Origin of the sequence: Celeribacter halophilus (genome assembly GCF_018860305.1) — a bacterium.
GTDB lineage: Bacteria > Pseudomonadota > Alphaproteobacteria > Rhodobacterales > Rhodobacteraceae > Celeribacter > Celeribacter halophilus_A.
Genome location: NZ_JAHKPE010000040.1, coordinates 1 through 55797, shown reverse-complemented (window position 1 = coordinate 55797; position 55797 = coordinate 1). Strand labels below are relative to the sequence as shown.

The 55797-nt window shown below is 57.8% G+C and carries 61 protein-coding genes (1 of these 61 only partly in view); 27 read left to right on the top strand and 34 right to left on the bottom strand.

Translation table 11 applies throughout. The features are described from left to right. Positions 1 to 1500, bottom strand: partial view of an acyl-CoA dehydrogenase gene (locus KO492_RS17405; protein WP_216046140.1) — the 5' portion only. The gene continues 210 nt to the left of window position 1, outside the view; 1500 of the gene's 1710 nt are visible here — the first part of the coding sequence; the start codon lies at positions 1498 to 1500; the stop codon falls past the left edge of the window. Positions 1501 to 1612: 112 nt separating this feature from the next. Continuing rightward, a complete protein-coding gene (locus tag KO492_RS17400) occupies positions 1613 to 2182 on the bottom strand; it encodes a YqgE/AlgH family protein (RefSeq protein ID WP_216046139.1) in 570 nt (189 codons plus the stop codon). Positions 2183 to 2547: 365 nt separating this feature from the next. On the opposite strand from KO492_RS17400, the gene KO492_RS17395 reads away from it, so the two are divergent. Then, positions 2548 to 3261: a protein-disulfide reductase DsbD domain-containing protein gene (locus KO492_RS17395; protein WP_216046138.1), complete on the top strand. Its 714-nt coding sequence runs from the start codon at positions 2548 to 2550 to the stop codon at positions 3259 to 3261. Positions 3262 to 3270: 9 nt separating this feature from the next. Here KO492_RS17395 and moaB read toward each other — a convergent pair whose 3' ends face one another. Further along, the gene (gene moaB, locus KO492_RS17390) at positions 3271 to 3813 is read right to left on the bottom strand and encodes a molybdenum cofactor biosynthesis protein B (protein WP_216046137.1); all 543 of its coding nucleotides are present in this window, start codon (positions 3811 to 3813) and stop codon (positions 3271 to 3273) included. 13 nt (positions 3814 to 3826) lie between these two features. Further along, the gene (locus KO492_RS17385; RefSeq protein ID WP_216046136.1) at positions 3827 to 4603 is read right to left on the bottom strand and encodes a uracil-DNA glycosylase; all 777 of its coding nucleotides are present in this window, start codon (positions 4601 to 4603) and stop codon (positions 3827 to 3829) included. A gap of 119 nt (positions 4604 to 4722) precedes the next feature. Between KO492_RS17385 and KO492_RS17380 the strand changes: the two genes are divergently transcribed. The 5 genes from KO492_RS17380 (at position 4723) to plsY (ending at position 8620) form a co-directional block, all read left to right on the top strand. Continuing rightward, positions 4723 to 5682, top strand: a complete 960-nt coding sequence (locus KO492_RS17380; protein WP_216046135.1) for an aspartate carbamoyltransferase catalytic subunit — start codon at positions 4723 to 4725, stop codon at positions 5680 to 5682. Beyond that, the gene (locus tag KO492_RS17375) at positions 5679 to 6200 is read left to right on the top strand and encodes a hypothetical protein (protein WP_216046134.1); all 522 of its coding nucleotides are present in this window, start codon (positions 5679 to 5681) and stop codon (positions 6198 to 6200) included. Before KO492_RS17380 ends, KO492_RS17375 begins: the two co-directional genes overlap by 4 nt. Beyond that, the gene (locus KO492_RS17370; protein ID WP_216046133.1) at positions 6197 to 6712 is read left to right on the top strand and encodes a hypothetical protein; all 516 of its coding nucleotides are present in this window, start codon (positions 6197 to 6199) and stop codon (positions 6710 to 6712) included. The genes KO492_RS17375 and KO492_RS17370 overlap by 4 nt, the downstream gene beginning before the upstream one ends. Continuing rightward, positions 6709 to 7974: a dihydroorotase gene (gene pyrC / locus KO492_RS17365; protein WP_216046132.1), complete on the top strand. Its 1266-nt coding sequence runs from the start codon at positions 6709 to 6711 to the stop codon at positions 7972 to 7974. The genes KO492_RS17370 and pyrC overlap by 4 nt, the downstream gene beginning before the upstream one ends. Before the next feature lie 61 nt (positions 7975 to 8035). After that, entirely contained in the window at positions 8036 to 8620 is a 585-nt protein-coding gene (gene plsY, locus KO492_RS17360; RefSeq protein WP_216046131.1) for a glycerol-3-phosphate 1-O-acyltransferase PlsY, read from the top strand. A 27-nt stretch (positions 8621 to 8647) separates the two neighbouring features. Here the strand turns inward: plsY and KO492_RS17355 are convergent, their stop codons facing one another. The 3 genes from KO492_RS17355 to KO492_RS17345 form a co-directional block, all read right to left on the bottom strand. Further along, a complete protein-coding gene (locus KO492_RS17355; protein ID WP_216046130.1) occupies positions 8648 to 10018 on the bottom strand; it encodes a glutamate--cysteine ligase in 1371 nt (456 codons plus the stop codon). Positions 10019 to 10101: 83 nt separating this feature from the next. Then, positions 10102 to 10608, bottom strand: coding sequence for a hypothetical protein (locus KO492_RS17350; RefSeq protein WP_216046129.1), 507 nt, complete (start codon positions 10606 to 10608; stop codon positions 10102 to 10104). Continuing rightward, complete coding sequence (locus tag KO492_RS17345) at positions 10605 to 11330, bottom strand: 16S rRNA (uracil(1498)-N(3))-methyltransferase (RefSeq protein ID WP_216046324.1); 726 nt, start codon at positions 11328 to 11330, stop codon at positions 10605 to 10607. Before KO492_RS17345 ends, KO492_RS17350 begins: the two co-directional genes overlap by 4 nt. Before the next feature lie 11 nt (positions 11331 to 11341). On the opposite strand from KO492_RS17345, the gene ubiA reads away from it, so the two are divergent. The 3 genes from ubiA (at position 11342) to KO492_RS17330 (ending at position 14645) form a co-directional block, all read left to right on the top strand. Next, a complete protein-coding gene (gene ubiA, locus KO492_RS17340) occupies positions 11342 to 12322 on the top strand; it encodes a 4-hydroxybenzoate octaprenyltransferase (RefSeq protein ID WP_216046128.1) in 981 nt (326 codons plus the stop codon). A gap of 65 nt (positions 12323 to 12387) precedes the next feature. Next, the gene (locus KO492_RS17335; RefSeq protein WP_216046127.1) at positions 12388 to 14322 is read left to right on the top strand and encodes an OmpA family protein; all 1935 of its coding nucleotides are present in this window, start codon (positions 12388 to 12390) and stop codon (positions 14320 to 14322) included. Beyond that, a complete protein-coding gene (locus KO492_RS17330) occupies positions 14319 to 14645 on the top strand; it encodes a hypothetical protein (RefSeq protein ID WP_216046126.1) in 327 nt (108 codons plus the stop codon). The genes KO492_RS17335 and KO492_RS17330 overlap by 4 nt, the downstream gene beginning before the upstream one ends. An 89-nt stretch (positions 14646 to 14734) precedes the next feature. Here KO492_RS17330 and rpiB read toward each other — a convergent pair whose 3' ends face one another. The 9 genes from rpiB to KO492_RS17285 form a co-directional block, all read right to left on the bottom strand. Continuing rightward, entirely contained in the window at positions 14735 to 15184 is a 450-nt protein-coding gene (rpiB, locus tag KO492_RS17325; protein ID WP_216046125.1) for a ribose 5-phosphate isomerase B, read from the bottom strand. Positions 15185 to 15211: 27 nt separating this feature from the next. Next, positions 15212 to 15649: a molybdenum cofactor biosynthesis protein MoaE gene (locus KO492_RS17320; protein ID WP_216046124.1), complete on the bottom strand. Its 438-nt coding sequence runs from the start codon at positions 15647 to 15649 to the stop codon at positions 15212 to 15214. Position 15650: 1 nt separating this feature from the next. Continuing rightward, positions 15651 to 15902 carry a molybdopterin converting factor subunit 1 gene (gene moaD, locus KO492_RS17315; RefSeq protein ID WP_216046123.1) on the bottom strand — a complete coding sequence of 84 codons (252 nt, stop codon included), beginning with the start codon at positions 15900 to 15902 and terminating at the stop codon, positions 15651 to 15653. Continuing rightward, positions 15892 to 16458 carry a CDP-diacylglycerol--glycerol-3-phosphate 3-phosphatidyltransferase gene (gene pgsA / locus KO492_RS17310; RefSeq protein WP_216046122.1) on the bottom strand — a complete coding sequence of 189 codons (567 nt, stop codon included), beginning with the start codon at positions 16456 to 16458 and terminating at the stop codon, positions 15892 to 15894. Before pgsA ends, moaD begins: the two co-directional genes overlap by 11 nt. Before the next feature lie 17 nt (positions 16459 to 16475). Continuing rightward, a complete protein-coding gene (gene uvrC / locus KO492_RS17305; protein WP_216046121.1) occupies positions 16476 to 18365 on the bottom strand; it encodes an excinuclease ABC subunit UvrC in 1890 nt (629 codons plus the stop codon). Between the two features lie 296 nt (positions 18366 to 18661). Beyond that, complete coding sequence (locus KO492_RS17300) at positions 18662 to 19447, bottom strand: SDR family oxidoreductase (protein ID WP_216046120.1); 786 nt, start codon at positions 19445 to 19447, stop codon at positions 18662 to 18664. Positions 19448 to 19460: 13 nt separating this feature from the next. Next, complete coding sequence (locus KO492_RS17295) at positions 19461 to 20405, bottom strand: calcium/sodium antiporter (protein ID WP_216046119.1); 945 nt, start codon at positions 20403 to 20405, stop codon at positions 19461 to 19463. Between the two features lie 171 nt (positions 20406 to 20576). Beyond that, on the bottom strand, positions 20577 to 21371 hold the full coding sequence (locus tag KO492_RS17290; RefSeq protein WP_216046323.1) for a S49 family peptidase: 795 nt from the start codon (positions 21369 to 21371) through the stop codon (positions 20577 to 20579). 90 nt (positions 21372 to 21461) lie between these two features. Beyond that, positions 21462 to 22544: a zinc ABC transporter substrate-binding protein gene (locus KO492_RS17285; protein ID WP_216046118.1), complete on the bottom strand. Its 1083-nt coding sequence runs from the start codon at positions 22542 to 22544 to the stop codon at positions 21462 to 21464. Positions 22545 to 22668: 124 nt separating this feature from the next. Between KO492_RS17285 and KO492_RS17280 the strand changes: the two genes are divergently transcribed. Genes KO492_RS17280 through KO492_RS17270 form a run of 3 tightly spaced genes read left to right on the top strand, consistent with a single transcriptional unit; the run spans position 22669 to position 24700 of the window. Continuing rightward, positions 22669 to 23157 (top strand): Fur family transcriptional regulator, encoded by a 489-nt coding sequence (locus tag KO492_RS17280; protein ID WP_216046117.1) that lies wholly within the window; start codon positions 22669 to 22671, stop codon positions 23155 to 23157. Further along, positions 23154 to 23900, top strand: coding sequence for an ATP-binding cassette domain-containing protein (locus tag KO492_RS17275; RefSeq protein ID WP_216046116.1), 747 nt, complete (start codon positions 23154 to 23156; stop codon positions 23898 to 23900). The genes KO492_RS17280 and KO492_RS17275 overlap by 4 nt, the downstream gene beginning before the upstream one ends. Continuing rightward, complete coding sequence (locus tag KO492_RS17270; RefSeq protein ID WP_216046115.1) at positions 23897 to 24700, top strand: metal ABC transporter permease; 804 nt, start codon at positions 23897 to 23899, stop codon at positions 24698 to 24700. The genes KO492_RS17275 and KO492_RS17270 overlap by 4 nt, the downstream gene beginning before the upstream one ends. Here the strand turns inward: KO492_RS17270 and KO492_RS17265 are convergent. From KO492_RS17265 to KO492_RS17225, 9 genes are all read right to left on the bottom strand, one after another. Next, positions 24688 to 26151, bottom strand: a complete 1464-nt coding sequence (locus KO492_RS17265; protein WP_216046114.1) for a mannitol dehydrogenase family protein — start codon at positions 26149 to 26151, stop codon at positions 24688 to 24690. The genes KO492_RS17270 and KO492_RS17265 overlap by 13 nt on opposite strands. A 29-nt stretch (positions 26152 to 26180) precedes the next feature. Further along, complete coding sequence (locus KO492_RS17260) at positions 26181 to 27188, bottom strand: ABC transporter ATP-binding protein (protein ID WP_216046113.1); 1008 nt, start codon at positions 27186 to 27188, stop codon at positions 26181 to 26183. A 10-nt stretch (positions 27189 to 27198) separates the two neighbouring features. After that, entirely contained in the window at positions 27199 to 28029 is an 831-nt protein-coding gene (locus KO492_RS17255) for a carbohydrate ABC transporter permease (protein WP_216046112.1), read from the bottom strand. Between the two features lie 10 nt (positions 28030 to 28039). Then, positions 28040 to 28912: a carbohydrate ABC transporter permease gene (locus tag KO492_RS17250; protein WP_066600468.1), complete on the bottom strand. Its 873-nt coding sequence runs from the start codon at positions 28910 to 28912 to the stop codon at positions 28040 to 28042. A gap of 70 nt (positions 28913 to 28982) precedes the next feature. Continuing rightward, the gene (locus KO492_RS17245) at positions 28983 to 30293 is read right to left on the bottom strand and encodes an ABC transporter substrate-binding protein (RefSeq protein WP_216046111.1); all 1311 of its coding nucleotides are present in this window, start codon (positions 30291 to 30293) and stop codon (positions 28983 to 28985) included. A gap of 109 nt (positions 30294 to 30402) precedes the next feature. Beyond that, complete coding sequence (locus tag KO492_RS17240) at positions 30403 to 31374, bottom strand: sugar-binding transcriptional regulator (protein ID WP_216046110.1); 972 nt, start codon at positions 31372 to 31374, stop codon at positions 30403 to 30405. Next, on the bottom strand, positions 31361 to 32047 hold the full coding sequence (locus tag KO492_RS17235) for an HAD family hydrolase (protein ID WP_216046109.1): 687 nt from the start codon (positions 32045 to 32047) through the stop codon (positions 31361 to 31363). The genes KO492_RS17240 and KO492_RS17235 overlap by 14 nt, the downstream gene beginning before the upstream one ends. 41 nt (positions 32048 to 32088) lie before the next feature. Then, positions 32089 to 32922, bottom strand: coding sequence for a GNAT family N-acetyltransferase (locus KO492_RS17230; RefSeq protein WP_252735599.1), 834 nt, complete (start codon positions 32920 to 32922; stop codon positions 32089 to 32091). Further along, entirely contained in the window at positions 32919 to 33608 is a 690-nt protein-coding gene (locus tag KO492_RS17225; RefSeq protein ID WP_436835706.1) for a GntR family transcriptional regulator, read from the bottom strand. Before KO492_RS17225 ends, KO492_RS17230 begins: the two co-directional genes overlap by 4 nt. 245 nt (positions 33609 to 33853) lie before the next feature. Here KO492_RS17225 and KO492_RS17220 point away from each other — a divergent pair, with 245 nt between their 5' ends. From KO492_RS17220 to KO492_RS17200, 5 genes are all read left to right on the top strand, one after another. Then, entirely contained in the window at positions 33854 to 34828 is a 975-nt protein-coding gene (locus tag KO492_RS17220; RefSeq protein ID WP_216046108.1) for an ABC transporter ATP-binding protein, read from the top strand. A gap of 32 nt (positions 34829 to 34860) precedes the next feature. After that, positions 34861 to 36126: an ABC transporter substrate-binding protein gene (locus tag KO492_RS17215; protein ID WP_216046107.1), complete on the top strand. Its 1266-nt coding sequence runs from the start codon at positions 34861 to 34863 to the stop codon at positions 36124 to 36126. Between the two features lie 90 nt (positions 36127 to 36216). After that, positions 36217 to 37071: an ABC transporter permease gene (locus KO492_RS17210; protein ID WP_066600441.1), complete on the top strand. Its 855-nt coding sequence runs from the start codon at positions 36217 to 36219 to the stop codon at positions 37069 to 37071. A 3-nt stretch (positions 37072 to 37074) separates the two neighbouring features. Beyond that, positions 37075 to 37911, top strand: coding sequence for an ABC transporter permease (locus tag KO492_RS17205; protein ID WP_216046106.1), 837 nt, complete (start codon positions 37075 to 37077; stop codon positions 37909 to 37911). Between the two features lies 1 nt (position 37912). Further along, positions 37913 to 38572 (top strand): aspartate/glutamate racemase family protein, encoded by a 660-nt coding sequence (locus KO492_RS17200; RefSeq protein WP_216046105.1) that lies wholly within the window; start codon positions 37913 to 37915, stop codon positions 38570 to 38572. A 21-nt stretch (positions 38573 to 38593) separates the two neighbouring features. On the opposite strand, the gene KO492_RS17195 is transcribed toward KO492_RS17200, so the two are convergent. From KO492_RS17195 to KO492_RS17180, 4 genes are read right to left on the bottom strand one after another with little or no spacing between them, the layout of a single operon-like run. Continuing rightward, positions 38594 to 39295, bottom strand: a complete 702-nt coding sequence (locus KO492_RS17195; protein ID WP_216046104.1) for a TetR/AcrR family transcriptional regulator — start codon at positions 39293 to 39295, stop codon at positions 38594 to 38596. 5 nt (positions 39296 to 39300) lie between these two features. Then, complete coding sequence (locus tag KO492_RS17190; protein WP_216046103.1) at positions 39301 to 42348, bottom strand: efflux RND transporter permease subunit; 3048 nt, start codon at positions 42346 to 42348, stop codon at positions 39301 to 39303. Further along, positions 42345 to 43427, bottom strand: coding sequence for an efflux RND transporter periplasmic adaptor subunit (locus tag KO492_RS17185; protein ID WP_216046102.1), 1083 nt, complete (start codon positions 43425 to 43427; stop codon positions 42345 to 42347). Before KO492_RS17185 ends, KO492_RS17190 begins: the two co-directional genes overlap by 4 nt. After that, positions 43424 to 44479 (bottom strand): efflux RND transporter periplasmic adaptor subunit, encoded by a 1056-nt coding sequence (locus KO492_RS17180; protein WP_216046101.1) that lies wholly within the window; start codon positions 44477 to 44479, stop codon positions 43424 to 43426. Before KO492_RS17180 ends, KO492_RS17185 begins: the two co-directional genes overlap by 4 nt. Positions 44480 to 44864: 385 nt before the next feature. On the opposite strand from KO492_RS17180, the gene hemP reads away from it, so the two are divergent. Further along, positions 44865 to 45005, top strand: a complete 141-nt coding sequence (gene hemP / locus KO492_RS17175) for a hemin uptake protein HemP (protein ID WP_231730479.1) — start codon at positions 44865 to 44867, stop codon at positions 45003 to 45005. A 208-nt stretch (positions 45006 to 45213) separates the two neighbouring features. On the opposite strand, the gene KO492_RS17170 is transcribed toward hemP, so the two are convergent. Continuing rightward, the gene (locus KO492_RS17170; RefSeq protein ID WP_216046100.1) at positions 45214 to 46527 is read right to left on the bottom strand and encodes a FliI/YscN family ATPase; all 1314 of its coding nucleotides are present in this window, start codon (positions 46525 to 46527) and stop codon (positions 45214 to 45216) included. A gap of 80 nt (positions 46528 to 46607) precedes the next feature. Between KO492_RS17170 and KO492_RS17165 the strand changes: the two genes are divergently transcribed. Genes KO492_RS17165 through KO492_RS17125 form a run of 9 tightly spaced genes read left to right on the top strand, consistent with a single transcriptional unit; the run spans position 46608 to position 51200 of the window. Continuing rightward, positions 46608 to 46994 carry a FlgB family protein gene (locus KO492_RS17165; RefSeq protein WP_216046099.1) on the top strand — a complete coding sequence of 129 codons (387 nt, stop codon included), beginning with the start codon at positions 46608 to 46610 and terminating at the stop codon, positions 46992 to 46994. A 12-nt stretch (positions 46995 to 47006) separates the two neighbouring features. Continuing rightward, positions 47007 to 47399 carry a flagellar basal body rod protein FlgC gene (gene flgC, locus KO492_RS17160; RefSeq protein WP_216046098.1) on the top strand — a complete coding sequence of 131 codons (393 nt, stop codon included), beginning with the start codon at positions 47007 to 47009 and terminating at the stop codon, positions 47397 to 47399. Positions 47400 to 47425: 26 nt separating this feature from the next. Next, positions 47426 to 47722, top strand: a complete 297-nt coding sequence (fliE, locus tag KO492_RS17155; protein WP_216046097.1) for a flagellar hook-basal body complex protein FliE — start codon at positions 47426 to 47428, stop codon at positions 47720 to 47722. Positions 47723 to 47725: 3 nt separating this feature from the next. Further along, a complete protein-coding gene (locus tag KO492_RS17150; protein WP_216046096.1) occupies positions 47726 to 47992 on the top strand; it encodes a flagellar biosynthetic protein FliQ in 267 nt (88 codons plus the stop codon). Beyond that, complete coding sequence (locus KO492_RS17145; RefSeq protein ID WP_216046095.1) at positions 47992 to 48708, top strand: flagellar hook-basal body complex protein; 717 nt, start codon at positions 47992 to 47994, stop codon at positions 48706 to 48708. Before KO492_RS17150 ends, KO492_RS17145 begins: the two co-directional genes overlap by 1 nt. Before the next feature lie 15 nt (positions 48709 to 48723). After that, positions 48724 to 49509, top strand: coding sequence for a flagellar basal-body rod protein FlgG (gene flgG, locus KO492_RS17140; RefSeq protein WP_216046094.1), 786 nt, complete (start codon positions 48724 to 48726; stop codon positions 49507 to 49509). Next, on the top strand, positions 49506 to 49940 hold the full coding sequence (gene flgA, locus KO492_RS17135) for a flagellar basal body P-ring formation chaperone FlgA (RefSeq protein ID WP_216046093.1): 435 nt from the start codon (positions 49506 to 49508) through the stop codon (positions 49938 to 49940). The genes flgG and flgA overlap by 4 nt, the downstream gene beginning before the upstream one ends. Positions 49941 to 49953: 13 nt before the next feature. After that, positions 49954 to 50679, top strand: a complete 726-nt coding sequence (gene flgH, locus KO492_RS17130; protein ID WP_216046092.1) for a flagellar basal body L-ring protein FlgH — start codon at positions 49954 to 49956, stop codon at positions 50677 to 50679. Between the two features lie 11 nt (positions 50680 to 50690). Continuing rightward, positions 50691 to 51200: a flagellar basal body-associated FliL family protein gene (locus tag KO492_RS17125; RefSeq protein WP_216046091.1), complete on the top strand. Its 510-nt coding sequence runs from the start codon at positions 50691 to 50693 to the stop codon at positions 51198 to 51200. A gap of 5 nt (positions 51201 to 51205) precedes the next feature. Here the strand turns inward: KO492_RS17125 and KO492_RS17120 are convergent, their stop codons facing one another. Genes KO492_RS17120 through flhA form a run of 4 tightly spaced genes read right to left on the bottom strand, consistent with a single transcriptional unit; the run spans position 51206 to position 55528 of the window. Beyond that, positions 51206 to 51571 carry a hypothetical protein gene (locus tag KO492_RS17120; RefSeq protein ID WP_216046090.1) on the bottom strand — a complete coding sequence of 122 codons (366 nt, stop codon included), beginning with the start codon at positions 51569 to 51571 and terminating at the stop codon, positions 51206 to 51208. A gap of 2 nt (positions 51572 to 51573) precedes the next feature. Beyond that, complete coding sequence (locus KO492_RS17115) at positions 51574 to 52665, bottom strand: EscU/YscU/HrcU family type III secretion system export apparatus switch protein (protein WP_216046089.1); 1092 nt, start codon at positions 52663 to 52665, stop codon at positions 51574 to 51576. After that, positions 52665 to 53441 carry a flagellar biosynthetic protein FliR gene (locus KO492_RS17110; RefSeq protein WP_216046088.1) on the bottom strand — a complete coding sequence of 259 codons (777 nt, stop codon included), beginning with the start codon at positions 53439 to 53441 and terminating at the stop codon, positions 52665 to 52667. Before KO492_RS17110 ends, KO492_RS17115 begins: the two co-directional genes overlap by 1 nt. Continuing rightward, entirely contained in the window at positions 53438 to 55528 is a 2091-nt protein-coding gene (gene flhA / locus KO492_RS17105; RefSeq protein WP_216046087.1) for a flagellar biosynthesis protein FlhA, read from the bottom strand. Before flhA ends, KO492_RS17110 begins: the two co-directional genes overlap by 4 nt. Positions 55529 to 55797: the final 269 nt, after the last annotated feature.

Sequence of the window (55797 nt, the reverse complement as noted above, 5' to 3'; positions counted from 1 at the left end):
CACGCCGAACCGGTCGTTCATGGGCAAGGTCAGAACAGTCTCCAACCCTTCACGCAGGGTTTCGGCGCTGTTCCAGACCGCAATGGCGCGTTTCGGAAGAGTGGCCCGCGCGGCTTCGGCAAAGGTTTCGATCTCGTCGAGCAGGGCAAAGGCCGCCTCGCCCCCGTCCATCAGCTTGCGCCCGACAAGGTCCATCGCCTGAATACCGTTGGTGCCTTCATAGATCGACGTGATCCGCGCGTCGCGGGCATACTGCGCCGCACCTGTTTCCTCGATATAGCCCATGCCGCCATGCACCTGCACGCCAGTCTGGGCAACTTCATGCCCGATGTCGGTAGAGAAAGCCTTGGCAATCGGGATCAGGAACGCACCGCGCGCCTGCTGTTCCGGAACCGTGCGCCCGAGATCAAGCGCCACGCCACAGGCCAGAGCGATAGACCGCGCCACGAACGTATCCGCCCGCATGGTCGCCAGCATCCGGCGCACATCGGCGTGGTCGATAATCCCCGCCCCTTCATTGCCTAGCGGAGACTTGCCCTGCACTCGGTCCTGCGCATAGGCCAACGCCTTTTGCGTCGCGGCCTCTGCAATGCCCACGCCCTGAACCCCGACGCCAAGGCGCGCGTTGTTCATCATGGTGAACATACATTTCATGCCCTGATGCTCTTCACCGACGAGCCAGCCCTTGGCCCCGTCATATTCCATCACACAGGTCGGAGACCCGTGGATGCCCAGTTTATGTTCAAGGCTCACCACATGCAGGCTGTTCTTTTCGCCCAAAGACCCGTCTTCATTCGGGATCACTTTCGGCACCATGAACAGGGAAATACCCTTGGTTCCCGGCGCACCGTCCGGCAGTCGCGCCAGAACGAGGTGACAGACGTTCTCGGAGAAATCATTGTCGCCCCAAGTGATGAAAATCTTCTGACCCGTGATGCTATATGACCCGTCCCCGTTGCGCTCCGCCTTGGTGCGCAGGGCGCCCACATCCGAACCTGCGCCCGGTTCCGTGAGGTTCATCGTCCCGCACCATTCACCGGAAACGAGTTTTGGCAGATACACAGCCTTGAGATCATCAGATGCGTGATGTTCCAGCGCCTCGATCTGGCCCTGACACATAAGCGGGTAGAGCGAGAGCGCCAAACAGGCTCCCGACATCATGTCATTGACCGCCGTACCAACCGTAAGGGGCAGGCCCATGCCGCCATTGTCCGGCGAGGCCAACATGCCGATCCATCCGCCTTCGGCCACCTGTCCCAAAGCATCGGCAAAGCCCGGAGAGGTCTTCACCACACCATCGACCAGTTGCGCGGGGTTCAAATCGCCGCCGCGATCCAGCGGCGCGATCACGTCGCTTGCCAGTTTGCCGGCCTCTTCGAGAATGGCCAGAACCGTGTCCTGATCGACATCCGAAAAGCTTTCGCTGTTCAGCACAGCGGAAAAATCGACAATGTGGTCAAAAATGAACTGATAATCCGACACCGGAGCGCGATAGGTCATAGAAATCTCCTCCTGAGCGGGTCACTGTGCCATGACGGGCCTCACCGCAGTTTCACCCAGAGTAACGAAGCCCCGTTCATCCCCCAACCTGAACGCTGCGTCACAGACAGGATCAGGCGCGACCCGCGTCTCCGGACAAAAGCGCGGGGCTCACCCCAAGAGACAAAAGGGCGGCTTCCCATTTTTGTGCATCCGGCGTCTCAAAGACAATGTCGGGAGCCGCATCGCAACTGAGCCAGCCGTTCTGGGCGATCTCGCCTTCGAGTTGCCCCGGCCCCCATCCGGCATAGCCAAGGCACAAAATCCGCTCAGCCGGCCCCGAACCAAGCGCCATATCCCGCAAAATATCGCGCGAGGCGGTCATGGCATAGGCGTCCCCGACCTCCATAGAGGCATGATCCGCGTCATAATCCGTGCTATGCAGGACAAACCCGCGCCCGATTTCGACCGGCCCGCCAAAGTGGACAGGCAAAGGCCGCATATCGGGGCTGGGACGAATCTCCAGCTGATCGAGCACATCTGCGACGGCGATCTCTTCGGAGCGTTTGTTGATCATCAAGCCCATCGCACCTTCCGGCGAATGGGCGCACATAAAGACGACCGCATTTTCAAAACGCGGATCTCCGATGCCCGGCATCGCGATCAGGAGCTTTCCTGTCAGATCAGAAGATTGTGGTTCCATATCCCCAACACATCGTAATGTGACCCAAGGTGCAAGGCTTCGCTCCAGCGTTTTTCATGAAAGCTGAAACAAGCTGACCGAAAACCGCCACAGCGGCCCATGAGACAGATGTAGGGTCCCTTTTCCGAAAGTTGAGTCCCTCACGCTCTTCATATGCCCGTTTGCTCACTTTCTTGCGAGAAACAGGACGAAATTGCGCCCCAAGCGCAACAGGGCAAGGTCTTCACGGCCAGATCGTCCAAATGTGAGTTTGTCTTGAAAGGGTCTGTGCCTATATCGGGCGCATGACACGCATCTTTGCCCCACTTATGACCGCGCTCACCCTCGGCCTCTCCGCCCCTGTCGTAGCACAGGAGGCGTCCGACATGGCCCGGGTCGACATTCTACCCGGCTGGCAAATGGACAACGGCCACCGCATGGCCGCCATCCGCATACGCCTCGCCGACGGTTGGCATACTTATTGGCGCAGCCCCGGAGAAAGCGGCATCCCGCCCACATTCGACCTCTCGGATTCGGAAAACCTGTCCCATATGGAATTGCACTGGCCCGTGCCGGAACTCTTCACAGACAATGGTATGTGGTATCTGGGCTATGAAGACGAATTGATCCTGCCGATCGAGCTAATCCCCGATGAGCAAGGCGAAATCCGGCTTGAGGGCACCATGGACCTTGGTGTCTGCAACGACATCTGCGTGCCGATACAGGCGCAGTTGAATGCGGCGCTATCTTCCGATGGCACGGGCGCATTCAGCGACCAGATCAAAACCTCTTTGGCCGATCGCCCGACCGAGATCACACATGCCATCTGTGACGCCACGCCGATTTCCGACGGAATGCGCCTGACCGCAACCCTCAAGATTCCGGAGATGCCCGGCGAGGCCGTCGCCATAATCGAACATCCCGACAGCTCCATCTGGATTTCCGAATCACAGATGACACGCAACGGCGACACGGTTGAAGTGCAAAGCGATCTGGTGCCCACCAATGCGCAGCCGTTTTTCATCGACCGCTCTGCCCTGACCATCTCTGTCATCGGTGGCGGTCAGGCCTATGAAGCGCGCGGATGCACCGGAAGCTGAAACCGCCGATCACTTCCGGCGTTTGTGCTCGTCGAGACGCGGAAGAATCTGGACGAAATTGCAGGGCTTGTGCCGGTAATCGAGTTGGAGCTTGAGAATCTCGTTCCACGCATCCTTGCACGCGCCGGTCGAACCGGGCAGCGCGAACAGATAGGTTCCCCCCGCCACGCCGCCGGTCGCACGCGACTGCACGGCGGAGGTGCCGATTTTCTGCATGGAGACGATGGTGAAAACCGTGCCGAAAGCGTCGATCTCTTTCTCATAGACATCGCGATGCGCCTCGACCGTTACATCCCGCCCCGTCAATCCGGTACCGCCGGTGGAGATCACCACATCCACATTTTCGTCCGCGATCCAGTCCTTGAGCTGATCTCGGATCAGCGGGCGGTCATCGGTGACAATCTTGCGCTCCGCCACCACATGCCCTGCCTCTTCGATCATTTTGACCAAAGTGGCGCCGGAGCGATCCTCATCAAAGCTGCGCGTGTCAGAAACGGTCAGAACCGCGATGCGAACAGGGATAAAGTCGAGGGTTTCGTCGATATGGCTCATAGCGGCCCCTGAATTAGGATTTCAATTTCGCCTGAATTTCGAGAAGATCGGCCCAAGCCTCGCGTTTGGCAATCGGCGTGCGCAAGAGATATTGGGGATGGATCATCGGCATCGCGGGCTTGCCCATCACGGTTTGCCATTTACCCCGAAGTCGCGTGATCCCCGCCCGCCCGAGCAGCGCGGTGCAGGCCCAGTTGCCCATCAGAACAATCACATCCGGATCGGCCAGTTCGATATGGCGCATGAGAAACGGTTTGAGCATGGCGATTTCTGCCGGAGACGGATCGCGATTCTCCGGTGGTCGCCACGGAATCGGGTTGGTGATGTAAAGCGCCGTCTGCGCATCCGGTGACGCGCGATCCAAGCCGATGGCCGCGAACATCTTGTCCAGAAGCTGACCCGAGCGCCCGACGAACGGCTTGCCCTGAATATCTTCCTCGCGCCCCGGTGCCTCGCCGATGATCATCACGCGGGATTTCGGATTCCCGTCAGAGAACACTAAATTGCGCGCACCACGTTTCAGATCACAAAGGTCGAAGCCCGCCATGGCTTCGCGCAGCGCCTCCAGAGAGCCTGCGGACTGCGCCAGTTTTAGCGCGACCTCGCTTGCATCATCCTCTTTCTCTGGCTGATGAGTGACGGTCGGGGCCTTTTGCGCGGCGGGTTTGGGCGCTTTCTCAGGGATTTCATAGCGATTGACTGGCGACTCGGAGATCGCCTCGGCTGCGCCGAGTTCGATCTGCCACTCCAAAAGAGCATGTGCCTGCCAATAATCGATCTGAGTCTCCATAGGCGCGAAGCTACAGGGCCGGACCGCAGAGGTAAATCTCGTAAAAGAGTATAAAGGCGCATTGCCCGCCTGCCCGTGCTTTTCTATAAGCATGGGAAAGAGCACAGGGGGCATCTCTCATGGCATTCCGGCAAAAACACCTTCTGGGGATCGAGCCGCTTCATCCCGATGAGATCACCACCGTTCTGGATGTGGCTGAACGCTACGTCGACCTGAATCGTCAGGCCAACAAACATTCGGACGCGCTCAAGGGCCTGACCCAGATCAACATGTTCTTCGAAAATTCGACGCGCACGCAGTCCTCCTTTGAACTGGCGGGCAAGCGCCTCGGTGCGGATGTGATGAACATGGCGATGCAGGCCAGCTCGATCAAAAAGGGCGAAACGCTGATTGATACGGCGCTGACACTCAACGCCATGCACCCCGATCTGCTCGTCGTGCGCCACCCGCATTCTGGAGCGGTCGATCTGTTGGCGCAAAAGGTCAACTGCGCCGTGCTGAACGCGGGCGACGGCAAGCACGAACATCCGACGCAGGCTTTGCTGGACGCTTTGACGATCCGGCGAGCGAAGGGACGGTTGCACCGCCTCAACATCGCGATTTGTGGCGATATCGCCCACAGCCGCGTGGCGCGTTCAAACCTCATGCTTTTGGGCAAGATGGAAAACCGCGTGCGCCTTGTCGGCCCACCCACGCTTGTGCCACAGCAATTCAAAGAATTCGGCTGCGAGATTTACGACGACATGGCCGAGGGGCTCAAAGACGTCGATGTGGTGATGATGCTGCGGCTTCAAAAAGAGCGCATGGATGGCGGATTCATCCCGTCGGAGCGCGAATATTTCTACCGCTACGGGCTGGACGCCGACAAACTGGCCCATGCCAAACCCGATGCCATCGTGATGCACCCCGGCCCGATGAACCGAGGTGTCGAGATCGACGGCACCATTGCCGACGACATCAACCGGTCTGTCATTCAGGAACAGGTGGAAATGGGCGTCGCCGTGCGTATGGCGGCCATGGACCTGCTGGCCCGCAACCTCAAAGCCGCGCGTGAGGCGGACGCAGGGGTGATGGTGTGAGCGACCCGCTCGACATTCCGCATATGGGCCGGAAACTGGTCTGGGTGCTGTCCTTTGACGGCACCCTCGACGAACTCGAAGCCCTCACGCCAGAAGCGATTGCAGAGGCTTTGGGGCTTTGGGCCGCGCCGGACATGGCCCATGTGGAACGGTTCGATATGGCAACGATGCGCGACTACGGCTTTGCGCGGTATCTTTCCGAAGCTGGCGGATTCGACATCGGGGACGCCGCCCCTCGGCTAGACGCCCTGACCGGTCCCGTTCTTCTGATCCATGCCAAAGCCCTGAATGACGAAGACACGCGGCTTTCACCGGAGCCGCCGTTTCAACTGATCGCCCGCTTCGGCACAGCGCATGACATTCCACCCGTCATCGGTATCGACAGCGAAAGCGCCAAAGGGCAATTGCCGCAAGGCAAACCTCCGAAATCGCCCGCCCGCATGTCGGGCATGGTTGCCACGGTTGTTCTGGTTTTTCTGGCCTTTTTCGTCGCGGCCTTTGTCTGGATCGGCGGATGACAGAGGGCTGGGCGGACATTCTGCACCCCGGCGAGCGGGTGCTGTGGCAAGGGCAGCCGGATCAGAGCATTCAGTGGCGCGGACCGGTCATACCCTTTGCCTTTTTCGGTGTAACCTTTGCAGTGTTTGCCCTGTTGTGGATGGTGAAAACCTATCTGTCAGGCGGCTACTGGCTCTTCGGCCTGTTCCAGTTCTGCACGGGGCTTGTGATCACCGCCGCGCCTTTGCTGATCGGTCCGTTCATCGCCCGACGCACATGGTATTCGCTCAGTTCACGGCGGGCGTTCTTTGCCAATGACCTGCCGTTTTCAGGCAAGACCCTTCTGGCGCTTGATCTGCGCCCCTCGCTTGGCGTCGAATTCGACGGGAAAGATCCCGGCACCATACGCTTTCAGGGGCGCGCGGAGCCAATCATTGGTAGACAGTTCGACAGCGCCCCCGCTTTTGCGCAACTCCCCGACGCCCGCACCGTTTACGGGCTGATACGCGACATTCAGAAAGGCTCAGCATGACCATTTTCACCAATGCCCGACTGATCGACCCCGAGGCCCAAACGGACACACTGGGCTGGCTGCGGCTGGACGGCAATGTCATTGCGGAGACCGGAACAGGAACCCCGCCGGAGGGCGCGCATGTGGATTGCGCAGGCAAGTGCCTCGCTCCGGGGATTGTCGATCTGGGGGTCAAGGTCTCCGAACCCGGCGAACGGCACAAGGAAAGCTTTGCCTCCGCCGGACGTGCGGCAGCGGCTGGTGGCGTAACAACCATCGTCACGCGGCCTGACACACTCAATGCCATCGACACGCCGGAAGTGCTGGAGTTTGTCCAGCGCCGCGCGGCCAGCGATGCCATCGTCAAGGTCAAACACATGTCCGCGCTCACCAAGGGGCGCGAAGGGCGCGAGATGGTCGAGATCGGCTTTATGCGCGATGCTGGTGCGGTGGCCTTCACCGATTGCGATCATGTGGTGGCGGACACCAAGGTGCTGCAACGTGCATTGACCTATGCGAAATCCTGCGGCGCCTTGGTGATCGGGCACCCACAAGACCCGTGCCTGTCGAAAGGGGCTTCCGCCACGTCCGGCAAATTCGCCGCGCTGCGCGGCCTGCCTGCCGTATCGCCAATGGCCGAACGCATGGGGTTGGATCGTGATCTGGCGATGATCGAGATGACCGGTGTCTCCTATCACTTTGACCAGATCACCACCTCGCGCGCATTGCCCGCGCTGGAACGCGCCAAACAGAACGGGTTTGACGTGACTGCGGGCGTCTCGATCCACCACCTGACACTCAATGAACTGGACGTCGGCGATTACCGGACCTTTTTCAAAGTAAAGCCGCCGCTGCGGTCCGAAGAAGACCGCCTCGCCATGGTCGGCGCGGTGGCGTCCGGACTGGTCGATGTAATTTCCTCCATGCACACGCCACAAGACGAAGAGAGCAAGCGCCTGCCGTTTGAAGAAGCCGCTTCCGGTGCCGTGGCGCTCGAAACCCTGCTGCCCGCAGCACTAAGACTGTATCACGCCGGACAGCTCACCTTGCCCGAGCTGTTCCGTGCCATGTCCCTGAACCCCGCGAAACGGCTGGGCCTTGAAACCGGACGCCTGAGCGAAGGCGCACCGGCCGATCTCGTGCTCTTCGATGCCGATGCGCCCTTTGTGCTCGACCGCTTCACCCTGCGCTCGAAATCCAAAAACACACCTTTCGACGGCGCCCGTATGCAGGGCATAGTGAAAGGCACATGGGTTGACGGACAGCGCGTCTTTGAGGCGTAAGCACACCCCATCTGCTCCGGAATGAGTATTTGAACCATCAGAAAGCCTGAGGACCCGACCTATGACGTTCATCGCCACAGCCCTCCTTGCCTATCTCCTCGGCTCGATCCCCTTCGGGATTGTCATGTCGCGTCTCTTTGGTCTCGGTGATCTGCGCCAGATCGGGTCGGGCAATATCGGCGCGACGAATGTTTTGCGCACGGGTAACAAACTGGCAGCGTTTCTGACGCTTCTCGGGGACAGTGGCAAAGGGGCGCTTGCCGTGCTTCTGGCGCGTTATCTCGTTGGCGAACAGGCTGCGGGGATCGCAGGGCTGTGCGCCATGCTTGGACATCTCTATCCGGTGTTCTTGCGTTTCAAAGGCGGCAAGGGGGTCGCGACATTTCTGGGCACGCTGCTGGCGCTGTCTTTGCCAGTCGGGCTGTTGGCCTGCGGGACATGGCTTTTGGTCGCGGTGATCACGCGCTACTCCAGCCTGTCAGCGCTCGTGGCCGCACTTTTGGCGCCGATCTACACGGCCGCTTTCTATCACCTCCACGGTGCTCTTCTGGTGCTCGTGTTGACCGCTCTGATCTTTTTCAAACACCGCGAAAACATCGCGCGTCTCAAGGCCGGAACGGAAACCAAGATCGGGCAAAAGGGCTAACCACGCGATCAAAACCGGTTGCGAAAGTTAGTAGCTGTATTCGCCAAACACGCGGGTCACATCGCCGTTCCAGTCACCCTCGAACCGTTCGATCAATTCGTCGGCCGGAGCCTGCCTCGTTTCGAGGCTGTCCTTGAGCGCGCTGAGGAAGTGGGTCTCATCGGGGATCATACCACCGGCACCGGCACAACCGCGGGCTTTCAATCCGGCTTCGGCAATCGACACACATTCGCGTGCAAGATCGAGCATTTTTACGCCGTTCACCTCGGCCTGTAGCGCATCGACCGAAGCGGCCACGCGCAATTCTTCGCGGAATTCCGGCGTCCAGCCTTTGATCAGATCGGAGGTCGCATCCAACGCAGTCTGGTCATACATCATGCCAACCCAGAACGCAGGCAGCGCACAAAGGCGACGCCAAGGTCCGCCATCGGCCCCACGCATCTCCATGTATTTCTTGATACGCGCTTCCGGAAACAGCGTCGTAAGGTGATCGGCCCAGTCGGACATCGTCGGCTTTTCACCGGGCAGGGCGGGCAGTTCGCCTTTGAGGAAATCGCGGAAGGACATGCCCAGCGCGTCGATATATTTGCCATCGCGGTAGACGAAATACATCGGCACATCGAGCGCATATTCCGTGTAGCGTTCAAACCCCATCCCGTCTTCGAACACGAAGGGCAACATACCCGTGCGCGACGGGTCGAGATGACGCCAGATATAGGAGCGCCAGCTTTTATGGCCGTTGAGCTTGCCCTCCTTGAAGGGCGAATTGGCGAACAAAGCCGTGGCGACCGGTTGCAAGGCCAGAGCGGTGCGGAATTTCTGCACCATATCGGCCTCGGAGGAGAAATCGAGGTTCACCTGCACCGTGCATGTCCGGCGCATCATCTGCGTGCCAGTCGTGCCCACTGTATCCATATAGGCATCCATCAGCTTATAGCGGCCCTTGGGCATCAGAGGCATGTCCTCATGCGTCCAGTTGGGGGCCATGCCGAGGCCAATAAACCGCGCACCGACCTCATCAGCGACCGTGCGCACTTCCTTGAGATGTTCGTTCACCTCATCGCAAGTCTGATGGATCGTATCCAAAGGCGCGCCGGACAGTTCCAGCTGCCCGCCCGGTTCCAGCGAAATATTTGCGCCGTTCAACTCAAGCCCGATGAGATACTCGCCCTCGAAAACCGGATTCCAGCCATATCGGTCCTGCAATCCCTCAAGAATGGCCTTGATGGAACAGTCACCCTTATAGGGCAGCGGCTTTTGTTGTGCTTCGCAATAGCCGAATTTCTCGTGCTCCGTGCCGATCTTCCACTGATCCTTGGGCTTACAGCCCTCCGCGAAGTAGCCGACAAGGTCATCATAGCTTTCGATCGGCCCGCCGCCGGATTGAGGAATGGACATGGGGGAGGTGCTCCGAAAGATTGTAAAACGTTCGCGTACAGTTGTGCCAAGCGCGCCGCGAAGTCAATGCAAGCAAACCGCGCTCAGTGCAGAACCGCTGTGCGTTTCCTCCAGATCACAACAGGGTGATCCGGTGTTTGCTTGATTTGCCGCAGCATTTTTTCCGTGTCCAGCCCGTCCAGCGAGACAAAAACATCGAATAGGGCCTCCGCCCCGTGCGCGTTCACCGGAATCGTCAAAGGCGCCTGCCCCGGCACATCAAGTTGCCAATGCGCCTGCCCTTTGCCCGTGGGGATCAAAAGCACGGAGGTGAGGGCCTCGATTTCCACCTGCCCGCCGGTCAGGGGCGAGAAAAAACTCACAACGCCCTCATCTACTTCCACAGCACCGAAGCCTCCGCTACCGCGATTGAACCGCGCGCGCTGGATGGCGGCCACGGCAAAAATGACGGCGAGTGCGGTAAAACCAAGCGCGACCCAGCGCATGATGCCAAAGGACGAGAATGCCCAAAGCGCCATTAGCGCCACAACAACCAAGGCCACAACAACCTCGCGCCAGCGCCAGAGCATGGCTTTGACCTCGGGTCTCATCCCCAATCTCCAAGCTGCTGCTGCCACACTGTCAGAGCCGCCACCGCCGCCGTGTCGGCGCGCAGGATACGGGGGCCAAGAGACACCGCATGGGCATAGGGCAGCGCATGAAGGCGCTTGCGCTCCTTATCAGAGAACCCGCCTTCAGGACCGATCAGAATGGCCCATTTGCCCCCCTTGACCGCTCCCAAGGCCTCGGCTGCCCCCACAAGCGCCTCGTCACAGAACATGATCTGGCGCTCGGGATCCCAATCCGCCAGCAGCTTGTCGAGTTTGACCAAGTCAGCCACCTCGGGCACATAGGTGCCGCCGCATTGCTCCGCCGCCTCGACGGCATGTGCCTGCAACCTGTCCTGACGGATGCGTTCGGAATTGGTGAAATCGGTCGACACCGGACAAATCCGCATTGCGCCCATCTCGGCCGCTTTTTCCACGATAAAATCCGTGCGCGTCTTTTTGATAGGCGCAAACAGGAGCCAAAGGTCGGGAGGCATTTGCAAATCACGGGTCTTTTCGCGACAGGTCAACGTGCCACCACGCTTGCCCGCTTGCGTAACCTCCGCCAGAAACTCACCGTCACGGGAATTGAAGAGCGCGACATAAGCGCCCTCCCCCTGCCGCATCACCCCGAAAAGGTAATGCGCCTGATCCCGTTCCAGAGGAATGGATTGCCCCACAGCCAGTGGGTGATCTACATAGAGCCTGATTTTCGCTTCAACCATGGACATTACATATGACCGATGAGCGCGTGACGCCAGAGCAGACAAACACAGAGGCAAACGGACAGGTGGCCGATGCGGTGAAAGGCAACTGGGTGGATCACCGCGCACCGGCATGGACGCGGCCCTACCTGCGACTGTCACGGGCGGACCGGCCCGTGGGCACATGGCTTTTGCTGATCCCGTGCTGGTGGGGGGCGCTTCTGGCCTCCGCAGAGGTAGGCACATTGAGCCCGCGCACGATCTGGATCATGGTCGGCTGTGCCTTGGGGGCGTGGCTCATGCGTGGCGCGGGCTGCACATGGAACGACATCAGCGACCGCCATATCGACGACAAGGTGGAGCGGACCAAGAGCCGCCCCATTCCCGCCGGTCAGGTGAGCGTGAAACAGGCCGTGACATGGATGGTGGTCCAAAGCCTCATCGCCTTTGTGATTCTCCTCACCTTCGGAAAGCTCGCGATTGTTCTGGGAATCGCGTCGCTCCTGCCCGTCATGATCTACCCCTTCGCCAAACGCTTTACATGGTGGCCGCAGGTTTTTCTGGGCATCGCGTTCAACTGGGGCGCGCTTCTGGCCTATGCCGCCGTGGCAGGAGAACTGACCACAGCGCCGGTCTTTCTCTACCTCGCGGGTATTGCGTGGACGATTTTCTACGACACGATCTATGCCCATCAGGACAAGGAGGATGACGCGCTTATCGGGGTCAAATCCACGGCGCTCCGCTTTGGCGACGACACCCCGCGCTGGCTCAAACGCTTTCTGGTCATGACCGTGGTGCTGATGGCCGCAGGGGTGATCGAAGCACTCACCGAACGCTCTGTTCTGGCGCTTGTGGTTGCCTTGGGTGCCCCCTGGGCGATGGGGCTGCATATGACGTGGCAAATGGCCCGACTTGACACCGAGAATCCGGATCTCTGCCTCGCCCTGTTCCGCTCCAACCGCAACACGGGACTTCTGGCTGCGCTATTTCTTGCCATCGCAATCTTCCTTTGATTGCAGCGCAGGGCCGAACCCCCTAAGACAAAAGACAAAGTCCAAAACAGGCGTCTCGTTCCCTGATGCGTATTGCAAATTTTCTACCCGTCCTCGCCATTTTCCTTGCCGGCCTCGTGATGAGCCTCGCAGGTGCCGCTATCGGTGCCCGTGTGATCGAGAGCACATCTACCAAGGCCGTGGAAAATCAACTCACAATGCGCGGCTATGACTGGGTCGATGTCCAAGGAGACGGGTTGCAGATCGTTCTGACCGGCACGGCCCCCGATGAACAGACCCAGCTGGCCGCCCAGCGAGCAGCCGGCCATGTGGTCGATCCGGCCCGCGTCATCAATGTGATGAATGTGGTCCAGCAAGAGGCCATTCCCGCTCCCCGCTTTTCCATCGAAATCCTGCGCAACGACAGTGGCATTTCGCTGATCGGACTGGTGCCGAGCAACTGGGACCGCGAAGGATTTGTTGCCGATCTGAAGAAATCCAGCGGCACGGGGTCTGTTGCCGATCTGATGGAACAAGCCGATTATCCGGTGCCGGAAAACTGGGGGGACGCCACAAAATTCGGACGCGAAGCCATCGGACTTTTGCCGCGCTCCAAGATTTCCATTGCGGCAGACGGAATCACCCTCACTGCTTTGGCTGACAGCAAGGAACAAAAAGCCGCCTTCGAGAAGAAACTCATCAAGGCGTTGCCCGATACGCTTCCCGTGGCCATTGATGTTGCCGCGCCACGTCCGGTCATCACGCCCTTTACCGTCCGCTTTCTCATAGACGAGAATGGCCCGCGCTTTGATGCCTGCGTGGCGGAAACGTCGGCAGATCATGCCCGTATTCTGGCAGCGGCCAAATCGGCAGGGATCGAAGACCCGAGCTGCACCATCGGGCTCGGCTCCCCCTCGTCGCAATGGGCCGCTGCGGTCGAGACCGGCATGCGCGCCCTTCAGGAGCTGGGGCAAGGCAGCATCACCTATTCCGACGGTGATGTCAGCCTGATCGTCGCAGAGGGCACATCCTCCGCCCTGTTCGACAAGGTCGTCGGCGAATTGGAAGCCGACCTGCCCGCCACCTTCACCCTGCACAGCGCGCTGCTTCAGTCCGAAGCCGTGGCCCAAGAAGACGACCAGCCCGAATTCATTGCAATCCGTTCCCCCGAAGGACAAACGCAACTGCGCGGGCGTATCCCCGACGAACGCAGCCAAACGGCGGCGGAAGCTCTGGCCAAGGCCGCATTCGGCAGCCATTCGGTGTATTCCGCAATGCGGGTGGACAATGACCTGCCGGAGGGCTGGGCCCTGCGTGCTATGGCGGCGATTGAGGCGCTGGCCGAATTGAACCGCGGCTCCGCCACCATGACTGCAGACCTTGTGAGCATTCGCGGCGAAACCGGCAACGAGAATGCCAAAGCGGAAATTGCGGGTCTCCTGTCCGAAAAGCTGGGCGACGGTGCGCCCTTCGAAATCGACGTGACCTATGTGCGCAAGCTCGATCCGATCCTCAACCTGCCCACGCCGCAAGAATGTGTAGAGCGGGCCAACGAACAGATTGCCGCCAACAAGATCGTGTTTGATCCCGGCTCTATCGAGTTGAATGCCGCAGCCAATGACACGCTCGACAAGATCGCAGAGGTTTTGAAAGATTGCGAAGATATCGAAATGGAAATCGGTGCGCATAGCGACAGCCAGGGCGGCGAGGTGATGAACCTCAACCTCTCGACCCAGCGCGCCAATTCCGTGCTCGACGGGCTATTGATGCGCCGCGTGGCCGGTGTCAGCTTTACCGCGAAAGGCTATGGCGAAAGCCAGCCCATCGCGGACAACAGCACCGAAGAAGGACGCGAGGCAAACCGCCGGATCGAGTTCAAATTGCTCAATGCCGAAGATACACAAACGCCTGACGCAAGTGTTCCGGATGACGAGGACGCGCAGGCAGGGGACACAGAAACAGAAGACGGGTCGCAGGGGGAAAATGCGACATCCGTTGCTGAGGACGGGGAAACGGAATGAACAGAACCGAATTGATCATCGCCACGGCGATTGTGCTTTTCATCGCCTTTCTGATGGGCTGGTTTGCCCATTGGCTGATGCATCGCTTTGTGCATGTGGGACAGGGCGAGATGAACGATCTCGACACGATGGCACAGCAATTGCACGAAGCCGAGGAACAGCGCGATCAGGCGATAGCCTATTATCAGCAACGAGAATCCGAACTGACCAATCAGGCCAACCAGACCGAAGCCGAACTGCGGGCCGCTATGGACGGATTGCGCGAAGCACGTCAGGAGGCCGAAGAGTTGCGCGCCTATATCGAGCAATCAAACGCGAGTTGACGCTCTCTCAGGCATCTCACGCCTATAGATGAAAAAGGACACGCCCCTCACAGCAAGAGAGACGTGTCCTTTTTTTGTTGCCAATATCGTTACGCTTTTGGCGCTTCGATCATATCAACGCGTGTCGCATGACGTCCGCCTTCAAATTCGGCATTCAGGTAGGCGTCCACAATATCAAGTGCCAACCCCTCGCCCACAACGCGCGCCCCAAGTGCCAGCATATTGGCATTGTTATGTTGCCGGATCATACGGGCCGAAAATGTCTCGGAACACACACCGCAACGGATGCCTTCCACTTTATTCGCGGCCATCATGATGCCCTGCCCTGTGCCGCAAACAACAATCCCCAGCGCACAGTCACCAGACGCCACAAGCTCTGCCGCCGCTTTGCCATGGATCGGGTAATGGGTGCTCTCGGGCGTGGTCGGACCAATGTCCACCGCTTCCCAGCCCTGCTCGGCAATATGTTTGGCAATCGCTTGGCGCAATTCGATAGCGGCATGATCGCTCGACAGCGCAATTCGTTTGTTCTCGGTCATCTTGATTTTCCCAAAAGGTTTGGCGGTTCACCACCGGTTCAAAGCATCCTCATCCGCATCTTTCGCGGCCACCCAGTCGGCACCGTCCCGCATCACTTCTTTTTTCCAGAACGGCGCACGGGACTTGAGGTAATCCATCAGAAATTCAGCCGCCTCAAACGCCTCGACCCGATGTCGGGCAGCGGTGGCGACCATCATGATCTGGTCTCCGGGACGCAGCTTGCCAAAGCGATGAATCACAAGACAATCCGTGAGCGCCCAACGCGCAGAGGCTTCCTCGGCAATCTCGGTGATCGCGGCGTCACACATGCCGGGATAATGTTCGATCTCCATGTGATCAAGCGTGCCGGTATCATCGCGGACCAGACCCGTAAAACTCACCGTCGCACCGGTGTCCGGCTGTTTGCCGAAACCTTTCAACTCGTCAGCAAGATCAAAATCCTCGGACTGGACAGAGACGCGCATCTCAGCCACCTGTCATCGGCGGAAAGAACGCCACTTCGCGCACACCATCAAGCGGTGCGTCGAACTCCGTCAATTCCTGATCCACCGCCACACGCAGGGATTTAAGATCGGAAAACGCCAGTTCATAGCGCGGCTCGCGCGCTTTCAACTCGTCAACCAAATCCATCACTGTCGCCGCAGAGGTCTCGACAGTCTCGCGCGGCTCACCGATGCGTTCGCGCACCCAAGCGAAATACAACACATCAATCTTCATGGTGATCTCGCAAATACGGCATGGCTTTGCTCAGATAGTCCCAACCTGTGATCACGGTCAAAATCCCTGCAATCCAGAAAATCAGCAGACCTAGCGTGAACAGCGGTGCCGAAGCGGTCGCGCCATAGGCAAAAAGCACAGCGATGGCGACCATCTGGGCCGTGGTTTTCCACTTGGCAAGTTTCGTCACCTTGAGCGTTCCAGCCGTATCGCCCAGAAATTCGCGCAAGCCGGAGACAAAGGTTTCCCGCAACAGGATGAAAGCGGCAGGGATCACGATCAGAGGATTCACGCCATGCAACATGGTCAGCACCGCAATCGCCGTGACCACCATCGCCTTATCCGCAATCGGGTCCAGCATCGCACCGAATTTCGACATCTGGTCCCATTTCCGCGCCAGATATCCGTCGAAGAAATCGGTGATAGAGGCCGAGGCAAAGAGGATCAGCGCCACCCAGTCCGCAACCGGACGCGGCAGAACGAGAAACACGAGTGCGACACCCGGCGCGCAAAGCAGCCGGAAGACGGTGAGGATATTCGGTAGATTCCATGTCATATTCTCTCCATACCCCCTCACCCGTTCTCATGGAAGAAGTCGTAGACCGTCTGGGCCACTTTCTCTGAAATTCCGTCCACAGCCTTCAAGTCCGCGAGGTTCGCCCCCTCCACCGCCTTGGCCGATCCGAAATGCGCCAGAAGTGCGCGTTTGCGCGTCGCCCCCACGCCGGGAATATCATCCAGCCGCGTGAGCCCGATGGCCTTGGACCGTTTCGCGCGGTGGGTACCGATGGCAAAACGGTGCGCCTCGTCGCGCAGACGCTGGATGAAATAAAGCACAGGATCATTGCGCCGGAGCGCCATGACGCGGTGGCCGATACGGTGGAATTCCTCTTTCCCCTGATCGCGATCAATCCCCTTGGCCACACCGACCATAGGAATGTCGGTCACGCCCTGTTCCTTCATGATCTCGTGGACCGCAGACACCTGTCCTGCCCCCCCGTCGATCAGCAACAGATCGGGCCACAGCCCTTTCGAGCGGTCCGGATCGTCCTTGAGAAGACGTTTGAACCGGCGCGTCAGAACTTCTTTCATCATGCCGAAATCATCGCCCGGCGTGATGTCATCACCGCGAATGTCGTATTTGCGATACTGGTTCTTCATGAAGCCTTCCGGCCCCGCCACGATCATCGCGCCGACCGCGTGGGCACCCTGAATATGCGAGTTGTCATAGACCTCGATGCGTTGCGGCACTCGCGGCAGGCCGAATGCCTCTTTGAGTCCCACAAGCAATTTCTCCTGCGCCGCGCTTTCGGACATTTTCCGGCCCAGACTTTCACGCGCATTGCGTAGGGCCGAGGCGACAAGCTCATGTTTTTCTCCCCGCTGCGGGACGAGAATCTCGATCTTCTTGCCTGCATTCTCCGACAAAGCCTCTGCCAGAAGCGCACGTTCCTCTATGTCATGGGACAGGATAAGCTGACGCGGCGGCTCGCGTTTCTCGTAGAATTGGCCGATAAAACTGGCGAGCACCTCTTCGGCCTCGGCCCCGTTGGTTTTCGGATAGAAATCCTTGTTGCCCCAGTTCTGATGCGCGCGGATGAAGAAGACCTGCACACAAGCCTGCCCGCTCTCCATATGCAACCCGATCACATCGCCCTCGCCCACGGTCCTCGGGTTGATGCCTTGCGCCGTCTGCACATTGGTCAGCGCACGGATGCGGTCACGCAGACCCGCAGCCTTCTCGAACTCCATCGCATCCGAGGCCTCTTGCATCTCAAGCGCCAGTTTTTCCTGAAGCTCCGTATTCCGCCCCTGCAAGAACCGCTCCGCCTCCGCAACGAGCGCGCCATAGTCCTCCTTCGAGATATAACCGACGCAGGGCGCGGTGCAGCGTTTGATCTGATATTGCAGACAGGGACGCGTGCGGGACTGGAAATCCGCGTCCGAACAATTCCTAAGCAGAAAGACTTTCTGAAGCTGGTTGAGCGTGCGGTTCACCGAAGACGCGGAAGCAAACGGACCGTAGTAAGACGCCTTGCGCTTGCGCGCTCCGCGATGTTTGGCGATCTGCGGAAAATCCGTGTCTTTTGTCACCATGATATTCGGAAAGCTTTTGTCGTCACGCAGCAGCACGTTGTAACGCGGCTTCAACTGCTTGATGAGGTTCTGCTCCAAAAGAAGCGCCTCTGTCTCTGTCCGTGTGGTCAGAAACATCATCTGCGAGGTTTCGGAAATCATCTTTGCGATCCGCGCGGAATGGCCATGCGGACGCGCATAGTTCGAGACCCTGTTTTTCAGGTTCTTCGCCTTGCCGACATAGAGCACATTATGCTCCGGATCGAGCATCCGGTAGACCCCCGGAGAGCCGTCGAGCATACGCAGATAGCCCTCGATCACCTTGTGACCGCGCGGGATGTCTTTGCTCTCTGAGCCACCCTGTGATGTCGTTGTTTCGTCGCTCATGGATCCGCCTCCGATTCCCGCTCTGGCTGCAACCTTATCGCTTTGGGGGCAAGAGGAAACTCATCCACCATTTCTGTGGATAACCCTGAAGATAAGTTTTAGAGAACTGCGTTTTTTCCTTGTTTTCATGTGCATTCCGGACTTTGCCCAAAAAATAAACACATCTACAAACTATTGTTTTTAAATGATATATTTTTATCACCTCTGCAAATCATTGAATTTGTTTACATTTTAGTAACGAGAATGAAACAAAATCGCGAGACGTGCAAAACTTTTGGCTACACTCTACCTTAAGTTCACTCCAAGCCCCCAACATCGGGCGTCTCCCATGCCAGATGTTGCCCGCTATCAGGACAGATCATCTGCCCCGTTACAGAGCGCGCACCAATCAAATAATGCAGCGCCGCACAGACATCCTCAGGGGTAGCTCCGCGCTGCAAAAGCGTGGCTTTTTGCTGGTTTTCGAAATCCGCTTCCGATTGACGCGCCCCTTTCAGCGTCGGTCCCGGCCCGATCGCATTCACACGCACCTTGGGCGCAAGCGCCTGTGCCGCCGTTCGGGTCAGAGTCCAAAGCGCAGACTTCGTCAAGGTGTAACTCATGAACTGTGGCGTGAGCTTGCGCACCCGCTGGTCTATCATATTGATGACCATCGCCTGCGCCAGAGGACGCTCACCCTCTTCCATCAACGGTTCACACGCTTGGGCGGCGAAGTGCTGAAGCAAAACAAACGGCGCACGCAGATTGCTTTCCATATGCCGGTCCCAGCTTTGACGCGTCGCGGAGGTAAGGCTGTCCTCCTCGAAAATCGATGCGTTGTTCACCAGAAGCGCCAAAGGCCCGCCCAAAGCCTCAACCGCACGCGGGACCAGAGTCTCCACCTGCGCCTCATCCAGGAGATCGGCTTCAAGCACAGAGGATTGTCGCCCCATAGCCCGCAGTTCTTCCACGAGCGTTCCGGCGGCCTCAACAGAGTGATTGCAATGCACGGCCACATCGAAACCGTCTTGCGCCAAAGACAAGGCCATTGCGCGGCCAAGCCGATGCGCGGCCCCTGTCACAAGCGCCTTTTTTTCCGCCATTCGAGGCCTCTCCTCAGCTCAATACCGCCAACACATAGAGGATATATAGAACAGAGAGAGCAACACCCCAAATTCGGGTGATATCAATACGTTTCAGCACAAACAGGCCGAGAAGGATGGACGAACCGAACATCACCCAAATGTCAAAATGCATCAATCCCGGTTCGACCGGCAATGCACCAACAAGGCTCGACACGCCGATGATCCCCAGAAGGTTGAACATATTCGAACCGATGACATTGCCAAAGGCCACATCCGCCTGTTTGCGCAGCGCGGCCATCACCGTGGTCGCCAGTTCCGGCAGGGAGGTGCCCAAAGCCACCAGCGTCAGGCCGATCACTGTTTCGGACACGCCGAAGTCACGGGCAATATTTGTGGAGGATTCAACCAGAATATTCGCACCCAAAGGCAAGCCGATCAAACCGGCGATGAGGAAGCCGGAGATCTTGATCCACGGCATATCGGGGTCGGCCCCTTCCACCTCTTCCAGATCAAGCTCGCGTTGGGCGGCACGGTGACAGCGCGCTTCATAAACGGCGTGACCAATCATGGAAAAGAGCGCGGCCAACAGAACTACGCCGGCGATCCAGTCGAATTTCCCTCGGAACGCCAGAAGTATGAAAACCACCGTCGCGCCAATCATCTGGAGATAGGAGGCACGGGTGGAATTATCGATCACATGAAGCGTCGAGATCAACGCCGGCACCCCAAGCACCAACAAGACATTGGCCGTATTCGAGCCGACAACATTCCCGAGCGCCAGCCCCGGCACGCCATCAAAGATTGCAGAGATCGACACAAGAAGTTCCGGCGCAGAGGTACCGAAAGCCACCACAGTCAAAGACACGATCAGTGCGGGAATCCCGAGCCGCAAGGCCAGATTCACCGCACCTCGCACCAACATGTCACCGGCCACCAGCAAAAGCACCAGACCCGCAATCGCATAAACAAAATCCATCAGGGTTTACCCTTCTCACAGGCGCAAGCGCCTTTGCCTATCCTGTAACGCCCGCAGCGGGGGCATTTCATATCTTTGAGTTTCTGTTGCCCGGGAAAACGCAGGCGACCGAATATGGCCAAGGCCATCATGAAGATCAGGAAAACACTGATGACCTTGAAAATCATGATGTCAGAGCCCGAACCGCGCCCAAAGCGCCTGTTCTTCGACCTGCGAGGTCAAACCGGATGCAAGCTGGGCACCGAAACGACGCAGCAGAGGGCGTTTCGGTCCGAAAACCGGAAGCCGCACTTTATCGCCGTATATCTCTTTCATCTTGGGAACCAGATGGCCAATACCGTCGGCCAGACCGAGGTCAACGCCTCTCACACCTGTCCAGAACGCCCCATCAAAAAGCTCGACCTCTTTGGAGAGACGCTCGGCACGGGAGGCGGTTACATGGGCGATGAAAGCCTCGTGGATGTCTTCCTGAAGCGCCTTGATCCGCGCCACGTCTTCGGGATTTTCCGGCCGGAACGGATCCATCTGGCTTTTCGATTTGCCGGAGGTGTAGACCCGCCGCTCGATCCCGTGTTTCGAGATGAACTGGTCAAATCCGAAACCCGCCGAGATCACGCCGATGGACCCGACGATGGAACTTGTGTCCACGAATATCTTGTCAGCGGCGCAGGCCAGCCAATAGCCGCCCGAAGCCGCGACATCCTCGACAAAGGCATAGACCGGAATCTCTTTCTCCGCCGCCAGCCGCGTAATACGCGCGGCGATGAGCGAAGACTGCACCGGAGAGCCGCCTGGCGAGTTGATCGAAAGCGCCACTGCGGAGGGCTTGCCTTTGGAAAAGGCGCGCTCGATTGCGGGGGCAAGGCTTTGGTCATTCAATCCGCCTTGGCGGGTCATGATCGCGCCATTGAGGCGAATAACATTGACCCGAGGGGCCGATTTACAAAAAGGGATGCGCACTGTCATGCTCATGGATGTAAAGCCCCCCATCCGCACAAACAAGGGCGCGAGACCTCGCCTCGCGCCCTTTTTTCATTCATCGCTTAGAGTTTCAGGTCACTCGCCAGCGCACGCCTTAAAGGAATTCGCCACTTCATCCATCAGCGCGGCATAGAAATCCGCCCCCGGAGTCAGCGTCACACCCAGAGGATCAATCACCTCGGAACGGGCATCTGTGCCATCCAGAACAGTCTTCACAAGGCCCGCATTGAACTGCGGCTCGGCAAAGACGCAATCGACGTCAATCTCTTTCACCTTGCCCTGAATCTCCCTGATCCGAGCAGGGCTCGGAGCCGACGCATCCCCGATCGAGATCGACCCTGCCGCAGACAGACCGAAACGGTTCTCGAAATACTGATAGGCATCGTGGAAGACGATGAATTTCATATCGGCGAGCGGGGCAAGTTCAGCTTGGATCTCGGCGATTTGCGCATCCAGTGCCTCTTGCGCCGAAGCGGCGTTGGCGCGGTAGGTTGCGGCATTTTCTGCATCAAGCACGGCAAGCTCTTCTGCAATCGCGCCCAGCCAGACATGCGCATTCATCGGGTCCAACCAAGCGTGGCCATCCGCGTCATCATGGTCGTCATGATCATGGTCGTCATCCGCGTGCTCTTCGTGTGCATCGTGGTCATGATCGTCATGGTCCTCGTGGGCATCTTCGTGGTCATGGTCATCATACTCGTCGTGGTCGTCATGATCATCGTGGTCATCATGATCGTCGTGGTCGTCATGCGCATCCTCATCGTGATCATGCGCATGACGTTCAAAGGTTGCCCCTTCACGCACCTCCAACAGTGTCGCGCCCTCAACCTCAGTCAGCGGAACGGAGCGGGTATTTTTACCGATCTCATCAATCAGGTCTTCGAGCCACGGCTCGATCTGCGGGCCGGTCCAGAACACAACATCCGCATCCTGCACGGCCTTTGCCTCTGACGGGCGCAGGGAATAGCCATGCGGAGACGCGCCCTGTGGCATCAACACATCGGGCGTTCCGAGATCCCCCATCACCTGCATGACAAGCGACTGGATCGGGGCCATATCGGTCACGACATTGGGCACCTCGGCCTGTGCCGATGCAACCTGTGCGAAATGCGCGCCGGCAAGCAGCGGCGCAAAAAGGAGGGAGGAACGTAGAGTCATTGTAGCCTCGAAGTTTATGTTATGTTATCACGTCTCGGGCTTGATATAGCAGACGTGATAACATATCAATACCCCCTGTCGCGCAGGCAATGCCCTGCACGTCTTGTCAGCACGGAGAATTGTCATGGATCCCAACCCGATCGGATTTCACAAACACGATCACAGCCATTGTGTCGCCGATGCTGTCGCCGAAGCGGATCGCTCCTGTCGTGAGGCGGGCCTGCAACTGACTCCCGTGCGCAAACGGACTTTAGAAATTCTCCTCGAAGAACACCGCGCGCTCGGGGCCTATGATGTGCTGGCGCGGCTCGCCGAGGACGGGTTCGGAAGCCAGCCACCCGTGGCCTATCGCGCGCTCGACTTCCTGACGAAACACGGGCTGGCGCACAAAGTCGAACGGCTCAACGCCTTCATCGCCTGCGCCCACCCCGGTGACATCCACACGCCCGCCTTCCTGATCTGCACCAGTTGCAACGCGGTGGCGGAGGCAGAAACCGATCCGTCCCACAGCCTTCTGAGCCAGATCGCGGAAACCACAGGGTTTCACATCAGCAAAGCCGTGCTTGAGGCCGAAGGCACCTGCCCGAATTGCATCACGGACGCCGCGAAATGAGCCTCGTTTCCGTAGACAACGTAAGCCTGAGCCTTGGCGGGCGGCAGGTTCTCGATCAGGTGTCGCTTCATATCGATACCGGAGAAATCGTCACCATCGTCGGGCCGAACGGTTCGGGAAAATCGACGCTTTTGCGCGTGATCATTGGTGCTTTGACACCCCAGACCGGTCAGGTCACAAGGCAAAAAGGTCTCAAGATCGGCTATGTGCCGCAAAAGCTGCATATCGATCCGACCCTGCCCCTGACCGTGCGGCGGTTCCTGTCGCTTCCGAAACGGGTGAGCGATGCCGCCGCCCATGCCGCGCTTGAGGATGCCGGCGCAGGACATCTGTGCCAGCATCAAATGACCTCGCTCTCCGGCGGACAATTCCAACGGGTGCTTCTGGCGCGCGCACTCTTGATGGAGCCTGACCTTCTCATTCTCGACGAAGCCACGCAGGGGCTCGACCAGCCCGGCTCTGCCGATTTCTACAGCCAGATCGAAACGCTGCGGCACAAAAAGGGCTGTGCCGTGTTGATGGTTTCGCACGAACTTCACGTTGTCATGGCGGCCTCCGATCGGGTGATCTGCCTCAACGGACATGTCTGTTGCCACGGCGCACCGGAGCATGTGGCCTCCGCACCGGAATACCGTGCGCTCTTTGGCACAGGCACGCATGGCGCACTGGCGCTCTACCGCCACGAACACAAACACGATCATGACGGTTGCGATCACGATCATTCACATGAGGAAAACCTATGAGCCTTCTGGATGATTTCATTGTCCGCGCTGTTCTGGCCGGACTTGGTCTGGTGATCGCCGCGGCCCCTCTGGGCTGTTTCGTGGTCTGGCGGCGCATGGCCTATTTCGGAGATGCCACCGCCCACGCGGCGCTTTTGGGCGTGGCCTTGGCTTTGACATTCAACATCTCGATTTTCGCAGGTGTTCTGTCCGTGGCACTCATCATGGCCGTGACGGTTTCCGCGCTTGCGGGGCGCGGCTTTGCGATGGACACGCTGCTCGGTGTTATGGCGCACAGTTCGCTGGCCTTTGGCCTCGTGGCCGTCTCTTTCGTTCCCAGTGTGCGGGTCGATCTGATGGCGTATCTCTTTGGCGACATTCTGGCCGTCGGACGTAGCGACCTTGTGGTGATCTGGCTCGGCGCGCTTTTGGTTGTCGGGCTTCTTTACTGGCGGTGGTCCGCTCTGTTGACCGCAACGCTCAACCCCGATCTGGCCTATGCCTCCGGCATTTCCCCCAAACGCGAACAGATCATTCTGTCTCTGGCACTGGCGCTTGTGGTTGCCGTGGCGATCAAGGTGGTCGGCACGCTGTTGATTGCGGCCATGCTTCTGATCCCTGCGGCCAGCGCCCGCGCCTTTGCCCGCACACCGGAGCGCATGGCTGTGATCGCAATGGTCATCGGCATGTTGTCAATTCTGGGCGGCATCCAAAGCGCCTTCACTTTTGACACGCCAACAGGGCCCACGATTGTCTGCGTCGGGGCCCTGCTCTTTGTGGTTGCCAATCTGGTCCGGCTGGTGCGCGATCAGGCCAAGTAAGTGCTCAGCGTAGCTTCCAGCCCTGTGTCATAGATCATCGACAGCCAACGTGTGAAACTGTCTGCAAAGCGCGGATCATCGCCAAGGTCGCCATAAATGTGACGCATGGACAGCCATGCCTCCGGCGTATCCTTGGCTTTGGCGGCCAGCGCGGTCACATCCGACCAGAAGGGGTCATTCGGCTTGATCGTGCTGCCATCCTCACGCACGCCGAGGCAATACCGCGCCCAGATCGCAGAGACGAGCGCGAGGCCTTCCACCCCCATCCCACGGTCGAGACAGGCCCGAATGGAAGGCACAAGGAACCCCGGATGACGCGACGATCCGTCAAAGGCCACGCGCCGCGTTGTGTCGACGATCTTCGGATTGGAGAACCGCTTTTTGATCAGCGTCACATAGGTTTGCGGCGTAAACTCCGGCACCGGTGCTACATGCGGCATGATCTCTTCGCGCTCGACCTTCTCGAACAGCGCCGCAATCAGGGGATGCGCCATGCAGTCGGAGATCGTCTCCACCGACAACAAGTCCCCTGCTGCAGAAATCACCTGATGCCCGCCATTGAGAATACGGATTTTCATCGTCTCATAGGCATGGACATTATCGGAAAATGTCGCGCCCGCCTTGTCCCAATCGGGACGGCCTGCGCAGAAATTGTCCTCGATCACCCATTGCCGGAAATTCTCGTGAGTGACGGGCACCATGTCCTCAATGCCGAACTCTTTGACCAGCTCCAACTCCTTCGGACCGGTTGCGGGCACGATGCAATCGACCATCGCGTTGGGGAAGGTGCAATGCGTCTCGATCCAGTCCGCAAGCTCGGGGTCGGACAGCCGCGCCAGAGACACCACCGTTTGACGCAGCACATGACCATTGCCCAGAAGATTGTCGCACGACTGCCCCGTCAACGGCCCGATCCCGCGATCCCGACGCAGTTTCAGCGCGGCCACAATGGCCCCGAACGCAGTGCGCGGGTGCTGTGGATTGGCAGCATCATGGACAATATCCGGATGGGCGGCGTCGAAGCCCTTGGTCGCCGGATCGATATAGTAGCCGCCTTCGGTCACGGTGAGCGCGACAATCCGGATATCCGGCTGCGTCATGCGTTCGATCAGCGCCCCGTTGCCATCTTCGACCGGAACATAATCAATCATCGCGCCGACCACTTCGGCCTTTGAACCGGCAGGGTCCAGCTCAATGAGCGTCGTCAGATAGTCCTGCGCCGCCATTTTCCGGCGCATGGTCTCATCGTAGGGCCGCACGCCCGCGCCGATGATGGCCCAATCCTGCGCCAAACCCTGTTGCATCAGCCGGTGCAAATACCACGACTGATGCGCACGGTGGAAATTTCCCAGTCCGATATGCACAATGCCCGGCGTCAGTTTGCTCCGGTCATATTCGGGACGCAGAACGGTCTCCGGCAAGTCCTTGAGGGTCTCGTTCGATAGCTTCATGATGTGTTCCTCAATGCATGTGGTGGGCTTCAGTCAGCGATCCGAAGCCCTTCTGCATCGAAGCGGTGCAGGTTGGAGGCGTTGGGCGTGAGCCAGATCGTGTCACCGTATGTCAAAGACACTTCACCGGAGGCCCGCACGGTCAGAGGCTCACCGAACCCCTCGATATTCACATGGAAGAACGTATCGGAGCCGAGGTGTTCAGACACACCGATCACCCCTTTCCACTCCCCGCTCTCGGTCGAAACTCCGAGGTGTTCGGGACGGATGCCGATGGTCGTCGCCCCGTGTTTCTCTGCTTCCGGCCCTGTGATCAGGTTCATCTTGGGAGACCCGATAAAGCCCGCCACAAAGACATTGCGGGGGGTATTGTAGAGTTCCAGCGGCGAGCCGACCTGTTCGATATGTCCTGCGCGCAGCACAACGATCTTGTCAGCCATTGTCATGGCCTCGACCTGATCGTGGGTCACATAGACCATCGTGGTGGCAAGACGTTTGTGCAGTTCGGAAATCTCCAACCGCATCCCGACGCGCAGCGCAGCGTCCAGATTCGACAAAGGCTCGTCAAACAGGAAGGCAGCCGGTTCGCGCACAATGGCCCGTCCGATTGCCACCCGCTGCCGTTGACCGCCCGAAAGCTGGCCGGGTTTGCGATCAAGGTAATCGGTGAGGTTCAACGCCTTCGCAGCTGCCTCGATCCGGCGCTCCTGCTCTTCCTGTGACAGACCCGCCATTTTCATTGGAAAGGCGATGTTCTTGCGCACGGACATATGCGGGTAGAGAGCGTAGGACTGGAAGACCATCGCCAAGCCACGTTTTGCAGGCGGCAGATTGGTCGCGTCCTGACGATCGATGCGGATCTGGCCGTCGGAGACATCTTCCAGCCCCGCAATCAGCCGCAGCAATGTGGATTTCCCGCAGCCCGACGGACCGACGAAGACCACAAACTCCCCATCCTCGATGGTCAGATCCAAGGGCGGAATGACTTCGACATCGCCGAAGGCCTTACGCACTTTATCAAGTGTGATGCGTCCCATGATGTCTCCTTTATTTGACAGCGCCGAAGGTCAGACCCCGGACAAGTTGTTTCTGGCTGAACCAGCCCATAATCAGAATCGGCGCGATTGCCATGGTCGAGGCGGCCGATAGTTTGGCGTAGAACAAGCCCTCGGGGCTTGAATAGCTGGCGATAAACGCTGTGAGCGGTGCGGATTTCGCCGCCGTCAGGTTGAGCGTCCAAAACGCTTCGTTCCACGCAAGGATGATGTTCAAAAGCACCGTGGAGGCCATGCCGGGGATCGCCATAGGCGTGAGCACATGGATAATCTCCGAGCGCAGCGTTGCCCCGTCCATCCGCGCGGCTTCGAGAATTTCGCCGGGGATTTCCTTGAAATAGGTGTAGAGCATCCAGACGATGATCGGCAGGTTGATCAGCGTCAGAACGATGATCAAGCCGACCTGCGTATCCAGCAACCCAAGGTTGCGGAACAGAAGGTAGATCGGGACCAGAACACCGACAGGCGGCAGCATCTTGGTCGAAAGCATCCACATCAGGATGTCCTTGGTGCGTTTGGACGGCACAAAGGCCATAGACCATGCCGCAGGCACCGCGATGATCAGCCCCAAAAGAGTTGAGCCGACCGAGATGATCACCGAGTTCATGAAGTGCCGGAAATAGTTCGAGCGCTCCTGCACTGTCGCATAGTTTTCCAGCGTCCAGTCAAAGTTGAACCAGACAGGCGGATCGGCAATCGCGACAGCTTCGGATTTGAATGAGGTCAGGATGGTCCAGAGGATCGGGAAAAAGATCGCGATGCCAATGGCCCATGCAAAGACCGTCGTGACGAGTTTGCGTTGGGTCGTAACAGTACGTGCCATGATCGCCTCCTTACGCGTCGAGGTTCTTGCCGATCATCCGCATCAGGAAGATCGCAACAATATTGGCGAGAATGATGGCAACGACACCACCGGCGGAGCCTCCCCCGACATCGAATTGCAGAAGCGACTGCATATAGATGAGGTAGGTGAGATTGGTCGACGCCGTGCCCGGACCGCCATTTGTGGTCACGAGAATTTCGGCAAAGACCGACAGAAGGAAAATCGTCTGGATCAGGATCACAACAGTGATCGAACGCGCCAGATGCGGCAACATGATATACCAGAACCGCTTGATCCACGGTGCGCCATCCATTTCGGAGGCTTCCAGTTGCTCCTGATCGAGTGACTGCAAGGCGGTCAGCAGGATCAGCGTCGCAAAGGGCAACCATTGCCAGCTCACAATCCCGATGATCGAGGCCAGCGGCGCCGAAGACAGAAAGTCAAAAGGTTGCAACCCGAGTGCCTTGGCCGCATGGGCGAACAACCCGTTCACCGGATTCATGAACATATTCTTCCACACCAGCGCGGATACGGTCGGCATGACGAAAAACGGCGCAATGACCAGAATACGCACAATGCCCTGACCGAAGAACGGCTGGTCCAGCAAAAGCGCCAGAAGGATACCGCCGACAACCGTCACCGCCAGCACACCGAGCACCAATGCAATCGTGTTCCAAAGCGCGGCGAAGAACGCCGGATCAGTCAGGAAGTAGCGATAGTTGGTCAGCCCTGTGAACTCCTCCATTCCCGGCATCAAAAGGTTGTAGCGCAGGAAAGAGAAATAGAGCGTCATAGACAGTGGGATAAGCATCCACCCCAACAGCAAGAGAACAGCGGGGGAGATCATGAGACGCGCGCTCATGCGGGAATGTTTCGTGGCCATGATATGCCTCGGAGGTCTGAGTGAAAAATGCGGGCCGGGACTTAGGAGGCCGGCCCGCATAGTGGGGAGGTTACTTGATATATCCGGCTTTCATCATCTCACGTTCTGTGAGTTTCTGAGCATTTTCCAATGCCTGCTCGGCGCTGATCTGTCCGGCAAGAGCCGCAGAGAATTGCTGGCCGACAGCGGTGCCGAGACCTTGGAATTCCGGGATCGCGACGAACTGGACGCCGACATAAGGCACTTCGTCCACGGTCGGTTTCTTCGGATTCGCCGCAAGGATGGATTCAAGCGTCATCTTTGCGAAAGGCACGTCCTGATATTCAGGGTTTTCGTAAAGCGACTTGCGTGTGCCCGGGGGAACATTGGCCCAGCCTTCTTTGGATGCAACCAGTGCGGTGTATTCTTTCGAAGTGGCCCATTCAACAAAGGCTTTTGCCGCATCGACTTTTTTCGTGCCGGCCGGAATACCGAGGTTCCATGCCCAGAGCCAGTTGCCGCGCGGGCCAAGACCGTTGTCAGGTGCCAGAGCGAAACCGACCTTGTCGGCCACAGAGCTGTCTTTCGGGTTGGTCACGAAAGAGGCCGCCACAGTCGCGTCGATCCACATTCCGCATTTGCCCGTCTGGAACAAAGCGAGGTTTTCGTTGAATCCGTTGCCGGACGCGCCCGGAGGACCGTAGCTGTTCATCAGCTCAAGATAATCATTGAGCGTGTTGGCCCATGCTTCGCTATCGAACTGCGGTTTCCAGTCCATATCGAACCAGCGCGCACCGTAGGAATTGGACATGGCAGTCAGGAACGCCATATTCTCGCCCCAGCCCGCTTTCCCACGCAGACAGATGCCATAGATTTCATTCTCTTCATCGGTCATGGCCGCTGCGGCTTTCTTGATAAAGGACCACGTCGGCGCATCGGGCATCTCAAGACCGGCAGCTTCCATCAGATCGGTGCGATACATCACCATGGAGCTTTCGCCATAGAACGGCGCGGCATAAAGCTCGCCTTCGACGGTCAGGCCATCGCGGATCGCGGGCAGCAGATCGTCTACATCATAGCTTTCGGGCATGTCGTTCAAAGACATCAGCCAGCCACGCTCGCCCCAGATCGGAACTTCGTATGTGCCGATGGTCATCACGTCGAACTGGCCGCCTTTGGTGGCGACATCCTGCGTCACACGCTGGCGCAACACGTTTTCTTCGAGCGTCACCCACTCGACTTCGATATCCGGATGTTTGGCATAAAAATCATCCATCAGACCCTGCATGCGGATCATGTCGCCGTTGTTCACAGTCGCGACGGTGATGGTTTCAGATGTGGCACCGGTGGCAAGTGCGCCGAGTGCACACGCTCCCATAAGAGCGCGGAATGTCGTATTCATGGTATCCTCCCATTAGACTTGAGCATTTGCCCGTATCATGAGCTTATGCTCACCTATCGACACAATTCTGTCAAGACGCTTTCTTCAAGCCGTCTCGTCGTCCTTCAGTCTACTCTGAAATCAAGGTGTTGGCCGTCCACTCATCCGTAAAAAGGCCCGTAATCAGCCCCCCGCCCAGCGCGGCACGCATGGCCGTGACCTTACTTTTGCCCGCGCCGATACAATAGACTGGCATCTCGGCTTCGGGCACGCGCACACCAACCATGCGGTGATTCACCGGATGGTCGAGATACCGCCCCTCGCGGTCAAAGATGTGCCCGCAAAGCTCTCCGACACCGCCTGCAGCCTGCAAATCCGCCAACTCCTCGGCTGTCAGAAAGCCGTCAATGTAGAGCGGAGCATCATTGCCCATCTGACCGATGCCGGCGATAGCCAGATCAGCGGATTGTGCGAGTTTGCGTGCGGCCTTGATATGCGGCAAAGACCGATACAACGCCAACTCCTCTGCATCCCGCACAGCCACCGGCGCAGACATCGGATAATGGCGCGCGCGCGTCTTTTCGGCCAGCCGCATGATCACCTCGTAAAACGAGGCCGAACCATCCGGCGCAACATTGCCGATCAGGGACACCAGCTTGTGATGCGCCCCTTCTGTGGCGCGCATGTGATCCACCACAGTCTTCAGCGTCCGCCCCGTGCCAAGGGCAAACACCTTGGGCGTTTCATCTTCGAACAAACGTTCCAACACCGGTGCAACAAAGGGCGCAAGCCCGTTCAGCGGATCCGCCCCCGCCCCGATCCCCGGAGAGACCCAAGCAGCCTCCAGACCGAAACGGCGTTTCAGGTCACGCTCCAGTTCGAGACAGCGGGCAATCGGGTGGTCAATGCGCACGCGAATGAGCCCCTCGGAAGAGGCCCGCGCGACCAGACGCTGCGCCCGCTGGCGCGAAATGCCCAGCTCTTGCGCGATCTGGTCCTGCGTCATCCCGCCAACGAATGAAAGCCAGGCCGCCCGCGCCGCAAGATCGCGTGGCGAGACCTCGCTATCGTCGAATGCCGCGTGCAAATTACCCTTGGCCATGTGCCGGATGCTCCTTCAAAAACTGACGGTCAGCATGAAAGAATTCCGCATAAGATGCAAATGTGCGGTGCGGCTGCACCGCGTCACCCGTGTCGAGATCAAGCCCTGCCAGATGACTTCCGCCGGTAAACCGCCAAACCGTCATCCCCGCAGAAAGACCGGCCTGAACACCCGCCTCCGAATCCTCAATCACCAGACAACGCTCTGGTGCAACACGGTTTTTCTCCGCCGCCAACAAAAAGAGATCCGGCGCAGGTTTGCCGCGCGATACTTCGGACGCGGTGGTGCAGCGCCCCTCGAACAGGTCGTTCAATCCAACGATATTGAGAGATTCCGCAAGCCGTGGCGGGCTGGAACTTGTCGCCAGAGCATAAGGCACCGCAAGCTTCGCGATCACCTCTCGCACCCCGTGAATGGGTCGCAGCTCTTTATGAAACGCGGCGATCAGACGGGCGCGATAGGCGGCTTCGAAACCGTCGGGCAAGGTCAGGCCAAACTCCTCGCGGATTTGCTTGAGCACGACCGGATAGCTGCGCCCCAAGAAGTGCTGCGCCACATAGGCCGTGTCAATCTCGACACCGTGGCTTGCCAATTCGGCAATGAGCAGCCGCGCGGAAATCACCTCGCTGTCGATCAGGACACCGTCACAATCGAAAATCACCAAATCGAACATCGCATTTCTCCTCGGCCTGCCTTATGGCAGAGCCGCAGAGATCAGCCAAGCTCAAGCGTCGCAACCCCGAACAAGGATTCGGGTTGGGCGGGTTGAGGAGGCGTCCCGCGATACATGCGCGCGGTTTCAAACGTGGTCTGCCAGCCCAGAGACACAAGCGTGTTACAGAACCCGCCCTGCGCCCCCGGCACATCCAGAATGGCACGAGACTGGCCCAGAGCACGGGTCGCAGCCGACATCAACGCCAAGGCCGCCTCAGTCGTCGGCGCGATCAGCGGCCCGACCTTGCACCCTTCCTGACACAGCCGCGCGGTGGCGAAACCGACCGGCCCTTCTGCGCCGTCCAGCACGACAGTGCACCGCGTCTCAGTGTTCACGAGCCATGAGGACAGAAAGCGCGGGCGCAAGAAACCATTGGCCAAAAGATCAAGCTGCCCGAGATTGGCTGCCTCGCGTGGCCCCAGAAGGCGCAGCCCTTCGACGGCGAGATCTGGCACCGGCCCTTCAAAACGGATGGTTTCTCCCGTTTTCACAAAACCGGATTTAGCATAGTTGGCCTGTTGCTCGGCCACACCATCCAGCCCCACGGTCCGGTCCCCCGCATGATCCAGCGCGTAGCTCCAGAGTTTGAGGCCAATCCCACGCCCGCGATATTTCGGACGACAGATATACAGCCCCAGAAAGGCAAAGTCCGGACTGTGATTGACCACGGAAATCGCCGCCGCCAATCCGCCCTTTTTCTCGGCCACAAAGAAACCGTCAGCATCCGCACGCGCAAAGGCCTCCGCATCCTCAAGCCCCGGATTCCAGCCTTCGCTAGCGGCCCAGCCCAGCATGGCGGCAACATCTTCGCTTTGTGCGGTGCGTAAAATCAATTGAGCGCCTCTTTCAGGGAGCGCGGCACAGAGGGCTGGTCGCGCAGATCAAGCGAGGTCAACAGGTCCAACAGATGATGCTGCATCAACTCTTCCGCCGCCGCGCCGTCGTGACGGGCCAGCGCCTTGATCAGCGCATCATGCGCATGGCTTTCGCAAAGCGCTGTGCGCCGCTGCCAATACAGGGCGATGATCAGTGAGGAGCGCGACACAAGCTGCGTAATAAAATCCGCAATGGTCGTCTGATCCGCAATACGCGCGATCTCGATATGGAACATCCCTGAAAGATTAAGCGCCCGCCCCGTATCGCCCGCTTCCAAAGCCTCATGCTCTTCGTCGATATGGTTTTGTAAAACCTTGATGTCCTCGGGGGTCGCCCGTTCCGCTGCGGATTTGGCGGTGCGGGGTTCCAGAAGCGCGCGCGCCTCGAACACCTCGTGGGCCTCTTTCACGGAAGGTTGCGCGACAAAGGCCCCTCTGTTGCGCTTGAGTTCCACCAGCCGGTCATGGGCCAGTTGCTGCAATGCGGCGCGGACAACTGTCCGACTGACGCCATATATTTCGCCGACCTCGTCTTCGCTGAGCTTCATGCCCGGAGACAGGCGGTGTTCATGAATGGCCATCGCAAGGCTCTCCGCCACTCTGGTGCTGCCACTTTCGCGCTGCTCCGCCTGACCCTGCATCATTTTATCCCTCAAACTAGACACCGGTTCACTTTCAGCCCTCGGGTCCGATTCTCAAGTCCGGAGGGGAAATAATATTGTTTACGAGATTGTATACAAAATTAGCGCATAATTAATGCACTCTTATGTACGACGCGCACAAACTACAGGCATTTCGTGACCCGCCCCGTTGCAAACGCGAAAAACGCTTCGCCTGCGCAGAAAACCGGACAAGCGTTAAGACATCGAAACGCAAAAACGGGTGAGATATGCGCACTGGTAAAGACCTAGAACTTGTGACGCTGACCAAGCGCTATGGTGTCACCACCGCCGTGGACTCGATCAATTACGTGTTCAGAAACGGCACTTATGTGTGCCTGCTGGGCCCTTCCGGCTGTGGCAAATCCACGACCCTACGGATGATTGCAGGTCATGAAAGCGTCTCTGACGGCTCCATTCTGTTGGACGGGTTGGACATTTCGCACCTGCCGCCAGCCAAGCGGGGCACGGCGATGATGTTTCAAAGCTACGCCCTGTTTCCGCATCTGAACGTGCGCGACAACGTGGCCTTTTCCCTGCGGATGAAGGGTATCGACAAGGCCGAGCGCAACAAGGCCGCAGGTGAGATGCTGGAACTGGTCCATATGACCGATTTTGCGGATCGCCTGCCCGCACAGCTTTCGGGCGGACAACAGCAACGCGTCGCTTTGGCTCGTGCGCTGGTGACAAAACCGCGGGTGCTTTTGCTGGATGAGCCGCTGTCGGCGCTTGATCCATTCCTGCGCATCAAAGTGCGTGCCGAGCTCAAACGGATCCAGCGCGAGTTGGGCATCACCTTCCTGCATGTGACCCACGGACAGGATGAAGCCCTCGCGCTGGCCGACGAGATCGTGGTGATGAACAATGCTGTGATTGAACAGGCCGGACCCGCACGCGAAGTCTGGAATACCCCGAAGACGGAATTCGTTGCCCGTTTCATGGGCGGTCACAACGTGATTTCTCTGGAAGGGGCCAAAGTGGCGCTACGGGCCGACGAGGTTTTGCTGGGCGAGGCCGGGTTGCCCGCCACGGTCACCTCTGTCGAATATCAGGGCGCGCATGTGGCCATGACCTCGATGACCGAAAATGGCGAAGAAGTTCTCGCCCTTGTGCCTGAAGAACAGTTTTTCCTTTCTCCCAAAAACCCGGGTGATGCCGTGCGCCTTGCCTGGGACGAGGGGCGGCTACACCGCCTCCAAGCATAAGCAACCAACCTTTCCAACAAGGGACTATCATCATGTCTAAAATGCGTTACAGCCGTCGTGCTGTGCTTAAAGGCGGCGCGGCTGCCGCTGCGGCCTCTGCCCTTCCGGCCCCGATGGTCTGGGCACAGGAAATCAAAGACATCACCCTGCGCCAGTTCGGCACCGGCGTGTCCAACCTCAACGACGTCGGCCAAAAGGTCAAAGAAGACCTCGGGTTTACGCTTGAGATGACCGCGCTGGATTCCGATTCCGTGACCCAGCGTGCCGCCACCCAGCCGGACAGTTTCGACATCGCCGACATTGAATACTGGATTTGTAAAAAGGTCTGGCCAACCGGCAACCTTCAGGCCATGGATGTCTCGAAAATCAAGAATTACGACAAGATCGTCGGCATTTTCAAAGATGGTCGCCTGACGCCGGAAAGCACACTCGCCCAAGGCACCGCACCGCATACTGTCGGTTTCGTCGAAGGCCAAGGCTCCAAGACCTTTGCCACGGAACAGACCAACTGGATGACGCTGATCCCGACGATCTACAACGCCGACACGCTAGGCATCCGCCCCGACCTGATCGGGCGTCCGATCGAGACATGGGCCGAGCTTCTGAACCCTGAATTCAAGGGCAAAGCCTCCCTTCTCGACATTTCCTCCATCGGTATCATGGATATGGCCATGGTCTGCGAGGCGATGGGTGAAATCCAGTATGGCGACAAGGGCAATATGACCCGCGAGGAGATCGACAAGACCTTTGCGATCTTCACCGAAGCCAAGAAAAACGGCCAGTTCCGCGCCTTCTGGAAAACCTTCGACGAATCCGTGAACCTCATGGCCTCCGGCGAAGTGGTGATCCAGTCCATGTGGTCGCCCGCCATCACCGCCGTGAAGTCCCGCGGTATTCCCTGCGTCTACCAGCCGCTCAAAGAGGGCTATCGCAGCTGGGGCGGCGGCATTGGCCTGTCCGCGAACCTGTCGGGCATGGCGCTGGATGCGGCCTATGAATATATCAACTGGTATCTCTCCGGCTGGGTCGGCGGCTATCTGATGCGTCAGGGCTATTACTCTGCCGTGCCGGAGACCTCGAAAGAGTTCATGACGGAAAACGAATGGGGCTACTGGTTCGAGGGCAAGCCAGCCACCGACATCATCACCTCTCCCACCGGTGACACACTGGCGCAGGCGGGCGAGACCCGCGACGGCGGCTCTTTCTACGACCGGATGGGCCATGTCGCCTGCTGGAACGCCGTGATGGACGAGAACCAGTATATGGTCCGCAAGTGGAACGAATTCATCGCCTCCTGATAACATGAGGGGCGTGCCCCTCCCTTCGTGCGGGCCTTTGGGTCCGCACGCTTCCTCCCCGCGATATTCCGAGAAAAAAGAAGGCGCGCGATGCTCAAGAACCGTCACATACAGGGCTGGCTTCAGGCCTCACCTCTCACCCTGATCCTGATCGGATTTCTGATCCTCCCGATCATCACCATCGTGGTGGTGAGTTTCTGGCAAGCGACCGAATTTTCGATCATCCCCGCCTTTTCCCTTGAAAACTACCAATTCCTTTTCGGCTCGCCCGTGACCTACAAGGTGTTCTTTGCGACGTTCAAATACGCCTTGATCACATGGGCGATGACCCTCGCGATCGGATTTACGGTCGCCTATTATCTGGCCTTTCACATCCGCAGCCAGACCATGCAGATCGCGCTATTCCTGCTCTGCACGATCCCGTTCTGGACCTCGAATATCATTCGCATGATCTCATGGATTCCCTTCCTCGGGCGCAACGGCATCGCCAACAGTGCACTGCAATCCTGGGGCATCATCGACCAGCCGCTTGAATGGCTGTTGTATTCAGATTTTTCGGTGATCCTCGCCTTCGTGCATCTCTACACGCTGTTTATGGTTGTGCCGATTTTCAACACGATGACGCGGATCGACCACAGCCTGATCGAAGCGGCACGCGACAACGGGGCAAGCGGTTTTCAGACCCTGATCCATGTGATTTTCCCTCTGACCAAGCCGGGCATCATGATCGGGACAATCTTTGTGCTGACACTCGTGATGGGCGACTTCATCACCGTGCGCTTCATGTCGGGGTCCCAAAAGGCCAATGTCGGACGGCTGATCTCCAATGACATCGCGCTTTTGCAATACCCCTCCGCCGCAGCGACAGCCGTGATCCTCCTGATCACCGTACTGATCGTCATCGGCATCCTCCTGCGCTTTGTCGACATCCGGAAGGAGCTTTGAACGATGGAAAAGAGAACCAAATCCTTCTATGTGCTGACCGCGTTCTTCGCGCTCTTTATCCTGTTTCTCTACGGCCCCACCCTCACCATCGGCATCCTGTCGTTTCAGGGGCCGGAGGGAGGTCTCACCTTTCCGATGCGGGGCGTCTCTTTGAACTGGTTCCGCGAACTCTATATGGAACAGGCTGTCGGTGACATCTGGGGTGCGTTCCTGCGGTCTCTGGCCTTGGGGCTGATGGTCATGGTGACCACTGTGACCGTATCGGTGATGGGCGGGTTTGCCTTTCGCAAACGGTTCTACGGCTCCGGCATCCTGTTCTACCTCATCATCGCCTCGCTGGTGATCCCTTCGATCCTGATCTCTCTGGGCGTGGGTCTCATTTTCAACCAGTTCGGGCTGAAAATTCACTGGGCGACATCCGGCTTCGGGTCCCAGCTCACATGGACACTGCCCTTTGGCCTCCTGATCATGTTTGCCGTGTTCAACCGCTTTGACAAATCCTTTGAAGAAGCCGCCCGCGACCAAGGCGCATCTCCGTGGCAGACCGTGCGCTATGTCGTGCTGCCGATCATTGCGCCCTCCCTGATCGGGGTCGCCCTGTTCGGCTTCACCCTGTCCTATGACGAATTTGCCCGCACGCTTTTGACCTCCGGCTCCTACAACACTCTGCCGCTGGAAATCTTTGGCATGACCACCAATGTCACCACACCGGTAATCTACGCGCTTGGCACGCTCACCACGTTGTTCTCGCTGTTAATCATCGGAGCGTTTCTTCTGACCGTCTGGGTCATGGGCAAACGACGCGCACGGTTCGGCTCAGACGCGGGCAAAGGTGTGTGAGGTGAAGCTGCTCTTTCTCAACCCCAACTCCACCGAGGCAATGACCGACAGCGTGGTCGCCACCGCGCGGGAGATGTTACCTGATGCGGAGATTTTGGGCTGGACCAACCATGACGGACCGCCCGCCATCCAGGGCCCTGAAGACGGCGCTGCCGCCCTCGCCGGTCAACTGGCCCTCCTGCCACAGGCCCGAGCCGAGGCGGTAGATGTCATCATCATCGCCTGTTTCGATGACACCGGCCTCGAAGAAATGCGCGAAGCGGCCCATTGTCCGGTGATCGGGATCGGACAGGCCGCCTATCATATGGCACTTTTGTCCGGCGACCGCTTCGGCGTCGTCACCACACTTGATGTCTCTGTCCCCGTGATCGAAACCAATATCCGGCAACAGGGATTTACCGCACGCAGCCTCGGGGTCAGGGCAAGCGGCATCCCCGTGCTCGATGTCGAGGAAGGGCGCTCCGAAACACTGGAGCATCTGGCCTCGGAAATTCAAATCCTGAGCCGCGATGGTGCCAAAACAGTCATTCTGGGATGCGCTGGCATGTCGGGTCATTACGGCACACTATCGCATCAGACCGGAGTGAAATTGATCGACGGAGTGCGCGCCGCAACGGTCTTGGCGCAGGCCATAGCGCGAATGTCAGAAGATGCGGCCTAGGACCAAAGTCCGCAAGCCGTGCTAGGGGTGGGACTTTTCCCAAGCCACACTCCCCCGCGCCAGAAGGCTATCGTCAGGGATGGAGGGCAGCACCAGTGGATCGGGGCGCATGGCGGCCTCAACCGACTCTTCGAATCCAAGGCCGTAAACGCGGAGCATCGCGGCCACAAACGCCTCTACATCAACCTCCTCACCCGCCATGACACGCCCCAGAATAGCAATCGTGCCAACCTCCAGCATGTCCAGAATCAAGTCTTCCGGCACATCACGAAACGCACCGGACTGGACCCCGTCGGCGTGGAACCCCGGCTCCACCTGACAAAGGACAGAACCGAAACTGAAACTGTGCCTGCCTAGACGGGCGGAGAACTCCAGCAGCAGACTGTACTGACGGGCCAGTTCTATGAACACATGCAATGAAAGCGCCACACGTTTCGCGGAAGGAAGCTCTGCATCGACCGTATCGTTGACCAGTAGGACCACCTCACGTCCGAGCGCGATCCGCGCGGCCTCCAGTGCGTCTTCAATCGTATCGAAATAGTTGTAGAACGTGCCGCGCGACACGCCAGCACAGCGCACAACATGGTCGATGACGGTCCCGTTCAGCCCGCGTTCCGCAAACACCATGATGGAGGCCTCGATCAACCTGTCCAGCATCTTTTGACGCCGCGCCTGACCCACACGGGTCCGGTGATCCAGTCCTTTGTCCAAGGTCTCTGACATGGCGCTCACCCTTTCGCCTCCGGCTCGGGCTTCACCCCGAACACGATGCAATAGAGTGCCGGTGCAAAGAGCAGGGTGATCAACGTCCCTGCGATGATCCCGCCCATCATGGCATAGGCCATCGGCCCCCAGAACACCTGACGCGAAATCGGGATAAGGGCCAAAGATGCGGCGGCAGCAGTCAAAAGGATCGGGCGCGCACGGCTGTCGGATGCCTCAAATACTGCCGCCCAGCGCGATTTCCCCTCGCGGCGCAAATCTTCGATGGCTTGTATGAGAATAATCGAGTTTCGGATCAGGATACCGACCAGTGCCAAAACCCCCAAGAGCGCCACAAATCCCATTGGTGCACTGGCGGCCAGAAGCGAGACCACGACCCCGATCAACCCCAAGGGGGCCACGGCCATCACCACAAACATCAGCCGGAAACTCTGCACCTGAATCATCGCAAGCGTCAGGATGATCAAAACCATGACCGGCATGACCGCCACAATCGGCGCCTGACTCTCGGCACTGCTTTCCACCGTGCCGCCCACCTCAACCGTATAACCACGCGGCAGATCTGCGGCGAAGGCCGCAACACGCGGGGCAAGATCATCGACAATGGTGGCTGGCAAATCATCATTAGCAATCGCAGCCTTCACCGTGATCACCGGTTCGCGGTCTTCCTGACGGATGAGCGGTTGTTCCGTCACCCAGTCCAGCGTCGCAATGGAAGACAAGGGGATGGCAACGCCTTGGGTGTTGGCAAATTGCAGGTTTTCGAGCGCTGAGAGCGTTTTGCGGTCGTCCTCTGCCCCGCGAATAGCCACGTCAATCAGATCACGATCCTGACGGATTTGCGTCACGGTCGAGCCTTCAAACAAAGAAGACAACACCCCCGCCACGTCGGATTGCGTCAATCCCAACTGGCGCAAACGAGCTTGATCAAGATCGACCCGAACCACACGGCTCGGCTCGTTCCAATCCAGCGCCATAGAGGTAAGCCGTTCGTCTTTCGCGATCACCGCCGCAAATGCCCGCGCATGATCGCGGAGCTCGGCATAGTCCGGACCGGAGACACGGTATTGTACAGGCTTGCCAACGGGTGGGCCAAGTTCGAATGTTTTGGGGTAAAACTCGACACCGGGCAATTTTTCGGAATAGCTGCGCACCTTCTCGATCAAACGGTCCCGCGCATCGAGATCCGGTGTCATGATCAAAAGCTGCCCGATATTCGGCCCCGGCGTAAGCGCCTCAAGCGTCAGGATCACCCGCGGCGCTCCCCTGCCGACGAATGTGGTCCAATAGTCAGCCTCGTCCTGCTCTTTCAGCCAGGTTTCAAACTCGGCAATCGTGCTATCAGTCGCATAGATGCTGGCGTTCTGGCGCAGGGTGACATCGACCAGCACTTCGGGCCGGTCTGAATTGGGGAAAAACTGTTGCTCCACCTTGGTCATACCAACGACCGACAGGCCGAAGACCAGAAATGTCAGGAGCACGGTGACAACCTTGAACCGCATGGCCAGACGTAACATCACATGAAAGCGACGGCGCAGCCAACCCGGTTCACCATGCTCGTGCTTCCACTTTTTCGGCAGGAAGGTCGCGCCCAGAACCGGCGCGAAAAGCACAGCAACAATCCAGCTCAGCACAAGAGAAATAGCGATCACATAAAACAGCGTGCGCGTATATTCCCCCGCATTCGAGTTGTTCAAGCCGATGGGGATAAAGCCCGCCGTGGTGATTAACGTCCCAGTCAGCATCGGCCAAGCAATCGACGTCCACGCATAAGAGGCCGCCTTCCGCCGTCCCTCGCCCAGTTCCAGCCGCGAGATCATGGTTTCAATCGCGATCATCGCATCATCCACCAAAAGCCCCAGCGCAATGATCAACGCGCCCAGAGAAATCCGTTGAAGCGTGATCCCGAGGATCTCCATGAACACAAAGGTCAGGGCCAGAACGAGCGGGATGGTCAGGCTGACAACAAAGCCTGCACGCATCCCCAAGGAGACAAAGCTCACACCGAGCACAATCACCACCGCCTCGATCAGGGCTTGCACGAAATGGCCGACGGAATGCTCCACAACTTTCGGCTGGTCTGCCACATGATGCATGTCGATCCCCAGCGGCAAAAGGGCCGCCTGTTCTTGCATCACCTCGTCCAGCGCTTCACCGAAATCGAGAATATTCCCCCCGTCCAGCATCCCGATTTTCAGACCAATGGCCGGTTCTCCGTTGTAACGGAAAAGCTCGCTGGGCGGGTCGTCATAGCCTTCGGTGATCTCCCCGACATCGGAAAGCGTGAAGAAGATATCGCCGGAACGCAATGGCGCCTGAGCCAAGGCTTCGACCGTATCGAACTGCCCTGTGACACGCAGGAGAATGTTTTCATCCTCGGTCGAGATCATCCCCGACGGCACAATCGCGTTTTGCGCGGAAAGCGAGGACAGAACCGTCTGCGCATCCAACCCGAAAGCCGCCAGTCGGCGCGCGGAAAATTCAAGGTGGACGACCTGATCGCGCGTGCCGAATAGCTCGACCTTGCCGGCATCGTCGAGGCCCTGCACGACATCGCGAATATCCTCGACATAGTCTTTGACCTCTTCGGGGCGGAATCCGTCGGAGGTAAAGGCGTAAACCGTTCCGAACACATCGCCGAAATCGTCATCAAAGGAAAATCCCTGAAACTCGGAGGGGAACTCGCTTTGAATATCCGACATCATCTGGCGCACGCGGGTCCATGATGGTGTCACCTCGCTGGCGGGCACATCGTCGCGCAGATCCACATAGACCAGAGCAATCCCCGGATAGGTCACGGAACGGGTGCCATCGAGTGTCGACAATTCCTGCAACTTGCGTTCGATCCGGTCGGTGACCTGTGTTACGGTCTCCTCCGCCGTCGCGCCGGGAAGGCTGGCAGATACAACCATGGTGCGGATGGTAAAGGCAGGATCCTCTTCGCGCCCGAGCCGCATATAGCTCAACGCGCCGGCAATGACGGCGACGATCATCAAAAACCACATAAAGGAGCGGTGCCCCAAGGCCCAATCGGACAGGTTGAAACCCTTCATGGCAAACGCTCCCCGACCTGTTGGCCGTCTTCCAGACGATGAACCCCGTGAGTGATGATTTCATCGCCCTCTTTGATACTGCCGGATACCACGACGCGATCCCCGATTTCCGCGCCAATCTCAACGGGCACAAAATGCGCGACACGCATCCCCCCGTCGGTCTCCACCCGCCAGACTCCGGGGGCCTCGTCCGTGCCCGCGATCGCACTTTGTGGCAAGGTCATCACAGGAGCCGTATCACTGTTGTAACTCGCCGTAATCAGCGTTCCGATGCGGTAGTCCTCCGGCGGATCAATCAAGGTCAGACGCAAGCGTCGGGTTTCGAGGCTGGTCTCAGAGACCGGCTCCACCACGCTCAGTTCGGCTTCCACCGGAGCAACACCTTCGGCGCGGTGATGGACGGTGAAACGGGCATGTTCGGGAATGACCGTGGCAAAACTTTCCGCCACATCAATGATCGCCTCGCGCCCCAAAGGATCGGCAAGTTCCATCACACTGACACCCGGACTGACCATCGTGCCTGGTTCGACATTTGTGCTCAGCACAATTCCATCCCTCGGCGCGGTCAGCTTGCCATAGCCCTCGGCCTCTTTTGCTTGCACCAAATCCGCACGTGCGCTGTCTGCATTTGCCACAGCCGCATCACGCGCCGCACGCGCCGCTTCGATCTGCGCCGTGGTCGCCACATTGCGAGACAAAAGCACCGCAACCCGATCATATTGCGTCTGCGCGAAATCCGCCTGAGCCTGCGCCGCTGACAGTGCTGCCTCGGCCACAGCCACATCCTGCGCAAGTGTAATCTGGTCAAGAGTCGCCAAGACCTGTCCCGCGGCGACCTTGTCACCGGCTTCGACATCCATCGTGGCAAGACGTCCGCTGGTTTGGAATGCAAGCCCCGCGACATCTTCCCCGCGGATTACGCCGGAAAACTGCCGCTGGACGGCCGGATCGGCGGACAGGAATTCACTCACGACAGGGCGCAGAACGTCCGGGGCCGGAGTCGTCGCGTCGTCATCTGCCCACAAAGGCGCGGCGAGACCGAGGGCAACGCCCATGACCATAGATGTAAACCACCTCATTGTGTCACCTCGACAGCCTGAACCGCACGCCCGTCATAGAGAAGATGCGAGCCTGCACCCACGACAGTTTCTCCCTCTGACAGACCCTCCGACACTTCGATATGATCATCACCATAGCCCGCAATTTCCACTGGCCGCAGGGAGACCGTCGCGCTATCCGGATCAACCACCCATACCGCAGGCCCGTCGGACTTTGCGCTCAAAGCCGTCCAAGGCAGGATGATCCGATCCTCCGTCATGATCGTCGCCCGTCCGGTGATCGACGTGCCGATGGGAATTGTACCGACCTGTTCCGCCGGAATATCCGCGTGGATTTCAACGGTGCCTGTCTCGGTCAGCACCGGCAGAACCTCCGTCACCGTGGCCGCGAAGGCCGACAGTGGCCCTGTCGGGTCCAGTTCCACCTCTCGGCCCCGTATCTTTGACAGGCCCGCGGCATCCGGCGCGAGGAACACGGCTTGAAGCTTGTCTTCCGGCGCGAGCTGCACCACTGCCATGCCTGCCGACACGACCTCTCCCAAATCGACGAAACGTTCGGTGACCGTCACATCACGATCCGCGCGCAGCACGGTGTCGTCCTTGGCTTGTCGCGCCGTTTCCAAAAGGGCGCTGGCCTGATCCCGCGTTGCCTTTGCTTCCAGATAATCCTGCTGGGCTTCATCATATTGGGCTTGGGTCCCGACACCGCGATCCAACAGGTTTTGCGCCCGTGTTCGTGTCTGATCCGCCTGAACCAAGGCCGCCTCCGCCGCATCCAGATTGGCTTTTGCCGCATCCAGTTCCGCCTCGGTATTGGTCGGATCAATCCGCGCGATCACCTCGCCCGCCTTGAAATGTGCGCCGACCTCGGCATTCATCAGATCAATCTGTCCGCCGCGCCGGAACGAGGCCGGAAAACTGTCAGACGCCTCGACCGCACCCACGAGTCGCAACTCCTGCACTACGGGCTGGGCCTGCGCTTCGACCAGTTCAACCGCCAAAGGCGTTTCAGCCGTCACCGACAGTGGCAGCATAGCAATCCCTATCAGCCCGAATGCTTTCCGAATACCCATCGCCACCCTGTATACCCTTTGATCCTCGTGCCTTCAGATATTGGAAGTGACACTTTCGTCAATGTTAATTTGCAATCGTGTTTAAATTGTGAAGCACCCTCACCGCCGGAAGGAAACACGAGAGGCGAATATATGGCCGATAAAATATCCTCATATAAAGTTGACAGAAAAACTAAGGTTTAATATTCAAAGGAAGAACCGCGCTGTTCCGGCGAGTCGCAGGAGCAGAGCGGGACCACAGCGGGCAGGCATTTCCGTCTTGTCCGCCCAAGAAAAAAACTGCCGTGACACTCACGGACCGCCCCGAAACATCAGGCGGATTGATATGACCGATGAAACCGACCAGAGCCCAAAGGCACCAGAGATGAACGCACATGTAACTCCGATGACCGCCGACGCAGGTCAACTTCCTCCCGTAGACGCCCGCAGCCTGATTTCCGAAGGCAGCACCCGCCTTATCAATCTTGACGGGCAGATTTACACATTGCGCATCACCCGCGCAGGCAAACTCATTCTGACGAAATGACCGAGCTACGGATCAGAAATCGGATGCAACCCGCAATCAGGGAGGTGCGCAACGCCCTGCGTTTCATCACCTCTATCCCCATGCGCGGTTAAGCGGTCTTTAGTGAACCTATTGAATGCGTCGCAGGGGCACCTTCCCCTGCGGCTATATTTTCAAACACACACAATGATACCCTCTTTGGCTGCGTGGCATGTGGGATAGATCTGGCCTAATTCTTGAAGCACTCGGCCAACCTCTGGAAACTCTGTTCAATGCCATCCGGCTCAGACTGCGCAAGGAAGCGGTCAAGTTTCGGCCAGGCTTCAATGGCCTCGTCAATCGTCGGATCCGCCCCTGCCGAATACAAACCGGCCTGAATCATCATTTCGGATCGATCATAAACGCCCAACAACCGGCGCGCCCGTGAGATGAGTTCGTTTTCCTGTTCAGTCGCCGCATACGGCAAAGCGCGGGACACCGACCGCAGCAGGTCAATCGCAGGAAAACGCCCGCGTTCGGCGATCTGCCGGTCGAGAACAATGTGCCCGTCAAGAACGCCGCGCAGGATATCAGCCACCGGTTCTTCCATATCCGATCCGGCCACAAGGACCGAAAACACGGCCGTGATGTCTCCCGTATTGCCAATCCCCGGACCGGCCCGCTCGCAAAGCGTTGTGATGAGATGTGCCGTTGAGGGCGGAAAACCACGAAGCGAGCTCGACTCCCCTGTTGCCAGCGCCACTTCACGATGCGCCTCCGCAAAACGGGTCACCGAATCGGCCAGAAACAGGACCTGTTTCCCTTGGTCCCGAAAATGTTCTGCGACCGACATGGCTGTCCACGCACATCGCCGCCGCACCATCGGAGACTGATCCGATGTCGCCGCCACAATGACCGAACGTTTCAAACCGGCTGGCCCCAGCACCCGATCCAGAAATTCACGCACTTCGCGTCCGCGCTCGCCGATCATCGCAATTACGACCACATCAGCCTGAAGCCCTGTCGCCAGTTTCGCCAACAGGGTCGATTTCCCAACGCCGGAGCCCGCGAAAAGCCCCACCCGTTGCCCGCGCACAATCGGCAAGAGCGTATTGAAGACCGTCAAACCGCTCTCCAGACGCGCACCAAGCGCGCGCCGCTCTGTCGGATTCAACGGCTGCCCACGCAAGGGACGGGGCTTGTTTCCCTGTAAAACAGGTTTTCCGTCAAGAGCTTGTCCGAAAGGATCAATCACGCGACCGATCCAGCTGTCATCCGGTGCGATATGGTTTTTGCCCACATGCGCGACGGCGTCACCAATAGACAAACCGTCCGGCCCGCCATCAGGCAAGACCGTGACCGTTGCCTTATCGAGTTGAAGAATCTCGCCGCGACGGATGTCCGCCCCGTGACCGATTTCAACAAGGTCCCCCAAAGCGGCAATGCCACTGAGCCCCGACACGGTCAAAACCCCGCGCGACACCTCTATGACACGCCCGACAAACTGGACAGGTTTAACGCCCGCCACTTCAGACAAAAGAAGATCAAATCCAACGCTGTTCATAAATTCCTCCGGCTTCGACAACTCTTTCTAAAGGAATCAGAGTTAAGCCTTGGTTGAGATAACTCAGAGGAGAAGCCTCAGTGTTCGAGAATTTGGAAATCTTCAAAATGGCTGGCGACATGGCCCGACATGCCGTCACACGTCAGGAAGTGATCGCGAAAAACATCGCGAATGCGGATACGCCGGAATATCGCGCAAAGGATATCGCTTCCTTTGCCCGCGCCTATGAACAAGCATCCGGCACCACAATGCGGGCCACGCGGGCCGCACATATCCTTGATCCCAAGGATGCCGCTGCGGATTACGGCGTTTTCGAGACCTCCGGCGCGACCTCGCCAAACGGGAATACGGTCTCGCTTGAAACCGAAATGATGAAGTCCAGTCAGGTTCGTCATGAACATGACTTGGCCCTCGCCATCTACAAAAGCTCCATGAACATCCTGCGCACATCCATCGGGCGCGCGTAAGGAGGGATACGAATGTCTGACTTGCAGAATATTCTCAACCTGTCCGCTTCGGGGATGCAGGCACAGGCCAGTCGCCTACGCCATGTGTCCGAAAACATCGCCAATGCGGATACACCCGGTTATCACCGCAAAACCGTTTCCTTCGAGGAAGTGACCGAGCAAGGCCGCAAAACCGGTGCGGTGACAACAGGGCCGGTGGAGCTTGATCAATCCCCGCTCAAGGAAGTCTATGATCCGGGCCATCCGCTGGCCGGTGAAGACGGGTTTTACGACAGTTCCAATGTCGAACTCATGATCGAAATCGCTGACGCCCGCGAAGCGCAACGCAGCTACGAGGCGAACCTCAAGGTGTTCGATCAGGCCCGCCAAATGTCCTCATCACTACTTGACCTTCTGCGTCGGTAAAGCCGCGCATAACACAGGAGACCAGAATGGATATTCGATCTACATTTGCCGCTCTCGGCTATGCCAAAACCCGCCCCGCAACGGCGGCCCTCCCCCAAGAAGCCGAACAAACAGGCCAAAATGCATTCCAAAAGGCCGCAGAAAGCTTTGCACAGACTTTGACCCAAGGCGAAGAAGTCGCAAAGGCGGCCATGTCCGGTAAAGTCGACAGTCAGGCTCTGGTTCAGGCGCTGGCTCAAACCGAACTGGCCATCGAAACCGCCGTTACCGTACGTGACAAGGTTGTCGAGGCCTATCAGGAAATCCTTCGGATGCCGGTCTAATCCATGGATGAACTGGTCTTTTACGACACACTCCGCCAGGCGCTTTGGATCGCAACGATCATTTCCACGCCGATCCTCGTCATCGCCTTGGTCGCGGGCGTCGTGGTCGGTCTATTTCAAGCCCTGACAAGCATTCAGGAAATGACCCTCACTTTCGTTCCGAAACTGATGGCAATTCTGGTCGTCTTCTGGATGTCGATGGGCTTCATGACCGAAACCCTGACCAGTTTTTTCCAACACCGCATCATTCCCTTGATCGGAGGTCTTTAATGGACAGCGCAGGTTATACAACACTGACACGCATGGCCGGTCTCAAACGCGAGCTACAGGCCATTGCGAATAACATCGCCAACCTCTCCACAACAGGTTTCCGCAAAGAAGGACTGTTGTTTTCCGAGCATATCAATGCGCTCGGGCAAGGCGAGGACAGCCTCTCGATGGCAAATGCCAATGTGCGACTGACCAATGACGCACAAGGGCCACTCACCCTCACCGGCGGGACATATGATCTCGCCATTGAGGGAGACGGATTTTTCCTGATCCAGATGCCCGACGGACTGGCACTGACCCGAAACGGTGCATTCACCACGAACCAGCAAGGCGAGTTGACCACCCATGACGGGTATCACCTTCTGGATAATGGAGGCGCGCCGATCTTCATCCCGCTGGATGCAAAGACAGTCTCTGTCGCCTCCGACGGAACGCTATCCGCCGATGGTCAGCCCTTGTCACAGATCGGCCTTTATATGCCCGAAGACCCAACCACCCTGACCCGCAATGACGGCGTCCGGTTTTACACAGATGGCGCAATCGTGCCTCAGGAGGACGCCGTGATTTTGCAGGGATATGTGGAAAATTCGAACGTCAACGCGATTACCGAAGTTGCCCGGATGATCGAGGTCCAACACGCCTACACGCTGAGCCAGAAATTCGCCGAGCAAGAAGATGAGCGGATTAAATCCGTCATCTCGACACTTGGCCGCTAAGAAAGGAGTCCCGACATGCGCGCTCTCAAAATTGCAGCCACAGGCATGAGTGCCCAGCAAATGCGGGTGGAGACCATTTCGCAGAACCTCGCGAACATGAACACCACCGGCTACAACGCCCGCCGCGCCGAATTTGCCGATCTGCATTACCAACAAATGGCCCGCCCCGGCACCATCAACTCCTCCGATGGCACGGTCTTGCCAACGGGCGTTCAACTCGGGCTCGGGGTTCGCCCCTCTTCCGTCAATATCGAACTGGCGCAGGGGTCTTTGTCTGCGACCGGAGGCGATCTCGACATCGCTATAGAAGGGCTTGGCTACCTTGAAGTCACGCTACCCTCCGGCGAGTCGGCCTTTACCAGAGACGGCGGTCTCAAACGCTCCGCCGATGGACAAATCGTAACCTCGGAGGGCTATACCGTCGTTCCTGACATCACCATTCCGGATGACGCGCTTTCAATCTCCATCAATGCCGATGGCGAGGTTTACGCCTATTTCGAGGATACCGTCGCTGCCGAGCTTTTGGGGCAGTTCACGCTCGCCGGTTTCTCGAATGCCAAAGGGCTTGAGGCGATCGGCTCCAACCTGTTTCTCGAAACCGAAGCCTCTGGTCCGGCAAATGTTTCCACCCCTGGCGTCGACGGACTTGGCACGTTGCGGCAAGGCTATCTGGAAGACAGTTCCGTTGATGCCGTGCGCGAAGTGACCGAACTGATCGAGGCTCAACGCGGCTATGAATTGAATGCCAAAGTTATCACCGCAGCCGACCAAATGCTTTCCGCAACAACGCAAATCCGATGACAAAACACCTCTTCATGATCCTCGCCCTATGGCTCGCGTATCCGGCGGGCGCCGATACCGTGGTCGCCACGCGCACCATTCGCGCGCAAACGCTTTTAACGGCTGCCGATCTCGCCGTTATAGAAGGCAAGCACCCCGGCGCGATCACGACAATCGACGAAGCTATCGGACTTGAAGCGCGTGTGATGCTCTACACGGGGCGCCCCATATCCCGTTCTGACATTGCCCCCGCCGCCATCATCGCCCGCAATCAGGTCGTGCCACTTGTTTACAGCCAAGGAGGCCTCTCCATCACCGCCGAAGGGCGAGCTTTGGATCGTGCAGCCGTTGGTGACTTTGTTCGGGTGATGAATCTCTCGTCACGAACGACCGTTTCTGGCGTCGTCGCACCGGACGGGGCCATTCATGTCGGCGGGACACCCACTCATTAAAACAGGATTTTCCATGCGTATTCAATTCATTATTCCTGCATTTCTCGCCCTTGGCGCCTGCTCGGATCTGGAAGAGGTCGGACGTCTTCCTGAATTTACCCCTGTGGCCAGTTCCTCCGAAACCTCCGCCATGCGCAATCCCTCTCTCCCTGAGCAGGTTGAGAAACATACCCCTGCGGATAGCGCCTCTCTCTGGACCTCCTCACGCCAGTCTCTTCTCGGCGACCGCAGGGCCATTGAACGCGGAGACATTCTGACCGTCGTTATTGAAATTGACGATAGTGCCGAGATGTCAAACTCATCCGATCGCAGCCGTTCCGGATCCGAGACCATGGGGCTGTCTTCACTGTTCGGCATTCCGGAGCGGATAAACGAAGTACTCCCCGACGGCGCAACAATGGGGTCTGCAGTCAACACCAATTCAAACTCCGCCTCGTCAGGAGACGGAAGCATCAAGCGCAACGAAAAACTCGAACTGATGGTCGCGGCCACGATTGTCGACGTTCTACCCAATGGCGTTCTACATATTCAGGGGTCGCAGGAGGTGCGGGTCAACTATGAAATTCGCGAACTTCTGGTCGAGGGCTATGTGCGCCCCGAAGACATCTCGCGCCAGAATGAAATCACCTATGACAAAATCGCCTCGGCCCGCATTTCATACGGAGGCCGCGGCCAACTCACACAGGTGCAACAACCGCGATACGGCCAGCAAATTGCTGATATCGTGTTACCATTCTGACGGAGGGCCCCATGTTTCGGAAAATTTTGCCCGTATTATTGGCCCTGTTTGGCTTGATTGCTGGTCTCGGTGCCGGTTTGCTCTTTCGACCACACCCCGAAATTGTTGAAATCGATACCTTCAACAATGAAGGGGGCAGTGATGCAAACCGCGCTCAGGACACCCAAGAGAAATCTATGGAAGGGACGAACCCTGCCTTCGAATATGTGAAATTGAACAACCAATTCGTGATTCCCAACCTTGAGGAAGGCCGCGTCACCTCAATGGTCGTCCTAACTCTTAGCCTTGAAACAAAACAAGGGATGCGTGAGAGCATCTATGCCCGCGAACCCAAACTGCGCGATGCTTTCCTGCAAGTTCTCTTTGACCATGCCAATACCGGCGGGTTTCAGGGAAATTTCACGTCCAGCAGTTCGATGACAGCCTTGCGCCGCGCGCTTCTGGAAGTCGCCCGCAAAACCCTCGGCCCCGACGTTAACGATGTTCTGCTGCTCGATATCGTTCGTCAGGACTTTGATTAAAGGCTTTAACGCTTATTCTTGAAGTGCTCGGTCAATTGGCCGAGCGCATTTTGCTTCCCGAAAGCTTTTCGCGCCTTTTCCAACTGTGCCTCGCGCTTCTCGGATATTTGCGCAAGCTCCAGCATAATCCGACGTTTCTGCTGGCTCGCCCATTTGTCCCAGGCCCCATCAGCGCCCATTGCCCGAGCGACATCAAACTCCTTTGCCGCGCCTATATCCGCCGCACGTTGTTTCCGGCTTTCTTCTATCAAATCCCAACGCGCACGCAGGTTTTTCTCTTCGCGCTTTATGTCTGAAAGCGTCGAAAGTTCTACATTAAGAGACATCTCTGCGACGTCCTTTAATCGTCTCAGATCTTTCAGCTTCTTCATTGTCATTGTCCGAATTGAGTTTTCATTTTCTTACGCATTTTCTCGGCGAAGCGGATCGAAGCCGCGACAGCACGGTAATGCTCGGGCAAAATCTGCTCCCCCAGATCCACGGTGGCATATAGAGCTCTGGCTGTCGGCGGGTCGTGATGAATTGGGACACCGTTTTCATGCGCTGCTTCACGAATACGACCGGCGATCTCATCGACACCTTTCGCCACACACACCGGCGCCCCTCCGGTCATACGGTCCCATTTCAACGCCACTGCGTAATGGGTGGGGTTCACAACAACCACATCCGCTTTCGGCACCTCGGCAAGCATCTGGTTCATGACGATATCGAACCCTTTTTGCTTCCGTTTCTGTTTGAAATGAGGGTCGCCCTCCTGCTCCTTCGCCTCGTCGGTCATTTCTTTGCGAGACATGCGGTGTTTGCGCATATGTTCGTTATACTGGAAAAGATAATCTACTCCGCCGATCATCAGTGAGATCATCAAAACGATCACCATGAAGCCGACGACCAGCTCCGCCAATGTTGCCGCGACAATACCTGGGCTCAAAGACATGGTGGACACGATCAGCGGGAGCTTCGAATAAAGAAAAACACCGAGAACAATTGAATAAATTGAGAGTTTGAAAAAACTTTTAGCGAACTCGAAAAGACCGGAACGGCCGAATTTGTTTTTCGCATTCGAAACCGGAGAGATTTTGGACAATTTAGGCTCGATCTTGCTCGGAGAAAAAAGCATGGACTTTGTCGCAAAGACCACTGCAATCGCCATTAGCGCAGGCAGGGCAAACCACGGCACAAGACCCGCGCCGATCTCCTGAATCAATCCTATGGTCCAAGGTTTTCCCGCCCCCTCAAGCCAATCCTGCGCATAGAGGTCCGCGTTACCAAGTAAGGATTGAAGCGCTGTCCCTATCTTTTGGAAACTTGCGGCCCCCAAAGCCATAGCTGTTGCGACAAATCCAAAATAGGCGGCCGTCGTTGTCAGATCATTGGATCGGGGAATTTCACCCTTTTTTCGCGCATCATCCAGACGCTTTTGTGACGGCTCATATTGCTTGTCGCCCTCGTCGTCACCACCAGCCATCAGCGCACCTGAAACGGGTTTAAGAGCAGTTCAGCAAAGCCCGTCTGCCATAGCTCCAACAGGATCGGCGCCGACACAAAGAGCAAAAGCAGCCCTCCCAAACTGATCGCAGGCGCCCCAACGAAAGCCACCATGAGCGATGGCATTGCACGGTTAATGACGCCGAGTGCGACGTTGTAAACAAGCGATGCAATGAGAAACGGAGCCGACAGGCTAAATGACAGGGCAAATGCTTTGGCAATATGGTTAACACCCCATGTCAAAACGTCTTCTTTGGGCAAATACATCCCTGCGGGGAAAAATTGATAGGAAAGGATCAATAATTCGGCCACTCGGACGTGCAATCCAAGCATGACGGCAAGCGCCAACCCAGCGACCAGAAACAAATGACCGATAGCCGGTTGCGCATCGACAGCCCCACCTCCAAAAATCTGGGACAGCGACGTGGACTGGGCCACCATAGAGCCGGCAATTTGCAGAACCATCACGAAAAGCCGCAAAGCCAGACCGAGCACAAGTCCGGCCATGACCTCCGTCGCCAATCCCCGCATGAGGCCCTGAGATGTCGCAACCAAGTCTTGCACCTCTATCGCTACGGCGGGAAACACAACTGCGGTGAAAGCTATTGCCAGAACGAGCCGCACCCGTTCGGGAATGGACCTTTCCCCGAAGACGGGCAGGACAGCCATCACTGCGCCGACACGAAGAAAGACAAAAAACGCCTCCGTGATGCTCGATTGACTGAATGCCAGAAGCTCTCCAAGGCCCTGCGTCATGCGGGCACCAGTCCGACAAGTGACGGCTTTGCGTCGGCCCCGATCTCTTCAAAAGAATAGACCGGATTTTGTATTCCCTGCGCGGACAAGACCGTCCGAACAAACCGGCGGCGGCGTGTCGAAGTCACAATCCCAGGATAGATGCCATTTTCACCGGCTTTGGCAATCTTGTCCGCCATGGTTTTGGCAAGCTTGTTGAACTGATCCGGAGGCAGAGCAATATCGGTTTGCCCACGCTCGTTGTCGATTTGATGAGACATGAACCGCTCCTCCCATTCCGGCGACAGTTGAAGCAGCGGCAGGGTGCCATCCTCGCGCTTGATCTCGGAAATCAATTGAAAACCCAGACGTTGGCGCACATGCTCACAAATTGACTCAGGCGTCGCATGTGAACCGCGTGCCTCGGAAATAGACTCCAATATCAGAGCCATATTCCGGATCGAAACACGCTCCTCCAGCAACAGACGCAGAACGGACAACAACAAATCCATAGGGACGCGGTCGGGGATCAACTCATTGAGCAGTTTCTGATTGGCTTCAGCTCTGGACTTATCCGTCAGGTTGGTCATCTCATCGAGCAATCGCCGCAGGGATTTCATGGTCAACAATCGCGGAAAGTTCCGCTTTATGACTTCAAGGAGATGCGTAGCCAACACTTCAGTTGCTTCAACAACAGTACAGCCGGTGAGGGCCGCGTCCTCCTTTTTAGACGGATCAATCCAGCGCGCAGGCGCACCATAAACGGGTTCGGAAACATCCTCTCCGAGAGGCAACATATCCGCATCACCGGACACAAGCGCGAGCACCTTGTCGGTGCGCAAACGATCCTTGGCTTGCTCCACCCCTTGAATGCGCACGACATAAGTTCCCGGAGGAAGGCTGGGATCATCAGTCAGGCGGATTTCGGGAAGGATAACTCCAAAGACAGTTGCCACGTGGTTCCGCATATTTGCGATGCGTGCATCAAGCCCAGTTTGCGGATCCAGCACCATCGAGACAAGATCAGGCGAAAATTCGACATGAATATCATCGAGGTCGAGAATGTCCCCCATCGACTCGCGCTCTTCCACAGGGGCAGGCTTTGCCGCTTCCTTCTTGGCGGTTTCCATAGCTTCTGCTGCGTTCTTGCGCGCCACGAAATAGGCACTGGTCGCAAGCGCAATAGATCCACCAATAAACGGCACAAACGGCAGTCCCGGAACAAAAGCGAAAAGCGCCATAAGCACCGAAACCGTGTAGAGTGCCGGAGGATATTTTCCAAGCTGACGGAAAATGGCAAGGTCTGCGGACCCGCTGGCCCCACCTTTCGCCAAAAGCAACGCTGCGGCAATCGAGATAATCACGGAAGGAATCTGACTGACGAGCCCGTCTCCGACGGTCAAGATCGCATATGTTTCAAAGGCTTGCCCCAAAGGCATATCATGAACCGCAACACCGATCACCAGCCCCATCACGATATTCATCAACGTAATCAAAAGGCCTGCGATTGCGTCGCCTTTCACAAATTTGGACGCACCATCAAGGGAGCCGAAAAACGTGGTCTCCGCCAACTCCTGTTCACGCCTTTGTTTCGCCTCCTCATGCGTGATCGCCCCAGCAGAAAGATCGGCGTCAATAGCAAGCTGGCGACCAGGCATTCCGTCCAGAGCAAACCGCGCACCGACCTCCGCCATACGTCCCGCACCCTTGGTGATCACCATGAAATTGACAATTAAAAGCACGGTGAACACAACCAGCCCCAATAGGACTGACCCGCTCATGACAAAACTGGCGAAACCTTCGATCACATTTCCTGCGGCGGATGTGCCCGTGTGCCCCTGACCAATAATAAGTTTGGTGGAAGACACGTTCAAAGAAAGCCGTAACATCAAACTCGCCAACAGAATCGTCGGAAAGGCAGAAAAGTCCAACGGGCGCTCGATAAACAAAGTGACCGTGAAAATCAGAATCGCCAACGCAAAACTGGTCGCCATCCCTAAATCCAAAATCCATGATGGCACGGGAAAAACCATCATGACGATCACAACCATCAACGCTAGAGCAAGCAAGATGGTGGGCTTAAAGAGATTTGAAACCTGAAAATTCATATTGCCTCGCTCCACCCAAATGGATGCTTCAAAGCGGCAATCGCTAAATTATCTCGATCAAGCTTTTTCATCGTCATGTTCGCCAAACATCCAACTTCCTAATGCAAGATACGGTGAACGTAGTTTACAAATGATTGACAAAAACCGATGCGTTCCCTGTATTGAAGCTATTGAGGGTGATTTCTACACACCCCCGCTTGCATCCAGCGCGGATTTCTGGAAGCGCGGAAAGCGCCCCTTGGGGCGCTGTGTCGTTGTATTATATGTTG

Excerpts from the sequence above, each read along its gene's own strand:
- KO492_RS17400 (WP_216046139.1), bottom strand. The coding sequence starts at position 2,182 with ATGGAACCACAATCTTCTGATCTGACAGGAAAGCTCCTGATCGCGATG.
- KO492_RS17395 (WP_216046138.1), top strand. The coding sequence starts at position 2,548 with ATGGCCCGGGTCGACATTCTACCCGGCTGGCAAATGGACAACGGCCAC.
- moaB (WP_216046137.1), bottom strand. The coding sequence starts at position 3,813 with ATGAGCCATATCGACGAAACCCTCGACTTTATCCCTGTTCGCATCGCG.
- KO492_RS17385 (WP_216046136.1), bottom strand. The coding sequence starts at position 4,603 with ATGGAGACTCAGATCGATTATTGGCAGGCACATGCTCTTTTGGAGTGG.
- KO492_RS17380 (WP_216046135.1), top strand. The coding sequence starts at position 4,723 with ATGGCATTCCGGCAAAAACACCTTCTGGGGATCGAGCCGCTTCATCCC.
- KO492_RS17370 (WP_216046133.1), top strand. The coding sequence starts at position 6,197 with ATGACAGAGGGCTGGGCGGACATTCTGCACCCCGGCGAGCGGGTGCTG.
- pyrC (WP_216046132.1), top strand. The coding sequence starts at position 6,709 with ATGACCATTTTCACCAATGCCCGACTGATCGACCCCGAGGCCCAAACG.
- plsY (WP_216046131.1), top strand. The coding sequence starts at position 8,036 with ATGACGTTCATCGCCACAGCCCTCCTTGCCTATCTCCTCGGCTCGATC.
- KO492_RS17355 (WP_216046130.1), bottom strand. The coding sequence starts at position 10,018 with ATGTCCATTCCTCAATCCGGCGGCGGGCCGATCGAAAGCTATGATGAC.
- KO492_RS17350 (WP_216046129.1), bottom strand. The coding sequence starts at position 10,608 with ATGAGACCCGAGGTCAAAGCCATGCTCTGGCGCTGGCGCGAGGTTGTT.
- KO492_RS17345 (WP_216046324.1), bottom strand. The coding sequence starts at position 11,330 with ATGGTTGAAGCGAAAATCAGGCTCTATGTAGATCACCCACTGGCTGTG.
- ubiA (WP_216046128.1), top strand. The coding sequence starts at position 11,342 with ATGACCGATGAGCGCGTGACGCCAGAGCAGACAAACACAGAGGCAAAC.
- KO492_RS17335 (WP_216046127.1), top strand. The coding sequence starts at position 12,388 with ATGCGTATTGCAAATTTTCTACCCGTCCTCGCCATTTTCCTTGCCGGC.
- KO492_RS17330 (WP_216046126.1), top strand. The coding sequence starts at position 14,319 with ATGAACAGAACCGAATTGATCATCGCCACGGCGATTGTGCTTTTCATC.
- rpiB (WP_216046125.1), bottom strand. The coding sequence starts at position 15,184 with ATGACCGAGAACAAACGAATTGCGCTGTCGAGCGATCATGCCGCTATC.
- KO492_RS17320 (WP_216046124.1), bottom strand. The coding sequence starts at position 15,649 with ATGCGCGTCTCTGTCCAGTCCGAGGATTTTGATCTTGCTGACGAGTTG.
- moaD (WP_216046123.1), bottom strand. The coding sequence starts at position 15,902 with ATGAAGATTGATGTGTTGTATTTCGCTTGGGTGCGCGAACGCATCGGT.
- pgsA (WP_216046122.1), bottom strand. The coding sequence starts at position 16,458 with ATGACATGGAATCTACCGAATATCCTCACCGTCTTCCGGCTGCTTTGC.
- uvrC (WP_216046121.1), bottom strand. The coding sequence starts at position 18,365 with ATGAGCGACGAAACAACGACATCACAGGGTGGCTCAGAGAGCAAAGAC.
- KO492_RS17300 (WP_216046120.1), bottom strand. The coding sequence starts at position 19,447 with ATGGCGGAAAAAAAGGCGCTTGTGACAGGGGCCGCGCATCGGCTTGGC.
- KO492_RS17295 (WP_216046119.1), bottom strand. The coding sequence starts at position 20,405 with ATGGATTTTGTTTATGCGATTGCGGGTCTGGTGCTTTTGCTGGTGGCC.
- KO492_RS17290 (WP_216046323.1), bottom strand. The coding sequence starts at position 21,371 with ATGACAGTGCGCATCCCTTTTTGTAAATCGGCCCCTCGGGTCAATGTT.
- KO492_RS17285 (WP_216046118.1), bottom strand. The coding sequence starts at position 22,544 with ATGACTCTACGTTCCTCCCTCCTTTTTGCGCCGCTGCTTGCCGGCGCG.
- KO492_RS17280 (WP_216046117.1), top strand. The coding sequence starts at position 22,669 with ATGGATCCCAACCCGATCGGATTTCACAAACACGATCACAGCCATTGT.
- KO492_RS17275 (WP_216046116.1), top strand. The coding sequence starts at position 23,154 with ATGAGCCTCGTTTCCGTAGACAACGTAAGCCTGAGCCTTGGCGGGCGG.
- KO492_RS17270 (WP_216046115.1), top strand. The coding sequence starts at position 23,897 with ATGAGCCTTCTGGATGATTTCATTGTCCGCGCTGTTCTGGCCGGACTT.
- KO492_RS17265 (WP_216046114.1), bottom strand. The coding sequence starts at position 26,151 with ATGAAGCTATCGAACGAGACCCTCAAGGACTTGCCGGAGACCGTTCTG.
- KO492_RS17260 (WP_216046113.1), bottom strand. The coding sequence starts at position 27,188 with ATGGGACGCATCACACTTGATAAAGTGCGTAAGGCCTTCGGCGATGTC.
- KO492_RS17255 (WP_216046112.1), bottom strand. The coding sequence starts at position 28,029 with ATGGCACGTACTGTTACGACCCAACGCAAACTCGTCACGACGGTCTTT.
- KO492_RS17250 (WP_066600468.1), bottom strand. The coding sequence starts at position 28,912 with ATGGCCACGAAACATTCCCGCATGAGCGCGCGTCTCATGATCTCCCCC.
- KO492_RS17245 (WP_216046111.1), bottom strand. The coding sequence starts at position 30,293 with ATGAATACGACATTCCGCGCTCTTATGGGAGCGTGTGCACTCGGCGCA.
- KO492_RS17240 (WP_216046110.1), bottom strand. The coding sequence starts at position 31,374 with ATGGCCAAGGGTAATTTGCACGCGGCATTCGACGATAGCGAGGTCTCG.
- KO492_RS17235 (WP_216046109.1), bottom strand. The coding sequence starts at position 32,047 with ATGTTCGATTTGGTGATTTTCGATTGTGACGGTGTCCTGATCGACAGC.
- KO492_RS17225 (WP_436835706.1), bottom strand. The coding sequence starts at position 33,608 with ATGATGCAGGGTCAGGCGGAGCAGCGCGAAAGTGGCAGCACCAGAGTG.
- KO492_RS17220 (WP_216046108.1), top strand. The coding sequence starts at position 33,854 with ATGCGCACTGGTAAAGACCTAGAACTTGTGACGCTGACCAAGCGCTAT.
- KO492_RS17215 (WP_216046107.1), top strand. The coding sequence starts at position 34,861 with ATGTCTAAAATGCGTTACAGCCGTCGTGCTGTGCTTAAAGGCGGCGCG.
- KO492_RS17210 (WP_066600441.1), top strand. The coding sequence starts at position 36,217 with ATGCTCAAGAACCGTCACATACAGGGCTGGCTTCAGGCCTCACCTCTC.
- KO492_RS17205 (WP_216046106.1), top strand. The coding sequence starts at position 37,075 with ATGGAAAAGAGAACCAAATCCTTCTATGTGCTGACCGCGTTCTTCGCG.
- KO492_RS17195 (WP_216046104.1), bottom strand. The coding sequence starts at position 39,295 with ATGTCAGAGACCTTGGACAAAGGACTGGATCACCGGACCCGTGTGGGT.
- KO492_RS17190 (WP_216046103.1), bottom strand. The coding sequence starts at position 42,348 with ATGAAGGGTTTCAACCTGTCCGATTGGGCCTTGGGGCACCGCTCCTTT.
- KO492_RS17185 (WP_216046102.1), bottom strand. The coding sequence starts at position 43,427 with ATGAGGTGGTTTACATCTATGGTCATGGGCGTTGCCCTCGGTCTCGCC.
- KO492_RS17180 (WP_216046101.1), bottom strand. The coding sequence starts at position 44,479 with ATGGGTATTCGGAAAGCATTCGGGCTGATAGGGATTGCTATGCTGCCA.
- hemP (WP_231730479.1), top strand. The coding sequence starts at position 44,865 with ATGACCGCCGACGCAGGTCAACTTCCTCCCGTAGACGCCCGCAGCCTG.
- KO492_RS17170 (WP_216046100.1), bottom strand. The coding sequence starts at position 46,527 with ATGAACAGCGTTGGATTTGATCTTCTTTTGTCTGAAGTGGCGGGCGTT.
- flgC (WP_216046098.1), top strand. The coding sequence starts at position 47,007 with ATGTCTGACTTGCAGAATATTCTCAACCTGTCCGCTTCGGGGATGCAG.
- fliE (WP_216046097.1), top strand. The coding sequence starts at position 47,426 with ATGGATATTCGATCTACATTTGCCGCTCTCGGCTATGCCAAAACCCGC.
- KO492_RS17150 (WP_216046096.1), top strand. The coding sequence starts at position 47,726 with ATGGATGAACTGGTCTTTTACGACACACTCCGCCAGGCGCTTTGGATC.
- KO492_RS17145 (WP_216046095.1), top strand. The coding sequence starts at position 47,992 with ATGGACAGCGCAGGTTATACAACACTGACACGCATGGCCGGTCTCAAA.
- flgG (WP_216046094.1), top strand. The coding sequence starts at position 48,724 with ATGCGCGCTCTCAAAATTGCAGCCACAGGCATGAGTGCCCAGCAAATG.
- flgA (WP_216046093.1), top strand. The coding sequence starts at position 49,506 with ATGACAAAACACCTCTTCATGATCCTCGCCCTATGGCTCGCGTATCCG.
- flgH (WP_216046092.1), top strand. The coding sequence starts at position 49,954 with ATGCGTATTCAATTCATTATTCCTGCATTTCTCGCCCTTGGCGCCTGC.
- KO492_RS17125 (WP_216046091.1), top strand. The coding sequence starts at position 50,691 with ATGTTTCGGAAAATTTTGCCCGTATTATTGGCCCTGTTTGGCTTGATT.
- KO492_RS17120 (WP_216046090.1), bottom strand. The coding sequence starts at position 51,571 with ATGAAGAAGCTGAAAGATCTGAGACGATTAAAGGACGTCGCAGAGATG.
- KO492_RS17115 (WP_216046089.1), bottom strand. The coding sequence starts at position 52,665 with ATGGCTGGTGGTGACGACGAGGGCGACAAGCAATATGAGCCGTCACAA.
- KO492_RS17110 (WP_216046088.1), bottom strand. The coding sequence starts at position 53,441 with ATGACGCAGGGCCTTGGAGAGCTTCTGGCATTCAGTCAATCGAGCATC.
- flhA (WP_216046087.1), bottom strand. The coding sequence starts at position 55,528 with ATGAATTTTCAGGTTTCAAATCTCTTTAAGCCCACCATCTTGCTTGCT.